Source organism: Methylosoma difficile (genome assembly GCF_054657615.1).
Genome location: NZ_BAAHYJ010000005.1, coordinates 228,768 through 285,988 on the forward strand (window position 1 = coordinate 228,768; position 57,221 = coordinate 285,988).

Annotated in this window: 56 protein-coding genes (2 of these 56 cut by a window edge); 36 read left to right on the top strand and 20 right to left on the bottom strand. The window is 48.6% G+C overall.

The features are described from left to right. The 3 genes from pgaB to ACYQ1O_RS14465 form a co-directional block, all read right to left on the bottom strand. Positions 1 to 713: the 5' end (the start) of a poly-beta-1,6-N-acetyl-D-glucosamine N-deacetylase PgaB gene (gene pgaB / locus ACYQ1O_RS14455; RefSeq protein WP_459992718.1), read on the bottom strand. Its footprint begins 1,201 nt before the window's first position; the window shows 713 of its 1,914 coding nt (coding positions 1-713); its start codon is at positions 711 to 713; its stop codon lies beyond the left edge, outside the window. Between the two features lie 255 nt (positions 714 to 968). Then, complete coding sequence (locus ACYQ1O_RS14460; RefSeq protein ID WP_459992719.1) at positions 969 to 1,760, bottom strand: hypothetical protein; 792 nt, start codon at positions 1,758 to 1,760, stop codon at positions 969 to 971. A gap of 219 nt (positions 1,761 to 1,979) precedes the next feature. After that, positions 1,980 to 2,237, bottom strand: a complete 258-nt coding sequence (locus ACYQ1O_RS14465) for a hypothetical protein (protein WP_459992720.1) — start codon at positions 2,235 to 2,237, stop codon at positions 1,980 to 1,982. Positions 2,238 to 2,733: 496 nt separating this feature from the next. Between ACYQ1O_RS14465 and ACYQ1O_RS14470 the strand changes: the two genes are divergently transcribed. Together ACYQ1O_RS14470 and galU are read left to right on the top strand one after the other, a co-directional pair. Beyond that, complete coding sequence (locus ACYQ1O_RS14470; RefSeq protein ID WP_459992722.1) at positions 2,734 to 4,908, top strand: zeta toxin family protein; 2,175 nt, start codon at positions 2,734 to 2,736, stop codon at positions 4,906 to 4,908. 150 nt (positions 4,909 to 5,058) lie between these two features. Continuing rightward, complete coding sequence (galU, locus tag ACYQ1O_RS14475) at positions 5,059 to 5,940, top strand: UTP--glucose-1-phosphate uridylyltransferase GalU (RefSeq protein WP_459992724.1); 882 nt, start codon at positions 5,059 to 5,061, stop codon at positions 5,938 to 5,940. A gap of 67 nt (positions 5,941 to 6,007) precedes the next feature. Here the strand turns inward: galU and argH are convergent, their stop codons facing one another. From argH to ACYQ1O_RS14490, 3 genes are all read right to left on the bottom strand, one after another. Next, complete coding sequence (gene argH / locus ACYQ1O_RS14480) at positions 6,008 to 7,402, bottom strand: argininosuccinate lyase (RefSeq protein WP_459992725.1); 1,395 nt, start codon at positions 7,400 to 7,402, stop codon at positions 6,008 to 6,010. Between the two features lie 145 nt (positions 7,403 to 7,547). Beyond that, positions 7,548 to 9,185: an exosortase E/protease, VPEID-CTERM system gene (gene xrtE, locus ACYQ1O_RS14485; RefSeq protein ID WP_459992727.1), complete on the bottom strand. Its 1,638-nt coding sequence runs from the start codon at positions 9,183 to 9,185 to the stop codon at positions 7,548 to 7,550. A gap of 106 nt (positions 9,186 to 9,291) precedes the next feature. Next, positions 9,292 to 9,456, bottom strand: coding sequence for a hypothetical protein (locus ACYQ1O_RS14490; protein ID WP_459992729.1), 165 nt, complete (start codon positions 9,454 to 9,456; stop codon positions 9,292 to 9,294). A gap of 566 nt (positions 9,457 to 10,022) precedes the next feature. Here ACYQ1O_RS14490 and ACYQ1O_RS14495 point away from each other — a divergent pair. Continuing rightward, the gene (locus ACYQ1O_RS14495) at positions 10,023 to 11,321 is read left to right on the top strand and encodes a PQQ-dependent sugar dehydrogenase (protein WP_459992731.1); all 1,299 of its coding nucleotides are present in this window, start codon (positions 10,023 to 10,025) and stop codon (positions 11,319 to 11,321) included. A gap of 8 nt (positions 11,322 to 11,329) precedes the next feature. Here the strand turns inward: ACYQ1O_RS14495 and ACYQ1O_RS14500 are convergent, their stop codons facing one another. Both ACYQ1O_RS14500 and ACYQ1O_RS14505 read right to left on the bottom strand, forming a co-directional pair. Next, positions 11,330 to 11,875 (bottom strand): hypothetical protein, encoded by a 546-nt coding sequence (locus ACYQ1O_RS14500; RefSeq protein WP_459992732.1) that lies wholly within the window; start codon positions 11,873 to 11,875, stop codon positions 11,330 to 11,332. Positions 11,876 to 11,923: 48 nt separating this feature from the next. Continuing rightward, a complete protein-coding gene (locus ACYQ1O_RS14505; RefSeq protein ID WP_459992733.1) occupies positions 11,924 to 12,256 on the bottom strand; it encodes a cupin domain-containing protein in 333 nt (110 codons plus the stop codon). A 134-nt stretch (positions 12,257 to 12,390) separates the two neighbouring features. Between ACYQ1O_RS14505 and ribF the strand changes: the two genes are divergently transcribed. The 10 genes from ribF (at position 12,391) to ubiB (ending at position 22,484) form a co-directional block, all read left to right on the top strand. Further along, a complete protein-coding gene (gene ribF, locus ACYQ1O_RS14510) occupies positions 12,391 to 13,356 on the top strand; it encodes a bifunctional riboflavin kinase/FAD synthetase (protein WP_459992735.1) in 966 nt (321 codons plus the stop codon). A 57-nt stretch (positions 13,357 to 13,413) separates the two neighbouring features. Then, complete coding sequence (gene ileS / locus ACYQ1O_RS14515; protein WP_459992736.1) at positions 13,414 to 16,233, top strand: isoleucine--tRNA ligase; 2,820 nt, start codon at positions 13,414 to 13,416, stop codon at positions 16,231 to 16,233. Continuing rightward, positions 16,226 to 16,705, top strand: a complete 480-nt coding sequence (lspA, locus tag ACYQ1O_RS14520; RefSeq protein WP_459992738.1) for a signal peptidase II — start codon at positions 16,226 to 16,228, stop codon at positions 16,703 to 16,705. Before ileS ends, lspA begins: the two co-directional genes overlap by 8 nt. A 175-nt stretch (positions 16,706 to 16,880) precedes the next feature. Further along, entirely contained in the window at positions 16,881 to 17,420 is a 540-nt protein-coding gene (gene hslV / locus ACYQ1O_RS14525; RefSeq protein WP_459992845.1) for an ATP-dependent protease subunit HslV, read from the top strand. A gap of 13 nt (positions 17,421 to 17,433) precedes the next feature. Then, complete coding sequence (gene hslU / locus ACYQ1O_RS14530) at positions 17,434 to 18,759, top strand: ATP-dependent protease ATPase subunit HslU (protein ID WP_459992740.1); 1,326 nt, start codon at positions 17,434 to 17,436, stop codon at positions 18,757 to 18,759. A 13-nt stretch (positions 18,760 to 18,772) separates the two neighbouring features. Further along, positions 18,773 to 19,054, top strand: coding sequence for an antibiotic biosynthesis monooxygenase (locus ACYQ1O_RS14535; protein ID WP_459992741.1), 282 nt, complete (start codon positions 18,773 to 18,775; stop codon positions 19,052 to 19,054). Positions 19,055 to 19,103: 49 nt separating this feature from the next. After that, positions 19,104 to 19,493, top strand: coding sequence for a gamma-butyrobetaine hydroxylase family protein (locus ACYQ1O_RS14540; protein WP_459992742.1), 390 nt, complete (start codon positions 19,104 to 19,106; stop codon positions 19,491 to 19,493). Between the two features lie 8 nt (positions 19,494 to 19,501). Then, positions 19,502 to 20,251 carry a bifunctional demethylmenaquinone methyltransferase/2-methoxy-6-polyprenyl-1,4-benzoquinol methylase UbiE gene (gene ubiE, locus ACYQ1O_RS14545; RefSeq protein ID WP_459992847.1) on the top strand — a complete coding sequence of 250 codons (750 nt, stop codon included), beginning with the start codon at positions 19,502 to 19,504 and terminating at the stop codon, positions 20,249 to 20,251. A gap of 1 nt (position 20,252) precedes the next feature. Next, complete coding sequence (locus tag ACYQ1O_RS14550; RefSeq protein WP_459992743.1) at positions 20,253 to 20,882, top strand: ubiquinone biosynthesis accessory factor UbiJ; 630 nt, start codon at positions 20,253 to 20,255, stop codon at positions 20,880 to 20,882. Between the two features lie 51 nt (positions 20,883 to 20,933). Continuing rightward, a complete protein-coding gene (gene ubiB / locus ACYQ1O_RS14555; protein ID WP_459992744.1) occupies positions 20,934 to 22,484 on the top strand; it encodes a ubiquinone biosynthesis regulatory protein kinase UbiB in 1,551 nt (516 codons plus the stop codon). Positions 22,485 to 22,494: 10 nt separating this feature from the next. Here ubiB and ACYQ1O_RS14560 read toward each other — a convergent pair whose 3' ends face one another. The 3 genes from ACYQ1O_RS14560 to ACYQ1O_RS14570 all read right to left on the bottom strand — a co-directional run bounded on the left by ACYQ1O_RS14560 (position 22,495) and on the right by ACYQ1O_RS14570 (position 23,488). Next, positions 22,495 to 22,758 carry an RNA recognition motif domain-containing protein gene (locus ACYQ1O_RS14560; RefSeq protein WP_459992745.1) on the bottom strand — a complete coding sequence of 88 codons (264 nt, stop codon included), beginning with the start codon at positions 22,756 to 22,758 and terminating at the stop codon, positions 22,495 to 22,497. Positions 22,759 to 22,856: 98 nt separating this feature from the next. Beyond that, positions 22,857 to 23,063 carry a cold-shock protein gene (locus tag ACYQ1O_RS14565; protein WP_459992746.1) on the bottom strand — a complete coding sequence of 69 codons (207 nt, stop codon included), beginning with the start codon at positions 23,061 to 23,063 and terminating at the stop codon, positions 22,857 to 22,859. A 182-nt stretch (positions 23,064 to 23,245) separates the two neighbouring features. Beyond that, positions 23,246 to 23,488 carry a hypothetical protein gene (locus ACYQ1O_RS14570; protein WP_459992747.1) on the bottom strand — a complete coding sequence of 81 codons (243 nt, stop codon included), beginning with the start codon at positions 23,486 to 23,488 and terminating at the stop codon, positions 23,246 to 23,248. Between the two features lie 36 nt (positions 23,489 to 23,524). Between ACYQ1O_RS14570 and ACYQ1O_RS14575 the strand changes: the two genes are divergently transcribed. From ACYQ1O_RS14575 to ACYQ1O_RS14585, 3 genes are all read left to right on the top strand, one after another. After that, complete coding sequence (locus ACYQ1O_RS14575) at positions 23,525 to 24,790, top strand: hypothetical protein (RefSeq protein WP_459992749.1); 1,266 nt, start codon at positions 23,525 to 23,527, stop codon at positions 24,788 to 24,790. Between the two features lie 159 nt (positions 24,791 to 24,949). Further along, the gene (locus tag ACYQ1O_RS14580; protein WP_459992751.1) at positions 24,950 to 26,389 is read left to right on the top strand and encodes an Nramp family divalent metal transporter; all 1,440 of its coding nucleotides are present in this window, start codon (positions 24,950 to 24,952) and stop codon (positions 26,387 to 26,389) included. Between the two features lie 110 nt (positions 26,390 to 26,499). Next, positions 26,500 to 26,691 carry a hypothetical protein gene (locus ACYQ1O_RS14585; protein ID WP_459992752.1) on the top strand — a complete coding sequence of 64 codons (192 nt, stop codon included), beginning with the start codon at positions 26,500 to 26,502 and terminating at the stop codon, positions 26,689 to 26,691. Between the two features lie 4 nt (positions 26,692 to 26,695). On the opposite strand, the gene ACYQ1O_RS14590 is transcribed toward ACYQ1O_RS14585, so the two are convergent. Further along, a complete protein-coding gene (locus ACYQ1O_RS14590) occupies positions 26,696 to 27,508 on the bottom strand; it encodes a thermonuclease family protein (protein ID WP_459992754.1) in 813 nt (270 codons plus the stop codon). 58 nt (positions 27,509 to 27,566) lie between these two features. Between ACYQ1O_RS14590 and dtd the strand changes: the two genes are divergently transcribed. The 3 genes from dtd (at position 27,567) to ACYQ1O_RS14605 (ending at position 31,071) form a co-directional block, all read left to right on the top strand. Then, positions 27,567 to 28,010, top strand: coding sequence for a D-aminoacyl-tRNA deacylase (gene dtd, locus ACYQ1O_RS14595; protein ID WP_459992755.1), 444 nt, complete (start codon positions 27,567 to 27,569; stop codon positions 28,008 to 28,010). 153 nt (positions 28,011 to 28,163) lie between these two features. Continuing rightward, positions 28,164 to 29,525 carry a Trk system potassium transporter TrkA gene (gene trkA, locus ACYQ1O_RS14600; RefSeq protein ID WP_459992757.1) on the top strand — a complete coding sequence of 454 codons (1,362 nt, stop codon included), beginning with the start codon at positions 28,164 to 28,166 and terminating at the stop codon, positions 29,523 to 29,525. A gap of 88 nt (positions 29,526 to 29,613) precedes the next feature. Continuing rightward, complete coding sequence (locus ACYQ1O_RS14605) at positions 29,614 to 31,071, top strand: TrkH family potassium uptake protein (RefSeq protein WP_459992759.1); 1,458 nt, start codon at positions 29,614 to 29,616, stop codon at positions 31,069 to 31,071. 5 nt (positions 31,072 to 31,076) lie between these two features. Here ACYQ1O_RS14605 and ACYQ1O_RS14610 read toward each other — a convergent pair whose 3' ends face one another. Further along, entirely contained in the window at positions 31,077 to 32,963 is a 1,887-nt protein-coding gene (locus ACYQ1O_RS14610) for a potassium transporter Kup (protein WP_459992761.1), read from the bottom strand. A gap of 254 nt (positions 32,964 to 33,217) precedes the next feature. Here ACYQ1O_RS14610 and nhaD (ACYQ1O_RS14615) point away from each other — a divergent pair, with 254 nt between their 5' ends. Beyond that, positions 33,218 to 34,648 carry a sodium:proton antiporter NhaD gene (gene nhaD / locus ACYQ1O_RS14615; RefSeq protein ID WP_459992763.1) on the top strand — a complete coding sequence of 477 codons (1,431 nt, stop codon included), beginning with the start codon at positions 33,218 to 33,220 and terminating at the stop codon, positions 34,646 to 34,648. Between the two features lie 288 nt (positions 34,649 to 34,936). Then, positions 34,937 to 36,421 (top strand): sodium:proton antiporter NhaD, encoded by a 1,485-nt coding sequence (gene nhaD / locus ACYQ1O_RS14620; RefSeq protein ID WP_459992764.1) that lies wholly within the window; start codon positions 34,937 to 34,939, stop codon positions 36,419 to 36,421. A gap of 5 nt (positions 36,422 to 36,426) precedes the next feature. Here nhaD (ACYQ1O_RS14620) and xseA read toward each other — a convergent pair whose 3' ends face one another. Next, positions 36,427 to 37,782 (bottom strand): exodeoxyribonuclease VII large subunit, encoded by a 1,356-nt coding sequence (gene xseA / locus ACYQ1O_RS14625; RefSeq protein WP_459992766.1) that lies wholly within the window; start codon positions 37,780 to 37,782, stop codon positions 36,427 to 36,429. Positions 37,783 to 37,853: 71 nt separating this feature from the next. On the opposite strand from xseA, the gene sugE reads away from it, so the two are divergent. From sugE to ACYQ1O_RS14685, 12 genes are all read left to right on the top strand, one after another. Continuing rightward, entirely contained in the window at positions 37,854 to 38,174 is a 321-nt protein-coding gene (sugE, locus tag ACYQ1O_RS14630) for a quaternary ammonium compound efflux SMR transporter SugE (RefSeq protein WP_459992768.1), read from the top strand. Continuing rightward, a complete protein-coding gene (locus tag ACYQ1O_RS14635; RefSeq protein WP_459992770.1) occupies positions 38,174 to 38,461 on the top strand; it encodes a DsrH/TusB family sulfur relay protein in 288 nt (95 codons plus the stop codon). Before sugE ends, ACYQ1O_RS14635 begins: the two co-directional genes overlap by 1 nt. Next, positions 38,452 to 38,769, top strand: coding sequence for a TusE/DsrC/DsvC family sulfur relay protein (locus ACYQ1O_RS14640; RefSeq protein WP_459992772.1), 318 nt, complete (start codon positions 38,452 to 38,454; stop codon positions 38,767 to 38,769). Before ACYQ1O_RS14635 ends, ACYQ1O_RS14640 begins: the two co-directional genes overlap by 10 nt. A gap of 676 nt (positions 38,770 to 39,445) precedes the next feature. After that, positions 39,446 to 39,661, top strand: coding sequence for a YgaP family membrane protein (locus ACYQ1O_RS14645; RefSeq protein WP_459992774.1), 216 nt, complete (start codon positions 39,446 to 39,448; stop codon positions 39,659 to 39,661). Between the two features lie 63 nt (positions 39,662 to 39,724). After that, positions 39,725 to 40,996 carry an NAD(P)/FAD-dependent oxidoreductase gene (locus ACYQ1O_RS14650; RefSeq protein WP_459992776.1) on the top strand — a complete coding sequence of 424 codons (1,272 nt, stop codon included), beginning with the start codon at positions 39,725 to 39,727 and terminating at the stop codon, positions 40,994 to 40,996. Between the two features lie 169 nt (positions 40,997 to 41,165). Further along, a complete protein-coding gene (locus ACYQ1O_RS14655; protein ID WP_459992777.1) occupies positions 41,166 to 41,402 on the top strand; it encodes a hypothetical protein in 237 nt (78 codons plus the stop codon). Next, positions 41,399 to 41,839, top strand: a complete 441-nt coding sequence (locus ACYQ1O_RS14660; protein ID WP_459992778.1) for a type II toxin-antitoxin system VapC family toxin — start codon at positions 41,399 to 41,401, stop codon at positions 41,837 to 41,839. Before ACYQ1O_RS14655 ends, ACYQ1O_RS14660 begins: the two co-directional genes overlap by 4 nt. A gap of 166 nt (positions 41,840 to 42,005) precedes the next feature. Continuing rightward, the gene (locus ACYQ1O_RS14665) at positions 42,006 to 43,322 is read left to right on the top strand and encodes a TolC family protein (protein ID WP_459992779.1); all 1,317 of its coding nucleotides are present in this window, start codon (positions 42,006 to 42,008) and stop codon (positions 43,320 to 43,322) included. Positions 43,323 to 43,466: 144 nt separating this feature from the next. Then, positions 43,467 to 43,919 carry a hypothetical protein gene (locus tag ACYQ1O_RS14670; protein ID WP_459992781.1) on the top strand — a complete coding sequence of 151 codons (453 nt, stop codon included), beginning with the start codon at positions 43,467 to 43,469 and terminating at the stop codon, positions 43,917 to 43,919. Positions 43,920 to 43,957: 38 nt separating this feature from the next. After that, a complete protein-coding gene (locus tag ACYQ1O_RS14675; RefSeq protein ID WP_459992782.1) occupies positions 43,958 to 45,067 on the top strand; it encodes an efflux RND transporter periplasmic adaptor subunit in 1,110 nt (369 codons plus the stop codon). 17 nt (positions 45,068 to 45,084) lie between these two features. Continuing rightward, on the top strand, positions 45,085 to 45,501 hold the full coding sequence (locus ACYQ1O_RS14680) for a hypothetical protein (protein ID WP_459992785.1): 417 nt from the start codon (positions 45,085 to 45,087) through the stop codon (positions 45,499 to 45,501). Continuing rightward, the gene (locus ACYQ1O_RS14685) at positions 45,501 to 48,758 is read left to right on the top strand and encodes an efflux RND transporter permease subunit (RefSeq protein WP_459992786.1); all 3,258 of its coding nucleotides are present in this window, start codon (positions 45,501 to 45,503) and stop codon (positions 48,756 to 48,758) included. Before ACYQ1O_RS14680 ends, ACYQ1O_RS14685 begins: the two co-directional genes overlap by 1 nt. Positions 48,759 to 48,897: 139 nt before the next feature. On the opposite strand, the gene ACYQ1O_RS14690 is transcribed toward ACYQ1O_RS14685, so the two are convergent. The 6 genes from ACYQ1O_RS14690 to ACYQ1O_RS14715 form a co-directional block, all read right to left on the bottom strand. Next, complete coding sequence (locus ACYQ1O_RS14690) at positions 48,898 to 49,671, bottom strand: FRG domain-containing protein (RefSeq protein ID WP_459992787.1); 774 nt, start codon at positions 49,669 to 49,671, stop codon at positions 48,898 to 48,900. A 254-nt stretch (positions 49,672 to 49,925) separates the two neighbouring features. Continuing rightward, positions 49,926 to 50,363, bottom strand: a complete 438-nt coding sequence (locus ACYQ1O_RS14695; protein WP_459992789.1) for a T6SS immunity protein Tdi1 domain-containing protein — start codon at positions 50,361 to 50,363, stop codon at positions 49,926 to 49,928. Between the two features lie 90 nt (positions 50,364 to 50,453). After that, the gene (locus tag ACYQ1O_RS14700) at positions 50,454 to 50,864 is read right to left on the bottom strand and encodes a hypothetical protein (protein ID WP_459992791.1); all 411 of its coding nucleotides are present in this window, start codon (positions 50,862 to 50,864) and stop codon (positions 50,454 to 50,456) included. A gap of 258 nt (positions 50,865 to 51,122) precedes the next feature. Then, the gene (locus ACYQ1O_RS14705; protein WP_459992792.1) at positions 51,123 to 51,362 is read right to left on the bottom strand and encodes a hypothetical protein; all 240 of its coding nucleotides are present in this window, start codon (positions 51,360 to 51,362) and stop codon (positions 51,123 to 51,125) included. Between the two features lie 26 nt (positions 51,363 to 51,388). Continuing rightward, positions 51,389 to 52,066, bottom strand: coding sequence for a hypothetical protein (locus tag ACYQ1O_RS14710; protein WP_459992793.1), 678 nt, complete (start codon positions 52,064 to 52,066; stop codon positions 51,389 to 51,391). Beyond that, positions 52,063 to 52,599, bottom strand: a complete 537-nt coding sequence (locus ACYQ1O_RS14715; protein ID WP_459992795.1) for a hypothetical protein — start codon at positions 52,597 to 52,599, stop codon at positions 52,063 to 52,065. Before ACYQ1O_RS14715 ends, ACYQ1O_RS14710 begins: the two co-directional genes overlap by 4 nt. 277 nt (positions 52,600 to 52,876) lie before the next feature. Between ACYQ1O_RS14715 and ACYQ1O_RS14720 the strand changes: the two genes are divergently transcribed. The 3 genes in view from ACYQ1O_RS14720 to ACYQ1O_RS14730 are tightly spaced (at most 20 nt apart) and all read left to right on the top strand, a layout consistent with a single transcriptional unit that may run on beyond the window. After that, positions 52,877 to 53,194 carry a hypothetical protein gene (locus ACYQ1O_RS14720; protein ID WP_459992796.1) on the top strand — a complete coding sequence of 106 codons (318 nt, stop codon included), beginning with the start codon at positions 52,877 to 52,879 and terminating at the stop codon, positions 53,192 to 53,194. Continuing rightward, entirely contained in the window at positions 53,184 to 54,272 is a 1,089-nt protein-coding gene (locus ACYQ1O_RS14725) for an efflux RND transporter periplasmic adaptor subunit (protein ID WP_459992797.1), read from the top strand. Before ACYQ1O_RS14720 ends, ACYQ1O_RS14725 begins: the two co-directional genes overlap by 11 nt. A 20-nt stretch (positions 54,273 to 54,292) precedes the next feature. Then, a protein-coding gene (locus tag ACYQ1O_RS14730) for an efflux RND transporter permease subunit (RefSeq protein WP_459992799.1) crosses the window boundary here: on the top strand, positions 54,293 to 57,221 show its 5' portion. It continues 248 nt past the right edge of the window; 2,929 of the gene's 3,177 nt are visible here — the first part of the coding sequence; it begins with the start codon at positions 54,293 to 54,295; the stop codon falls past the right edge of the window.

Below are 57,221 nucleotides of genomic sequence, written 5' to 3' on the forward strand. Positions count from 1 at the left end.
ATTTTTGCCGCATCAACGGCGATGGCGTTGTATTCGCCATAAGGCCAGACCATCACCCGAGGCCGCACCGCCAAATTTTGGAAAATGAAATCCGCGCTTTTGCCGATATGCTGGAACAGCCGTTGCCGATAAGCATCATCTTTTTCGTATTCATCATATTCGTTGTCGTAAATCCGCGTGCTGACCGCCGCTTGTTCATTGCCTTGCGGATTGGCGGTGACGCCATGATGCAAATCGTCACTGTGCGAAGCAATCTCCACCAAACCGGAAGCCACCACTTCGCGCACTTCGGGCCAGGTCATCAAGGCTTGGCTGGGGCGATTGCTTTGGGCGTTGTCGCCATCCATCCACGCACCCACTAACGCCAACGTTGCCGGATATTTATATTTTTTCAACAGCGGAAAAACGTATTGGTAAAAGCTTTTATAGCCGTCGTCAAAAGTCAGCATCACCGCTTTTTCGGGCAGCGGCTTACCGCCAGCGGCAGCGTCCAGCAATTGTTGAGTGCTGATGATGGTGTAATGGTGGCTTTTTAACCAATCCAGATGGTCAACGAAATTTTTGATGCTGACGGCAATGCTGTCGATGGGGTCTTGGCTTTCAACAATGTCGTGGTAATTGAGGACTAAATAATGGTTGTTTGGCGATTGCGAACTGGCGGGAAAGGCTAACAAAAACAAGAAAAAGACAACAAACGGCCTGATTAGAAACATGGTGACGATAAGCGCTGTAAAAATTCGCTTATTGTACCCAATTGTTATCAGATAAGTGCTGGTTTAAAAAGGCAAATGGTGTGTGTATAAAGAGTAGACACAGGGAAGTAGGGTGGTTTCGCCGATAGGCAAACCGCCATCGCTAATACAATACGATGGCTTCGAAATGGTGGATTGCTGGCGCGAATCCACCTTACGAGTTAGGTATTAACTGCCAATGACAAGATAAATCAATTGGACAAAATTGAAACAAGATCACTTTGCTTCTACCTTTTTGAGTCTTCCGAGAGTAGTCCGACGAATTCCTAATCCTTTATCTTCGGAAAGTTTCGCTACTGTGACTAAGCCATCTAATTGAAGAGTCTTAGGATCATAGGACGCTGAAACTACAGTATCTCCGTAGATTCGGAGAACGACAAAATTTGAGCTACCGTCCAACACATTGAATTCCTCTTGTTCAATGGCACTACGGCGACCATCTCCATACGCGAACACCATTATTGCGATAACAAATTTCAGCGTAATTTTAGTAACCCTGTCGAATTTACCAAGAAAAAGCGCGTATATGTCGTTATCTCTGGAATCTATTCGTGCTTGCTCGGCGATTTTGTTCTCGTATCCAACGATATCTTTTTGCGATATAAGTGGAAAAACAAACCATAAAAAGACAAGGGATCCCATAATTCCAACGAACCACCACCAACTAAGGCCAGTTACGATATAGGGGTACAAAGCAAAACCTACGATTAGGCTAATCCCAATTGCGTTCCGAAAAACAGAGAAAAGCAAGCGGTCACCGTATGGCGCAAAAATCCAAAGGAGGTTCACCTTTCCAATATAGGCTATTGCACCCCATACAAGTGCTTTAGCTGCGGAGACCAAGCCAATATGTGATGTAGCAATTAGCTCTTGGGGAATAGAAAACTGGTCGGCGTATCCCGTTTCCCGAACAAGAAAAGCAGTATATGCAGTTGCTGTGAGAATAATCAAAATCACTCCTTCGTATTGAAGGAGTGATTTGGGTAGAGATGATTCTTCTGGTTGCATATGGGATACCTAACGTTAAGTAAACACCTTTTCAGGTGTGATAGAAAACCCAAAAAACGGCGTTTATTATTCACCTACCGTTTTTTGAATCAAGAAAATAACACTTTAGTGAAGTAGGGTGGTTTCGCCGATAGGCAAACCGCCATCCCTAATACAATACTATGGTTTCGAAATGGTGGATTGCTGGCGCGAATCCACCTTACAAGTTTGTACACTCGACTACAAATGATTCGGACATTTGCCAAACTCTTTTATAAATTTTTTAATTAGCTCTTTATCATCAGACGACCATGTAACTTCAGCAGAGGTTTCTAAAGAACTATATGGTGATGGTAATGTTTCTTTATAAAGACAACTAAGAACCCTATCATTTGGTGGTTCAATATTCACACTTGGCGCAAAGTCTGTTCTTTCTGAACCACCTACCCATCCAGATGGAGTCAAATGCCATTCTTTCCACTCTTTACTAGTTGCCATTTATTTTATCCAAGCCCAACGTTAAGTAAACACCTTTTCAGGTGTGATAGAAAACTCAAAAAACGGCGTATATTTTTCACCTACCATTTTTTGAATCAAGAAAATAACAAACTAACCTTGTGTGCACAACCTTTTTTACCCAAAACGCTATACACCTAAAAAATGCTGCGCTAACAATACGGTCATAATCTCCAAAAAATTCAAAGCGCCTCATTGACATAGTTCCCACGCTCCGGCGTTGTGAATCGAATAAACGCAACGCTGGAGCGTCACAAGCTACATTCCCATTTATGCCCCAGTTTATAGGATGTCATGATGACAATCGTTACGGAATGGAGATGCTTTCAAGTGTGCATAAGCGGGATTAGGATTAAAAGTCGTGTTTCATATTGTTAACCGTAGTCCGAAACGTTTATCATCAGACCCCATTTAAGAGCGGAAAGGCTGACTAAACGCAACAGCCTGACTATTGTTTAGGCCAGCGCAGGTTAGATTTATGTACGATGACACAAACCCGCACATCCAAAGTTACCGGCAACTCACCAAATTGCGGACCGCTTTGGCAATTGCCCAAGCTGTTAAGCTGACGTCTACCCTTAAGCAGGAAATTGAAGAAACGGTCTCGCAAGACCAAGCCAAACGGGTGACTTATCTAACGGCTTTGTTTTCGCGCATCCACCGCGAGTTGTTTTACGACTGGAAAGAACAGGCCACCGTCAACCACCGCCCTGGCACCATGCCCGACCCTGACAAGCGCAAGCAATTCCGCGAAGCCATCGAACGTTTGGTTTTGGATGACGATGATGACAACAGCGCCACCGCCATTTTCGATAACAACGGTTTTGTCATCCGCAACGAAGACATTGCCGACCGCCTCAGCGCGTTTTACCAGCGTATGCGTGCGGTCAGGCCGTTTAATTACGGCAACCGCATCACCCTTGATTTCTTCATGACCGCCTTGGGCAATCTGCCAGCTTTTAAAGCCGTTTATGAACAAGGCATCGATTTCAGACGTTTAGATGCCATCGACCCATCAGCTTTGCACGATTGCCATAGCAGTGCCGAAGCCGTCACAGCAGCCTTTCAACGCGCACTCGATCCCACACGCAGCAAAAGCCTGCAAAATCTTCCCAACGACTACGGCAAATGGCAAGAGAACAAAAAATTCGTTTTCGGTATTCCGTTTTTGTCGCACAAAACCAGCGATGGCATCGATTGCTTGGTGACGGTCAATGGCGGCTTGGTGCCATTGAGTAACATCCGCAGCGATTTGTTTGTCGCCGGCAAGCATTTTGCCGATTATCCCTTGTACGCACCCGACAGCATTATCGCCTATTTGCCCGGTACGGATGCCTTGCGGGAAGCCGGCAAAACCGATATTGACGGCATTGCCGTGGGTGCAGACGGCGCAGTGCCGTTGTTTTGTTTGGATGTCAATATATTGACGGGTTTGCGTCTGCCGGGCCATATCGAGCTGTTGGATTTGCTGCGCCAATGTGAAGGCGACAAAGCCCTCATCTTTGATTTGGCGAACAACGAAGCTTTAAAAGAAAAATTGCTGCTCGCCGCTTCTGACGACGAACGTCTCCGGCGCGGGGTGGAAATCGCCTACCAGCGTCTGGCAAAAACCACGCAAAAATTGGAAGCTGCCAAACAGGCCATTTTTGAAGGCAAAACGCCGGTCGATCAACCCAAGCTTTTTATGTCGATGGGCGGTGCCGGTTCGGGCAAAACGGCTGTGGAAGAAATTGCCGCCGCGCAATGTGGTGACAATTTTGTCATCGCCTCGCTGGACGAATTCCGTAAACTCAGCGATTTTTACCAAGTGCTGACGGCGGCGGGGCATCACAGTGATGATTACATTTACGTCGAGCCTTTTGCCAACCGCTTACGCAGCTTGGTATCCAGCCATGCCCGCGAGCATCGTTTCAATGTGCTGTACGACGGCACCGGCATACCTTATAAACCGCGTTATTCGGAAATTGTCGAACGCTTTAAAAATACCGGTTTCCAAACCCAAGTCACGGCAGTCGATGCCTTTATCGTCAAACCCGAAGGCCGTGAGGATGAATTGCCGCGTTCGGCGGTGGTTACCAGCGTCAAAAAGCGTTTCACCGAAACGGGGCGGGCGTTGCCGTGGGTGGTGACGGTGGATAAACATTTGCGCGCGCCCGGTTCTTTTTTGGGCGCGTTACAGCATTTGGCTTTGGAGAAAATTTCCTTATTTGCCAACGACGGCGATAGGGATCGGCATTATCTGGTTGCCGAAAGCTTTAATTTTAGCGATGAAGAAATCCGTGCGTTGCAGCGCCATCAATTATCCAATTCGTTGGCAGATTTTTTTAAAAGCCAAATCGGAAGCCGCACCGATTCGGTACTGGGTCATATAGCCGGTGGTAACGCCGATAAGCTTGCGGCGCTGGTGGAACGTAACCCATTGTTCAATGAAAGCAATGTCGCCTACCAAATTTACAGTAACAAATACGGGCATCGGGTTTTGGCGGTTTACAACACCCGCCGCTTGGTCGATTTTATTGAAAAACGCCAGCTGAACCCCAATGCTTCGGGCGAAGCGGGTTTGCTGCACAAACCGGAAACCTTGGCCTTTCATGTTGACACCGATTGCAAAGAACCGTGGTTGACGCGTTTGCAAGATTCGCCTTCGGCTTAACCTGCCGTTCATGTTTTGCGGCTAAATTAACAGTAGCTCTGTAAAGGCTGACGTAAAATGGACAGCATCGGCTTTTATGATAAGCCGTGCTTGGTTTTGTAAGATGCTCTTTCCCCACTTAACTTTTCATCAAACAAGGAAACTTTATCAATGAACAAAAAAGTCACCAAAGCCGTTTTTCCTGTCGCCGGATTGGGTACGCGCTTCTTGCCCGCCACTAAAGCGGTTGCCAAAGAAATGTTGCCTATTGTCGATAAACCTTTGATGCAATATGCCGTTGAAGAAGCGATGGCTGCCGGTATCGACACCATGATCTTCATCACCGGACGCAGCAAAAACGCCATCATGGATCACTACGACAAAGCCTATGAAATGGAAGTGGAACTGGAAACCCGTGGCAAAACCGAGTTGTTGAAAGTGTTGCGTGACATCATCCCGCCGCACATCAAATGCATTTTTATCCGCCAGCCGGAAGCTTTAGGTTTAGGCCATGCGGTTTATTGCGCGCGTCCTGTGGTGGGTGATGAACCGTTCGCCGTGATCTTACCGGACGATATGGTTGAAGACGGCACACGCGGCTGTATGGCGCAAATGACCGCCTTGTATGCAGAAACACAATCGTCCATTTTGGCGGTTGAGCGCGTAGACCCTTCCCAAACTGGCAGCTACGGCATTGTCAAAACCGGTGAATCGTGCGGCAATTACAGCCCAATTGACCTGATTGTTGAAAAACCAAAGCCAGAAGTCGCGCCTTCTAATTTGGCGGTGATTGGGCGTTATATCTTAAATCCTGCCATTTTCGACAAACTGAAAAACACCGGACGCGGTGCGGGCGGCGAAATCCAATTGACTGACGGCATTGCCGATTTAATGAAAGACGAAAAAGTGCTGGCTTTCGAATTTGAAGGCACGCGTTACGACTGCGGTTCCAAACTGGGTTTCTTGGTTGCCAATGTTGAATTAGGTCTGCTGCATAAAGATCTGAAAGAAGACTTTTCGGCTTATCTGAAAGGCTTGGCTGCAAAGCTTTAAATCTGTGATGGGTTGGGCTTTGGATTGACCGAAGCCCAACTTTTTTCTGGTGTAAAAACAGCTGTTTTTAGCGGTCTTGCAATTGCTGCTTTGCCGTCAAAATAGCCTGTTTTACCGTTTCCGGCGCAGTGCCGCCAATGTGTTTACGGGCGGCAACCGAGCCTTCCAGCGTTAAATAACCAAACACGTCTTCACCAATCAAAGCGGAAAATTGCTGCAATTCCGCCAGCGAAATTTCCGATAAATCCCGTTCAGTTTCCAAACCCAATCTAACCGCTAAGCCGACCACTTCGTGGGCATCGCGGAAAGCCATGCCTTTTCTGACTAAATAATCTGCCAAATCCGTCGCTGTAGCAAAGCCGCGTTTGGCGGAATTGTACATATTGGCTTTTTTGGCGCGTAAATGCGGCACCATATCGGCGTAGGCGCGCAGGCAGTTAATCAGCGTGTCGGCGGTATCGAACAGCGGTTCTTTGTCTTCTTGGTTGTCTTTGTTGTAGGCCAAGGGCTGGCTTTTCATCAGCATGAGCAGGGCGACCAAATGCCCGGTGACGCGGCCTGATTTGCCACGCACCAGCTCAGGTACGTCGGGGTTTTTCTTTTGCGGCATGATGGACGAGCCGGTGCAGAAGGCATCGGGCATGTCGATAAAATCAAACTGTGCGCTTGACCATAAGATCAGCTCTTCAGAAAAACGCGACAAATGCATCATGATTAAGCTGGCGGTAGCGGCAAATTCAATGGCGAAATCGCGGTCGCTGACCGAATCCAATGAATTGGCAGATGGGCGGCTAAAGCCCAGCAATCCGGCGGTCATGTGCCGGTCAATCGGGTAGCTGGTGCCTGCTAAGGCGGCTGCGCCCAAGGGCATGACGTTCAGGCGTTTGCAGCAATCTTGCAGGCGTTCGTAGTCGCGGCTGAGCATTTCAAACCACGCCATCAGGTGGTGTCCAAAGGTGATGGGCTGGGCGACCTGCAAATGGGTAAAGCCGGGCATGATGGTATCGCTGTGTTGTTCCGCCAAGTTGACGATGGCGGTTTGCAGGCGTGTCAATTCGCGGCTGATATGGCTGATTTCATCGCGCAGATACAGGCGGATGTCTGTGGCGACTTGGTCGTTACGCGAACGTCCGGTGTGTAGTTTTTTGCCGGCAATGCCGATCATATCGGTCAAACGTGCCTCAATGTTCATGTGCACGTCTTCTTGTTTGATGGACCAGACGAATTCACCGCGTTCAATCTCGCCGCCAATTTGCGTCAATCCGGCAATGATGGCATCACGTTCGTCTGTGCTGAGGATGCCGCTGGCACACAGCATGGTGGCGTGGGCGATGGAACCTTGAATGTCTTGCGCCGCCATGCGTTGGTCAAAATCGACCGAGGCAGTGAAGACTTCTACAAAAGCGTCGGTGGCTTCGGCAAAACGGGCGCTGGAAAGTTTGTCAGTGTTAATGTTGGTCATGATAGGTATTGCGCAGTAACAAAAGACGTAATTATACCGGTAACTTAACGATAACAGGTGGTTGTTACACAAAGGTAAGATCCGATTTGTGGATATTTGCCTGGCTAATGATGGTAAAACCACCAGTATTTCATCGCTACATTCTTTACCATAGCGACCAATGCCCGGTCAGCATCACATAAGCCGCTAGCAATGCATTGGTTGTCAAGTGTGCGGTGATGGCGTCGGCAAGCACCCCGCGCCTGTACAGCGCTCCCGCATAAGCCATGCCCGCCAGTGTGCCGGCTAACCAGTTTCCGTGCAATGCGCCGAATAAGAGGGAGGAGACACCAAAAGATAAGGGGGTAAATTGCCCGGGCGTTACTTTTTGGAAGTCGTGGCTAATCAGTTTGTTGATTAAATAACCGCGAAAGGCTAGCTCTTCTATGATCGGGACGGTAATTGCCGCGCCCATTATCCGAAATAATAGCCATGCCATTTGTCCTGTGGCGGGGGCTGCCATTAATGTGTTGGCAAAGATAATATCTTGTTGGGTATTGGTGGGTACTAACGCTATCCAAATTAGAAAGACAGCTAAGCCTATCGCGATGGCTGTGTAGCTAGGTTGGCCCAGTATTTTTTTGTAGGTTTTGCGGAATGACCCTAAGACGGCTAAAGAAATGATAACTTTGCCGGGATATAACCAGTCAAAATTATTACTGAAAGCACCGAAGACCAATATTGACGCCATCAGTAGAACAAATGGTAACAGCAATGCGGCAGCAGGGTTGTTTGTTTGTGGGGGGGCAGGAACGTTTAAAGGAAGGCGGTTAAATAACGGCAGTTTCTGTGCCAACAAGACAATGCCTATGCTTATCATCACAAAGGCTATCCAGCCAGCATTCGAATGAAAACCGCCTATAGCCACCTCCGGTGACCATTCTGTTCCCAGCACGATTAGCAAGCTGATTCTTAAGACATTCAGCAGCCAAATGAAGGTGATGCCTATCGGGTAGAGCAAAAACACATGGGGGAAGCGCAATTGCTTACGCGCCATCCAAAAGTACAATGACAAAAAAACACTGATTAAGCCCATGCCTTCATAGCCTGAACATTGCGGGGAAATTTCCACATGAAAAGTGCGGGTGCCAAGCGAATGGGTCACGGTGTCTGCGGTAATGCCCTCATACCCTAATGACAAGAGTGCGTGACAAAAGGTGAAGGTCAAGTCTGCCAGTGTATGCCAGGTGTTCCTTGCCAGCATAGCCATAAGCCAACATAAACTGCCCGCTATGAGTGCAACGGTTAAGTTTTTCTTTTCAATACGGATAAAACTTAACCAAACTGAAAAAGGCCAAAATGTTAACAGCAGGCTGGTAAAAGTGGCGCATCCCGATACTAGCCAAGCAGTAGGAAAAGCGGCGTTTGTCAGTTCCGCTTTACCGTTATGGGCAAATAACAAAAAGCTTAATGCCGCAAAAATAGCCAATAGCACGGTATGTGCTGCTAACCATAACCCGGCTTTTTGATGGTGCAATTGCCCAAAAGGTAAAAATACAGTTTTTAATTGGGACAGGTTAAGCAGAAAAAAAACGACGACAAAAACGATCCCGATACGTAAAAAATCACCACTATGGCTTAATAACTTTAATATCGGTGTTGTCGAGAGCGCCAATGATTTGGCATCAAAAGCCAATGAAATGCTAAGTACTTCAAGGGTTACCAATACGCCTAGCAGAATGGCGCGGGATTGTACGGATAAGGCTGGGTAACCTGATTTTGCGGATAGCCAAGCATGTAGCATCGGATAACCCAGCTAAATGAATGTGTGACTAGAGGAGGGATAAATGTTCAACCTTGTGTCTGGTCATTGTTTGTTAAAGCAATGACCAGACCGTATAAGGAAGGGGTTATTTACGGCGGTATTCAGACAACAAGCCCAATAAGCCCGCCATTAAGCCGAGTCCCAAAAAGGCGCTGCCCGCGTCAATTTCAGGTACAGGGCTGGCATGCGCACTATTCAGGCCCATCAACATTAAGGATACTAAAAAGATAAACTTATTTGCTAATTTCATAAACGCTTCCAAAATAAATATTGAAAATTAAATAAAAATGCTTGTCGGCTAATTTTCAAAAAGGGCTCAATTAAAATTACACGGCAGTTTGCATTAATTTTTGGTATGCAAAATGCTTAAAATTGAGTGATGCCAAAGAGCCTGTTAAGCCTTTTACCGTTATAGGCAAAGGGTGTTAGTTTATCGATTCATTTAATAAACGCCCCATTGCCTCCTCACCAAAAGTAGAGCAATTTCTCTGTGTTTATTATTATCTAAACACGATTTAAATCTAGCACAGGGCGAAAATATTGCAAAATAATTCTGGTAACTGCTTTTGTTTATAAGATGTACAGGGCAGATTACAAAAATGCCTTTAGTTATTCCGCCAATTCGCGGCAGATATGGCTGATTTCGTCATGCAAATATAGGCGGATGTCATTGGTGACTTGGTTGTTACGCGAGCGTCTCGGTCAAACGTAACCGAAATGACGTTTATTATCTAATAAGTATTTGTTTTATTAATTATATTTTATAAAATTAACGCGCTATTTTAGGGTGTGGCGTTATCGGAATCTGGGGGGGTGATGAGATTTTTTTTAGTGTTTTGTTTAGGAGTCAGTTTTTCAGTGAATGCGGACACGGCGGATTCGGATTTTGCCATGCGTACCGTGACCACGGGCTTGTCTTCCCCGCATGACATTGTTTGTGCGCCCGACCAATATATTTGGTTGACAGAACGTACGGCAGGTACTGTCAGTTTTGTTGAACCCAGTAGCGGTTTAAAAACCCTTGTGCTGACACTGGGCGGGAAAATGGTGCAAACATCCAGTCAAGACGGTCTGCTCGGTTTGGCGTTGCACCCCAGTTTTTTGGCGGGCAAACCGTACGTTTATATTGCTTATTCTTATAGCCAAAATGGCAATGACCGATTGTTTCGCATCGAGCGCTACAGCTACGATTTCAATGCTAAAGTTTTACAGAACTCGGAAGTGGTGATGGAAAATTTGCCCGGCAGCTATGAACACAACGGCGGTCGTTTGGCGGTTGGTTTTGACAGCAAGCTTTATTACAGCGTCGGCGATATGGGGGCAGGGCAGTTCAATAACATCGCCAGGGCTAACAACGCCCAATGTTTAGCGGGGTGTAGCATCGGTTCGCCTTATGAAGGCAAGGTCTTGCGTTTCAATTTGGAGCCGATTTCGGGTTCATGGATTCCTACCAATAACCCGTTCGGTGTGAACAATCCCATCTACACATTAGGACACCGAAACCCGCAAGGTTTAGTTTGGGGAAATGTGAGTGGCAAATCTAAGGTACTTTTTAGTACCGAGCATGGCCCTTATTCGGATGATGAAGTGAATATCCTGAAGAAAGGTGCCAATTACGGTTGGCCTTTGGTGGCGGGTTTTTGCGATGGTAATTATGACGGCAGGACTTTGGGCGGCAGTTTGGTGGCATCGGAAACGGCAAATTGCAAAGCGTTTACCCTGACTAAGCCTTTGTTGGCCTTGTATCCGTTTGGCAACCCACCCAACGATTCGACCAGTTACCTCACTTGGCCGACGATTGCGCCTTCCGGGATGGATTTTTATAACTATCCGCAAATTCCAGGTTGGGGCAATTCGTTATTGATCGCGTCTTTAAAAGGCGGTTTTATTCTGCGCTTGGGGTTGTCGGCGAGCGGTCAGGCGGTGGTGGCAAGTGAATATTTGTTTAAAGGCCAAGCCCGATTTAGGGATGTTTGTGTCGCCAGCGATGGTAAAACCCTTTATGCCGCCACCGACAGTACAGGCGCTACTTTGGCGGCAAGCGGTTCGGCAACTAAAAATCTGCCGCCCAATGCCGGAAGCCTTATGGAATTTGTTTATGACGGCGACGATTGATAAACGGCCTATAGCGGGTCTTTGCCCACGTTTTCTTTGGCGGCAAGTTGCATTTCCAGTTCAACAATTGTTCGGTTGAGGATACCCAAGTTTTTTTCTTCGCCAATTTGGATGCCCATCATGTAAAAGATCGGCATCCAAAACGGGTTGATTAAAATGCCGCCTAAAACACTTTTCCATGTACGGCTTAAATTCAGCAGCGGATTGAGCGAATCCATCAGCGGCGGTTGCGGGTGTTTTTTGAAGACTTCGGCAATTGGCGATAGCGTTGATCGTTGCTGCCGGTTGGTTAGCTTTAAGGCGGTGGTCAGTTTGTCTTGCATGGCGTGGTAGTTTTTGCGGGCAAAACCTGCCGATAAGGCAAAAGCCAAGGCCACTAAGGGCAGCAAAATGGTCGGCGGCAGCATAATGGCAAAGCTGGATGACAACATGACCGTACCAAACCCCAGCATCAGAATGTCTTCACCGCGTTCGACATCACGGTCAATGGCTTGCACAATCTGCTGCACGGCATCATCGGCGGGTTCGTTCAAATAGGCTTTTTGCACTTTCATGATTTCCTCCAAGACAACAGCTTCTGTTTAACCTAAACCGTTCAAAAGTCAACCAACCTCTTGTTGGCGCAGGTGGATCGCCAGCCAAATTGTGGTGCAATCCGGTGGAGTCCATTGCACACGATGGCGTGTATGGGCGGGGATCAGCAAATAATCACCCACATTTAAAGTCAGTGTTTGCGGTTCTTCCCCCATGACGAGAATCGCTTGGCCTTCTAGCACCAAGACCCATTCATCCCACGCTTGGTCATACCAAAAGCCATCCGGTGACGCATGGCCTTGGGAAATGATACGCTCGATTTCAATATGCGCGTTTTTGAACAAGCTTTCAAACACTTCTTCCGGCAATTGAGGGGGGATTTGCTGATAAATATTGTCCATCGTGGCATTTAATGTAAGCGGGTGATGGCAAAATAATAACCTATTGCCAAACGGTTGCGGCAAACATGCCTTAAAGCTACTAATGCGCCTAGCCCATGATAGAATGGCAGCCTTTTAATTCCAGCAAGTGCTTCATGCGTTTAATCAGAGGATTGGCTCAATTAGAACCGTTCGCAAACGGTTGTGTACTGACCATTGGCAATTTTGATGGCCTGCATCCTGGTCATCGGGCGGTGATCCATAAACTTGCCAGCCGAGGAGCGGCGATGGGCTTGCCGGTGGTTGTCATGATTTTTGAACCGCAACCTTTAGAATACTTCCTCAAAGATAATGAACCAGCGCGGCTGATGCGTCTGCGCGAGAAAGTCATCGGCGTGAGCCAGCTGCCGGTCGATAATTTGCTGATGGTGCGTTTTAACAAAGCCGTCGCCAATGTGGATGCTGAACAGTTTATTGAAGAAGTGCTGGTCGGCAAGCTCAACGTCAAACATTTGGTGATTGGCGATGATTTCCATTTTGGCAAGGCGCGGCGCGGCAACTTTGCCATGTTGAAAGACAAGGGCAAACAGTTTGGTTTTACCGTGGAAGACACGGGTTCTTACCAAGCGGGCGGTTTGCGGGTCAGCAGCACCTTAATCCGTGACGCCTTAAGCGCCGGTGATTTGGCGCAGGTTGAACGCCTGTTGGGGCATTGCTATTCCGTGTGCGGGCGGGTTGCGCATGGCGACAAACGCGGACGCACCTTAGGCTATCCGACCGCCAATATCAAAATGTTCAGAAAAAACACCCCGGTCAACGGCGTGTTTGCCGTGACCATGACCGGTATCGACGGTTTGGTTTTTCAGGGCGTTGCCAATGTTGGCACACGGCCTACCGTTGATGGCAGTTCTAAAGTCATCCTGGAAACGCATCTGTTCGATTTTGACAAGGAAATTTACGGTCGTTACGTGGAAGTGCAATTCCGCCACAAAATCCGCGATGAACTGCGTTTCCAGTCGGTCGGACAATTACAAGCCCAAATAGCCCAAGATGTGACAGAGGCGCGGCGCTATTTTGCCCATGCCACAACCAACATCACCCATACTGATAATGCCTGTTAATGGTTTCTCTTCGATAACATCAGCCCGAATTAAAATTAATATATAAAGTAAGAGTTTATGACGATGGATTATAAAAAAACCCTAAACCTGCCCAACACAGCCTTCCCCATGAAAGGCAACTTGGCGCAACGCGAGCCTGAACAGCTGAAAAAATGGCAACAAGCCGATTTGTACAACAAAATCCGCGCCCATTGTGCGGGTCGCCATCCTTTTATCTTGCACGATGGCCCTCCGTACGCGAATGGCGAAATCCATATCGGACATGCTGTCAACAAAGTATTGAAAGATTTTATTTTAAAATCCAAAACTTTAAGCGGTTTCGATGCGCCTTATGTGCCCGGCTGGGATTGCCACGGCTTGCCGATTGAATTGCAGGTGGAGAAAAAAGTCGGCAAAGCCGGTGCGAAAGTATCACCCGCCATCTTTCGTAAAGCTTGCCGCGAATACGCCAGCAAACAAGTCGCCATCCAAAAAGAAGCTTTCGTACGTTTAGGTATTTTTGGCGATTGGGAGAAACCTTATTTAACGATGGATTTTGCTTTCGAGGCCGACATCGTCCGCGCTTTAGGCAAAATTGCCGCTAATGGTCATATCGACAAAGGTGCAAAGCCGGTGCATTGGTGTACCGATTGCGGCTCGGCACTGGCAGAAGCGGAAGTGGAATACGAAGACAAAAATTCCCCCGCCATTGACGTACGTTTTACCGTGGTTGATGAAGCTAGCTTCTTGAATGCCTGCCACCACATACCTGAGCATGATGGTCATGGCCCAGTCTCCGTGGTCATCTGGACGACCACGCCGTGGACGCTGCCCGCCAACCAAGGCGTGGCGCTGAATGCCGAACTGGATTATGCCGTGGTGCAATGCGGTGATGAGCGCTTGGTGATCGCCGAAGCTTTGCTGAAAGATGCCATGTCGCGCTACAGCATTGAAGACTACCGCGTTGTGGCTTACTGCAAAGGCGCAGATTTGGAAAACCAACGCCTGCAACATCCTTTTTATGACCGCCAAGTGCCGATTATCTTAGGCGACCACGTCACTATCGATGCCGGTACGGGTGCCGTGCATACCGCGCCTGGCCACGGTCAGGAAGACTATGTGGTCGGCCGCAAATACGGTTTGGAAGTGGACAACCCTGTGGGTAGCGACGGCGTGTATTTGCCAGGTACGCCGCTGTTCGCCGGTGAACACGTTTTTAACGCCAACGCCCATGTGGTTGAAGTGCTGCAAGCTAACGGCAAATTGGTGCATCACCACAGCTTGCTGCACAGCTACCCGCATTGCTGGCGGCATCACACGCCCATCATTTTCCGCGCCACGCCGCAGTGGTTCATTTCGATGAACAAAAACCACCTGCGCGAAACCGCCTTGAAAGAAGTCAAACGCGTTGAATGGATTCCTGATTGGGGGCAAGCGCGTATCGAAAGCATGATTGAAGGCCGCCCTGATTGGTGCGTGTCCAGACAACGCACTTGGGGTGTGCCGATTGCGCTGTTCGTGCATAAAGAAACTGGCGAATTGCATCCGCAAACCTTAGATTTAATCGAGCAAGTTGCGCAACGTATCGAAAAGTCCGGTATCGACGCCTGGTTCGAATTGGATGCCAGCGAATTGTTGGGCGCAGATGCCGCCAATTACGACAAAATCGGCGACACTTTAGACGTCTGGTTCGATTCCGGCGTCACCCACGCAGCGGTTTTGGCGCGCCGCGAAGGTCTGCATTTCCCTGCTGATTTGTATTTGGAAGGTTCCGACCAACATCGTGGTTGGTTCCAGTCGTCATTACTGACATCGGTGGCGATGCACGCTGTTGCGCCTTACAAAGCGGTGTTGACGCACGGCTTCACCGTCGATAGAAACGGCGAAAAAATGTCCAAATCCAAAGGTAATGTCATCCCGCCGCAATCGGTGATGAAAAAACTAGGCGCGGACGTGTTGCGCTTGTGGATTGCTTCGACGGATTATCGCGGTGAAATGCGCGTGTCTGATGAAATTTTGGAGCGCACTTCCGATGGCTACCGCCGTTTACGTAACACCGCCCGCTTCTTGCTTTCCAATTTGGCGGATTTTGATCCAGAACAAGACTTAGTCGCCACTGACGACTTGCTGGCCTTGGACCGTTGGATGGTTGACCGCGCTTACCTCTTGCAAGAAGAAGTCAAAGCCGCTTACGAAGCCTATCAATTCCAACCGATTTTCCAAAAAGTACATCACTTCTGCGTGATTGATTTGGGTGGTTTTTACCTCGACATCATCAAAGACCGCCAATACACCGCCAAAGCCGACGGATTAGCGCGGCGTTCCGCGCAAACGGCGATGTATCACATTTTGGAAGCGTTGACCCGCTGGCTGGCGCCGATCATCAGCTACACGGCTGAAGAAATCTGGCAATACTTGCCCGGCAAGCGCGGCGACTCCATTTTCTTAGAAACTTGGTACACCGGCTTGGCGCAATTGGACGACAGCTGCGCATTGAACCGCGAGTTCTGGCAAACCGTTATGAGCATCCGCACCACGGTTAGCAAAGAGCTGGAAAAAAGCCGCGCCAAAGGCGATATTGGTTCATCACTGAACGCCGAAGTCGAGTTGTATTGCAATGACGATTACAGCCAGTTGCTTAGCCAATTGGGCGATGAATTGCGCTTTGTGTTCATCACCTCCAATGCCACCGTACTTGACGGACAAAACAGCCCCGACGATGCCATTGCTACGGAAATCGATGGCATTAAGCTGAAAGTGCGCGTATCGGAACACACCAAATGCGTCCGTTGTTGGCACCAACGTCCCGATGTCGGTAGCCATGAAGAACATCCCGAATTATGCGGACGTTGCGTAGAAAACGTAGCGGGCGCAGGAGAAAACAGAAAATATGCGTAATTTAAATTGGTTGTGGTTATCGTTGCTGGCAGTGGTGTTGGATCAGGCCAGCAAATTGGCGATAGACGCGTCGATGACGCTTTACCAATCCATTCCCTTATTGCCATCTTTTAATCTGACTTACGTACACAACACCGGCGCAGCGTTCAGTTTTTTAAGTGAAGCGGGCGGTTGGCAGCGCTGGTTTTTTTCCGGGTTGGCTTTAGTTATCAGTGTGATGATTGCCGTTTGGCTAACCCGTTTGCAAAAGCACGAAACCTTGCTGGCGGCGGCTTTATCGTTAGTTTTAGGTGGTGCTATCGGCAATCTGATTGATCGCTTGGCTTATGGCTATGTGATTGACTTCTTAGATGTTTATGTCGGTTCATGGCATTGGCCTGCGTTTAACATTGCCGATTCGGCGATTACTTTAGGCGTGGCATTAATGCTACTGGATTCTTTGGGGCTGATAAAACCTAAAAGCCAAGACTGACGAGGCGGCGCTAATTTTTCCTGAGTCTTGCTTGATTTCTTCTTAGCGCATCCCAATATCCTCCGCTACGGAAAATTGGCTTCGCCGATCTTTCCCTAGACTGGCAACTTTTCCCACGCAGGTGGGGTATACCATGTAAAATTGCCGCCGTTACGATTGATCTATTTAGGATGACATTGTGTTTAGAGGAACAACCATACTTTCAGTGCGACGCGGCGGCAAAGTCGTGATTGGCGGTGACGGGCAAGTCACATTGGGCAACACCGTGATGAAAGGCAACGCCCGTAAAGTGCGCCGCTTGTATCACGATCAGGTGATTGCCGGATTTGCCGGTGCCACCGCCGATGCTTTTACCCTGTTTGAGCATTTTGAAGGCAAGCTGGAAAAGCATCGCGGCAACCTGACCCGCGCCGCCGTGGAAATGGCGAAAGATTGGCGAACTGACCGCGCCTTACGCAAATTGGAAGCTTTGCTGGTGATTGCCGATGCCAAGACCTCATTAATTCTGTCCGGTACCGGTGATGTCATCGAACCGGAACATGACCTGATGGCGATAGGCTCAGGCGGTGCTTTTGCGCAAGCGGCAGCCCGTGCTTTATTGGAAAATACCGAGCTGAGCGCCCGTGAAATTGTCGAAAGGTCATTAAATATCGCCGCCGATATTTGCATTTACACCAATCACAATTTACGCATCGAAGAATTGGACGCAGAATAAAGCGAGGATTGCCATGACCCAAATGACCCCTAAAGAAATTGTCAGCGAGTTGGACAAACACATTGTCGGACAAGCCAATGCCAAACGTGCCGTCGCCATCGCCTTACGCAACCGTTGGCGCAGGCAGCAAGTTGAAGGTGATTTACGCCACGAAATCACCCCTAAAAATATCCTGATGATCGGCCCCACCGGTGTCGGTAAAACCGAAATTGCCCGCCGTTTGGCGCGCTTGGCGAATGCCCCGTTCATCAAAATTGAAGCCACCAAATTTACCGAAGTCGGTTATGTCGGGCGTGATGTCGAATCCATCATCCGCGATTTGGTCGATACCGCCGTAAAAATGACGCGTATGGCGGAAATCGAGAAAGTACAGACCCGCGCTTTTGATGCTGCCGAAGAGCGCGTTCTGGATATTCTGTTACCCACCGCCGATGGCGGCATGTTGTCAGATACCCAAGAAGCCACCCGCCAAAAAATGCGCAAAAAATTGCGCGAAGGCAGTATGGACGACAAAGAAATCGATATTGATGTCCATGTAGCGCCGATGGGTGTGGAAATTATGGCGCCGCCCGGCATGGAAGAAATGACCAACCAGCTGCAAGGCATGTTCCAAAACATGAGTTCCGAGCGCACCCGCAGCCGCAAAATGAAAATCAGTAAAGCCTTAAAAGTTTTGCAGGAAGAAGAAGCGGGCAAATTGCTGAATGAAGAAGAAATCAAGCAACGTGCGGTGGATTCGGTCGAGCAAAACGGCATCGTGTTTTTGGACGAAATCGACAAAATTTGCAAACGTGCCGAATTGGGCGGTGGTGGCGGTGAAGTCTCGCGCGAAGGTGTCCAGCGTGACTTGCTACCCTTGGTGGAAGGCAGCACTGTCAGCACCAAATACGGTGCCGTCAAAACCGACCATATTCTGTTTATTGCCTCGGGTGCGTTCCATGTCGCCAAACCGTCGGATTTGATTCCAGAATTGCAAGGCCGTTTCCCCATCCGGGTTGAGCTGAGTGCTTTGTCAGCCGATGATTTTGTCCGCATCTTGACCGAGCCGAATGCTTCGTTAACTGAACAATACGCCGCTTTGTTGGCGACCGAAGGTGTCACATTGGCTTTTGCGCCCGACGGCATTCAGCGCATCGCCGAGCTGGGCTTTGAGGTCAACGAAAAAACTGAAAACATCGGTGCCAGACGCTTGCACACCATGTTGGAGCGTTTGCTGGAAGAAATTTCTTTCCATGCGCCGGATATGCTCGACAAACATGTGTTGATTGATGCTGCCTATGTCGATGAACACTTGGGCGAATTTGTCCAAGATGAAGATTTAAGCCGTTACATCTTATAACTTGCCATTCAACATGGAACACGTGCTGATTATTCACGAGGTGGAAGACTACCCCGTTTGGAAGCAAATATTTGATGATGCTGCCTTGCTGCGCAAAAACGCCGGTGAACAGTATTACCAGGTATTAAAACAGGCCGATAACGCCAATAGGATTGTCCATTTTTCCAAATGGACATCGTTGGCGGCGGCTAAAGCTTTTTTTGAATCGCCACAATTGGTGGAGATCCGAAAGCAAGCGGGCGTCAAAGCGCCGGAGTTTATTTATTTGCAGTTGTTGGCAGAAGGCGTGTTGTAAACTGCCGCCCTCTGCTTGCCGCCACTTCAACACCACCTAGCCATTGTTTATGCGAGTCATTGTAAAACCCTGCAACAGCCAACCGACGGAAATCAAGCTGCACCAGCTGTCAAGAATTCTTGAAATCAGCTACGACGACGGCAGTGTGTTTGAATTGCCTTGTGAATACCTGCGTGTCTTCACGCAATCTGCCGATGCGGTCGGTCACGGCCCGGGTCAAGAAGTGCTGCAAACCGGCAAGGAAGAGGTTGCCATACTCGCCATTGAACCGGTCGGCAATTATGCCATTCGCCCAGTGTTTAGCGACGGTCATGACACCGGCCTTTACACATGGGATTTTCTCTACAAATTGGGTTCCGATTACCCCTGCCTTTGGGCTGAATACCTACGCAAACTTGCTGCAGCAGGTTATGAACGTAAAGACCCTTTAAAAAATTAGGTGCGATGATGACAACAGATAACACAACCCATTTTGGTTTTAAGCAAGTCGCCAGGGACGATAAAGTCAAACTGGTGCGCGGTGTATTTGACTCGGTGGCGGGCAATTACGACATCATGAACGACCTGATGTCGATGGGTATCCATCGCATTTGGAAGCGCATAGCTGTGCAGCTGGCGAATGTCCGTAAAGGCGAAAGCGTACTCGATTTGGCGGGCGGCACGGGCGATTTGACGGCCTTGTTTGAACAATGCGTCGGTAAAGACGGGCAAGTGGTGTTGGCGGACATCAACGCACAAATGCTGCGTACCGGTCGTGACCGCCTGATTGACAAAGGCTTGGCGGGCAATATCCGTTATGCACAAGTCAACGCCGAATGCCTGCCATTTGAAGACAACAGTTTCGATTGCGTGTGCATTGGTTTTGGCTTGCGCAATGTCACCGATAAGGATGCGGCATTACGTTCTATGCACCGCGTGTTGAAGCCGGGCGGACGCGTCATTGTCTTGGAATTCTCACACCCGATCGACCCGGTCACCGAAAAAGTCTACGACTTTTATTCGTTCAATTTGCTGCCCAAAATCGGCAAATGGGTGGCTAAGGATGAAGATAGCTACCGCTATTTGGCGGAATCCATCCGTATGCACCCCAAACAGGATGAGCTGAAAAAGATGATGGAAAATGCCGGTTTGGAACGTTGCGAATATTTCAATATGACGCAAGGTATCGTTGCTGTCCATCGGGGCTATAAAATTTAGTATGGCCTTCAAGCCCTTGCTGCTCAGCGCCCTGGCAAGCGCAATCAATCAGACCTTGCATTTAGACCCCAACAGCGGCGAGTTTTTGGCTCCGTTGGCAGGCAAGGTGATTGCTGTGACGATCACGCCGTTTAATGAAACCATTTATCTGTGTCCATCGGCAGATGACATCCAATTGCTGGATGTTTGCCCCACGCCTGCCGACACCCATTTGACCGGTTCGTTGTTGGCCTTGGGTTTGATGGGCATCAGCGGTAAACCGATGCGGTCGATTTTTTCCGGTGCAGTGGTCATTGAAGGCGATATGCATACGGGGCGTAAATTTCAGGAATTGTTCGCCAAGTTGGATATAGATCTGGAAAGCAAGCTGGCGCGTTACACTGGCGAGCAGTTTGCCAGCCAAATCAGTGGCCTGTTCCGCGCCGGCAAAAACTGGGGTGCTGAATCGCTGGAAACTTTCCGCCTCAACGCCGCCGAATTTTTGCAGGAAGAAACCCGCGAACTGCCCGCCGTACCCGAAGCGGACGTTTTTTTTCAGCAAGTCGATGAATTACGGTTGGCGTTTGACCGTCTGAATAGCCGTATTGAGCGGCTGGAAGTCCTTTACCATGCCAAGCCAGCAGAACAATAAAACCCGCCTCCGGTTTGCAGTCGTTGGCTTTTTCCTTATGAAAGGTATCTTGTGATCCGCCCCAAATTACTGCTCCGCCTGATCCGTATCAACTGGATTTTAGTGAATCACGGACTGGACGAAATTGTCCTGAACACCCATCTATTCCGTTCTATCCGGTTTTTGGCCTATTTGTCGCCTTATTATTGGCTGCACAAAAAGCCCGATTCCCGCGCCGTCCGCATACGCCAAGCCTTGGAGGATTTGGGTCCGGTGTATGTCAAATTCGGTCAGGCCTTATCGACGCGCCGTGACTTATTGCCGGAAGACATTTCTGACGAACTGGTCAAATTGCAAGACCGTGTACCGCCGTTCAGCAGCGATACCGCCCGCCGCATTATCGAAAAAGAACTGGGTATTTCCATTGATGAGGCTTTTGCTCAATTTGATGCCGAACCGATGGCTTCGGCCTCGGTGGCGCAAGTCCACGGTGCCGTTCTGCACACCGGCGAGCAAGTGGTCGTTAAGGTATTGCGCCCCGATATTGAAGACCGCATCCATTCCGATATGGGTTTGATCTACGAATTGGCGCGTTTGGCGGAACGTTTCTGGGCTGATGCCAGACGCTTGCGCCCCATGGAAGTGGTGGCGGAATTTGAGCGCACCACCTTGGATGAGCTGGATTTGGTCAGGGAGGCGGCGAATGCGGCAAAAATCCGCCGTAATTTTGAAGGCTCGGAGCTGATCTACATCCCCGAAATCCATTGGCCTTTAACGAAGCAAAAAGTCATGGTCATGGAGCGTATCCACGGTATTCCCGTGGGTGAAATCGACCAGCTAAGGGCTGCGGGTGCTGATTTTAAATTGCTTGCCGAGCGTGGTGTGGAAATCTTTTTTACGCAAGTGTTCCGCGACAATTTCTTTCACGCCGATATGCACCCTGGCAATATTTTTGTTGATCCGCCAGCACGTTATGTGGCAATCGATTTTGGTATTGTCGGCTCTTTGTCGATATCCGACCAACACTATCTGGCGGAAAATTTCTTGGCTTTTTTCAACCGCGATTACCGCAAGGTCGCGGAAATGCATGTGGAGTCGGGCTGGGTGCCGCGCACCACGCGTATTGAGGAATTTGAGTCAGCCATCCGCAGTGTCTGCGAGCCGATTTTTGAAAAGCCGTTGAAAGATATTTCTTTTGGACAATTGTTGCTGCGCCTGTTCCAAACGGCGCGCCGTTTTGACATGAATGTGCAGCCACAATTGGTGTTGCTGCAAAAAACCTTGTTGAATATCGAAGGCTTAGGGCGGCAGTTGTACCCCGAATTGGATTTGTGGCAGACCGCCAAACCGTTTTTGGAACAATGGTTCCACGAACGCATGGGGCCTAAAGCGAAAATTACCAAGCTGCTCAAGCAGTTCCCCGAGTTTGCCGAGCAATTCCCCGAAGTGCCTGGGCTGATCTACAAAGCCTTGGATAATGCCGCCAATGCCAGCCATCAAGCGGAGCTGCATACTAAGGAGTTGGCGTTATTGCGCGAGCAAATGGATGAGAACAACCGCCGCACGCTGTGGGTGCTGTTGTTGAGTGCGGCTTTAGTGAGTGCGGCAGTGTTGTTGCAATAGCGTCGCGGTTTTAGTGGCGTTTGCCTTTACCGGCGCTAGTGTCTTCGAAGCGGACCTTTAAAGGTTTGCCGCAATAAAAGTTGCCGTCGAGTGCGGCAATGGCGGCGCGGGCTTCGTGGCCTTCCATGGATATAAAGCCAAAACCCCGGCATTTACCGCTAAAAATATCAGAGACTATTTCGATGGTACGGACTTTGCCGTATTGGGAAAACAGTTCCAGCACCGATGCTTCAGTAGCATCCAGAGGCAAGTTGCCTACAAAAATTCGTTTCAATTGACATATCCTAGATTATAAACAGATGGAGAATGGCGATAACGCCGGAGCGGGAAGCCCTACAAACGCTGCAGGGCTAACAGATAATGGCGGGCTTTTTAAGCCGCCGCTACATTCGAAGCTTGTGGGCCTTTTTGGCCTGGCGCGACATCATAGCTCACCGCTTGGCCTTCCGCTAAAGTGCGGTAGCCGCCTGTGCCAGTGATGGCGGAAAAGTGTACGAACACATCCGCACTGCCATCGCTTGGAGAAATAAAACCGAAACCTTTGGATTCGTTAAACCATTTAACTGTACCCGTTGCCATAAAAATACCTCAAATACCCGTAGGGCATGACTAAATCAATGAATGTTGATTGCAAATTGAACTGGGCACAAAAAGGAAAAATGCGGAAGGATAATTCTTGAAGAGTGCTGATGAAAATGCAAAACCTAAGTAGGAGTTTCGCATTAAGGCGGAGGACTAACTACTGGATTTCATTATAAAGGCTAAGCCTTGGTAAAGCTATTGAATAATTGTTGACTACCAGTAGCGTTAGCCGGTAAGAAAAACAAAATTTTGTCGGTTTGGGCAAGAAAATGGTTGGGGCGATTGCAATAAGGATTACTTTGGCCTTTTTTGGTTTTGTTGGTATGGGTTTTGACAATACTGTGATTGAGATCACATTTTTCTTTGAGTTTATTTAATACGTCTTGATTGGGGTGTTGTAGAATGGCAACGGTTTGTTGCAAATTAATTTATCTACAATACTTTAGGGAAATGTTTATATGAAATTAAAAAACAAAGCGTTATCAGCAATTACGATGGCCTTGCTAGGCTTTGGCCCTGTTTCGCACGCGGATAACTTTTCCACTACCGTTACACTGGGAGGCGTTACCCGTACGTTGTCGTTTGCAACCTTCGAGGATGCTATTGATGCTGCGAACAATCCAGATAGATACCAAGGATTGTTTCCAGAGGCAACCAGTACGGTAGGGGCTTTTGTTGTTTTGGATTTTAAAGGTGTGGATATACAGTTTGAAAAAGTGGCTACCGATAATGTGATTGTTAGCATCCCTTCCTTGGGGGTTACCGAAAATGTTGAAGTTACCGCAGCTGTCGGAACACCTACCAGCACCATCACCAATAAGCTAAATGACAAGGTTGAGGATGTTGTTAGGGCTAATAATGCCGCCATTAATAGGGAGTTGGCTATCGTTGACCCTGCCGACCCGCTCGGTGGTAACCCATCCAGTATTATGGGCATCATGGTTGAAAACGCCTATTTGCAAGGCATGAATGATGACTTTACGCCAAGCCGCCCTAGCCGCAACGGCAAAGCGCCCACTTCCCAAGAAAATCTGCTCGGCGGTGGTTTCCGTTTTGGACACTATTCTTTAAGTGGTAAAACGGTCGATACCTATACCGCACCATTCAGTTATAACGCCAAGCTAAATGAGCGTCAGCAGCTGATCTTTACGACACCTTTCAGCTATATCGACACCCAAGGCGCCAAATCTTATGACGCGGGCATGGGGGTGGCCTTTAAAATGCTGGTCACCGACCGTTGGGTGCTAACGCCTGCTTTGGCTTATGGTTTCAGAGGCTCGTTTGATTTGGCGAATGTGGGTCACATTGCTTCGGGTACAGTAACCAGCAAATACACGTTCGATTTGGATAGCAGCAATCCCAGCTCCATAAAGTTGTCGATAGGCAACATGGCAGGGTATTACACAACCTTGCCTTATGAAGTGGAAGGTTTTTCGGTTGACCCTGACTTGCAAAACTATGTGATAAAAAATGGTTTGGTGCTTAGCAAAAACTTTGATGGCGCACTGTTTGGCGATGACCTGAATGTTGCGGCTAATTTTACCGACACCGAGTATTTTGGTTCGGTTCTGTTTGTTGACCAATACAATGAACTGGGCATTGCCTTTAAATCGGCAAACGAACACAATTGGATCAACCGTTTGGCTTTCAACGCCAACTACCTTTTCAGTGCCACCGGCAAAAGTGTCGATGGTTTCCGTGTGGGCATGAACTACGAGTTTTAACTCTCTGGCTTGCCGCCCATCTTAACAAGCAGAAACTCAAGCGGGTTTCTGCTTCGTCCCAAAAGTCTCACCCAGCAAGTTCCACAGCTAATACTGTCGAGAAGTTAGCGTTATCTGCGCTAAAATGCGCGCTAACTTTTTCGATAAGAGATTCAGCGCATGGCAAAACCGCTTCCCCACGCACAAAGCGTTTATTCGCAATTACCTTCCAAACCGCTGCCGGTTTTCCCGGGCTGGGCAGCCGCTTTAGGTCCTGGCATTGTCTGGATGGCCTTGGCGCAAGGCAGTGGCGAGCTGATCTGGTGGCCTTATATGGTCGCCAAATACGGTTTGGCATTTTTGTGTTTGCTGTTGCCTGCTTGCCTCATCCAATATCCCATCAATTTGGAGATCGGGCGTTACACTTTGCTGACCGGCGAAAGCGTCTTCCACGGCTTTATCCGCCTCAACCGTGGCTTAGGCATTTTTCTGTGGTTGTTGATGACCGTCTCATTTCTTTGGTTTGGTGCCTTTGCGTCGGCAGGAGGGACCGCATTGGCGGCTTTGACGCATTTCCCGGCAGGTTGGGAGGCGCGCGAACAAACCCTGTTTTGGGGCTATTTGTCGATTATTGTCTTTTTGCTGGCGATCATTTTCAGCGGCGTGGTTTACAAGCTGGTGGAAAACTTTATGAAAGGCGTGGCGGTCACCACGGTGGTCGGCTTGGTCTGGGCGTGTTGGCAACCGGATGTGGCGGCGATGATTCCGGCCTTTAGTAAAGCGTTGGTGATTCCGCCGTTAACCTTGCCCAGAGCTTGGGATCAGGCCGATAGCAGCAAATTATTGACTGCGATTGCCTTTGCCGGTCTGGGCGGCTTTTGGGCTTTGTTTTATTCCTACTGGCTGCGCGATAAAGGCGTGGGCATGGCGACATATTGCGGGCATGTCACTGGTTTGGCGGCGAATAGCGAAAGCGTCTCTTGCGACGGTTTTTTGCCCGCCGATTCGCCCGATAATGCCGCGAAATGGCAGCGCTGGAACCGCTTTTTAAAAGTCGATGTATCCATTGGTGTGCTGGGCAATTTGTTCACGACGCTGATGGCTTGTTTGTTGGCCTACGCCTTATTGTTTCCGCAAGGATTATTGCCTAAAGATTACGAATTGGCGGTGGTGCAAAGCCGGTTTTTTGAACTGGCTTGGGGGCCGGTCGGCAAAATTTTGTTTTTGATGATTGCCGCCGCTTTCCTTGCCGACACTTGGCTGGCAACCGTCGATGCCGTCAGCCGTATCCAAGCCGATATTGTCCACATTTTATTTCCCAAAACTCGCCGTTTTGCCACCAACCGTTTGTACTACGTTTTCCTTGGCGTATTTACTGTCATCACTTCGTTGACCATGTTGTTGGATACGCCCGACACGCTGATCCGGTTGAGCGCATTGATTGGTTTTATTGGCACCATCATTTTTCCATTGGCCTTGTATTGGCTCAACTACCGCTTGCTGTTGCCAAATTTGCCGCCATGGGCGCAGCCCTCGCCAGTCAATATTTGGCTATTGCGCTTAAGTTTTGTCATTTACCTGGCTTTGGGCGTGTTGTATTTGGGTGTGACACTCAGCTAAAGGTTTTCAGCAAGCGTTCATTTAATAAGGCGCATCGTAATGTCCAGCAAGGCGTTTCAGACTGCTTTGCCGGACAGATCTTGTCAATCATTGAAACAGGAAGGTATACGATGCAAGAATTCCCCAATCCGCCCTTACAACAGGCCGAACACGCCGGTCAGACCGATTCCGTCAACCAAGCATTCAATCATGGCATTTGTTATGGCTTGGAATATGTGTTGGACGAATTGGCAACTGAAGAGCCAGACCCCGAAATTTTTGCCAATGTCGATTGGTTTGGTGCAAGCGACTATTTTGCTTAGGTTCCTAATGCAGTTTTATGGCACTGGGGTGGCGCAATAACATCGATACTTTGCCCTTGCTGTGCTGCAGCCAACCCCGTACTTCCACGGTTTTGCCCTGATACGTTTCAATATCGGTAAACAATGGCAAGTTCTTGCGCTCAATACGTACGCTGAAGGCGTCAGAAAAATTCAGGTACAACGATTTTCGGGTGGGGTGCATATCGGTGATTTTTCCGACCACCCGCGTCCAGCCTTGATGATCGCTGGCAGCGACATTTTCCGCTTTGATCGGCGCGTAGTCCGGTTCTTGCCAAATGCCTAAACGGGCGCGTTCGGCTTGTTGTTCGGCGGCTGCCAGTTCGTCAACATAAGCCAGATTGGGCGGATAAATCACCACCGAAGCCAGGCCTTGGGCGACCAGTTGCAGGTTGATATGTTCTTTTTGTTCGGTAAAGACATGCGCCAAAATACGTCCGTATTTGTCGGTTTTCTCCACACCACTTTCCAGCCGCACTTTGCGGTTTTTTAGCTTTTCAGTCAGCCAATGTTTGGCGGCTTCGCCACCGGCTTCTGCCGCCTGCCTTCTGTGGGCAATCTCTGGCGTGTTAATGCCCAATAAGCGCACTTTTCGCCCGTCTTGCAATTGTAGAGTGTCGCCGTCGTAAACTGTTTTAACGGGTACAAAGCTGTAGCCAGGTTCAATAGCCAGCACTTTGGCGTCGGCGACGGTGGTGCGGTCAGAAAAATGTGCGCTGCCATCGGTGTCTTGCCAATGGTATATGTCGGCATACGCTAATGGCGATAAGCAGGCCAACAGTATCAGGAGAATTTTCATGGTTTGGGAAGGGGAAGTTAAAATAAGCGTATCATCATACTATTTTCCAGGTTTGTTTATGATAACCATCATCCAGCGGGTTACTTCCGCATCTGTTACCGTGAATGACGTTGTCATCGGTAGTATTCAAGAAGGCATTATGGCTTTAGTTGCGGTTGAAAAAGCCGATACCGAAAAAGAAGCGCAACGCTTGCTGCAGCGCATTTTAAATTATCGTATTTTTGCCGATAGGGAAGGGCGTATGAATTTAAGTTTGCGCGACATCAATGGCGGTTTGCTGTTGGTGCCGCAATTTACGTTGGCGGCAGATACCCAAAGCGGCAACCGCCCAAGCTTTACGCCCGCCGCATCGCCAGAATATGGGCAGGAAATGTTTGCCTATTTGCAGCAGCTGGCTTTGCAAAGCCATCCACAGGTGGCGTTCGGCGAATTTGGTGCCGATATGCAGGTGGCATTGGTCAATAATGGTCCGGTCACTTTTACTTTACGTTGTGCTGCTTAATGGCGACAAACTGTATGTAATTGCGCAACAAAATGTCGCCATGTTGTTGTTATTACAAAAACTTAGCTATAATTGTCGCAACCCTGCAACAGGGCAGATGTGCTTTTCTGGCTTCGCCGGAAGGTCTGATAATAAACAAGGGCGTCTTAGACATTGAAAATCCTAATTCTCGGAGCCGGAGTAACCGGTTCATCGGTGGCGGAAGCATTAGCCAACGAAGAAAATGATATCGTTGTTATTGATTTTAAACCGGAATTGTTGGAGGCGTTAAAAGAACGCTTTGATATAGCAACCGTCACTGGCAACGCAGCACATCCCAATATCTTAGAACAGGCGGGCATTGCCGATACCGACATCGTCATCGCCGTGACGGATAGCGATGAAACCAATATGCTGGCCTGTCTTATCATTAACGCCCTGCACCGTCGTCCTAAAACCATTGCCCGTGTCAGGGCTATCGAATACCTAAAAAACCCCAAACTGTTCGGTGCCGAAGGCATACCGGTGGATTTTGTTATCAGCCCCGAACAAATCGTTATGGAATCCATCCGCAATTTGGTTGAACTGCCCGGCGTGATGCATATTTCCGATTTTGCCGGCGGTAAAGTGCGATTGTTCTCGGTTAAAGTCGTAGCAGATGGCGTGTTGACCGGTAAAAAAATCAAATCCTTAAAAGAGCGGTTGGCAAAAGGCAAAACCCGCGTAGCTGCTATTTTCCGCCAAGGCAAATCGTTGATGGTCAATGGTGAAGCCGTTATCCAAACCGGTGACGAGGTGTTTTTTGTTTCCCCGCGCGATGAAGTTCGAAAAGTGTTGATCGAACTTAACAAGCTGGAAAAGCCTGTCAAGCGCATCATTATTGCCGGTGGCGGGCATATCGGTAAGCGTTTGGCTTTGGCGTTGGAAAATGACTACCAAGTGAAAATTATCGAGAAAGACCCTCGCCGTGCCAAGAAAATCGCCAATGACCTCGATAAAACCATCGTCTTATTAGGCGACTGTGCCGATGAAACCTTGTTATTGGATGAAGCCATCGAAAGCACCGATTTGTTCTGCGCGATTACCGATAATGATGGCGTTAACATTATTTCGGCCTCATTGGCTAAGAGTTTGGGAGCACGCAAAACCATCTGTTTGCTCAACCATATCTCTTACAGCAAATTGCTGCCCGGTACGGGCATTGACGTGTCGGTGTTACCCAACCAAGAAACCTTGGGCAGTATCCTTAAACATTTGCGCCGCGCCGATGTCGCGCAAGTCAGTTCCTTATGCGGCGGTAGCGCCGAAGCCATCGAGGCGATTGCCCACCACACCACGGATGGCCTATCGGTGGTAGGGCGGCAAGTCGATAGCATCAATTTGCCCGCCGGTATTGTCATGGGCGCACTGATCCGTAACGAAGAAGTGATACCCGTCCACCACGATACGGTGTTTGAAGAAGGCGATCATGTGGTCATGTTTGCCATCGAAAAACGCCTGGTTCCTTATATTGAAAAACTCTTTCGGCCTATTTGATGAATGGCTGCTTTTATGCAGGTATGACAGAAGTTGTTATAAGCAACACTGGCCCCACATCCTCTCGTTATCTTTTTAAAACAGCCTCATGCATGTATTTCTGACGATCATCCACATATTCGGCGTTGTTACCGTGGGCTTTGGTGGCTTAATGGTCAGTTGTTTGGTGACCTCTGTCGTTTTTGACGATGGTGCTACGGACGCTTTTTATCTAGGCTCGTTGATAACCGTACTGTCCGGTGCGTTGATGATATTGTTCTCATTACGGGCGGATAAAAAACTATCAAGGCAGGCTGGGTTTTTATTAGTGACCATGTGTTGGTCTATTGCTTCTATGTTTTGTACGTTGCCGCTGTTGCTTTATTTGCCGGGGCTAAGTTTTGTTGATGCTTATTTTGAAGTGGTGTCGGCATTGTCTACGACAGGGGCGACGGTTCTCAGCGGGCTTGACCACTTGCCTATGTCGATCAATTTATGGCGGCATATGCTAACGTGGTTCGGTGGCATTGGTATTATTGTATTTGCCGTTGCCATTTTGCCAGTATTGGGAATTGGCGGTATGCAGTTGCTTAAGTCTGAATCTCCAGGTTCGGTTAAGGAGTCAGACCTTCCGCCGCGCATCGCGCAAACGGCAAAAGCTTTATGGTTGGCTTATGTTGTTATTACTTTATTGTGTATTTTTGCCTTGCATTTGGCTGGGATGACTTGGTTTGATGCGGTTTGCCATGCCTTTGCGGCGATGAGTCTGGGCGGCTTTTCCACGCACGATGCCAGTGTCGGTTATTTTGATTCGTTGCCGATTGAAATTGTCTTAACGGTATTCCAGCTCATTGCGGCTATGAATTTCGCCACGCATTTTTTGGCGCTTAGAAAGCACTCATTTAAACCTTACATTAAGGATGTGGAAGCGATCGGCATGTTGTCGCTAGTGTTGGGTAGCTGCTTAGTGGCAGCAACTGTGTTGTGGAAATATGGTACTTACCCCGATTTTGCTACTTGTTTACGACACGCCACCTTCAATTTGGTAACGGTTGCCACGACTTCTGGTTTTATGACTCAAGACTTCAACCAGTGGCCTGTGTTTGTGCCGTTTTTGATGCTGTTCTTAAGCAGCCTTTCGGTGTCGTCGGGATCTACCGGCGGCGGTATCCGTATGATCCGCACAATTATTTTAATGAAACAAGCGCGTTTGGAGATGTTTAAGTTTATTCATCCTTATGCTGTCAGGTCGATTAAAATTGGTGGCAACGTGGTGCATACCGAAGTGGTCAATTCGGTGACAGGTTTTATCTTCCTGTATTTTATTTGTATTGTTACTTTGGTGTTTGCCTTGTTGTTGAGCGGTTTGGACTTTATCACTGCATTTTCTGCGGTGGTGGCTTGCTTCAATAATGCCGGTCCAGGCCTTAATTTGGTAGGTCCTGCCAGCAATTACGGCATTCTGACCGACTTCCAAACCAACGTCTGCACCTTTGCCATGTTGCTGGGGCGGGTGCAGATTTATTCGATTGTGATTTTGTTTATACCCGAATTTTGGCGGAAATAAGGCCGTTACAATTCAATCCGGATACCGACTTCAACCACTTGCTCAACCGGAATTTTAAAGAATTCAATCGCGCTTGAGGAGTTGTGGATCAGGAATCTGAACAAGGCGCGCCGCCAATTGGGCATCGGGCTGTTGCGTTTGAAGCTGACTTTTTCGCTGCCCACAAAGAACGAGACAAAGTCTGTGCTAATGCCCAAGCCTTCTTCAACCGCCAATTTTAAGGCACGGCGCACGTCTTGGGTTTGTTGGAAGCCGTAGTAGAGTTTCACGCGGAAAAACTTACGGTTATGCCCAAACGAGCGGATTTTCATACGCTTGGCTTCTTCCACATAAGGCGCGTCCGTCGTCACAATCGTCAAGACGATGATCTTGTCATGCAAAACATGGTTATGGCGCAGGTTGTAGAGCATGACTTGCGGCACGCCGTGCAAATGTCGGGTCAGATAAATCGCTGTACCTTTCACCGTGACCAGTTCGTGGTCTTTTAGCTGTTCTTCCAGTTCTTCAAACAAAACTTTCTTTTCGGTCATATAGGCGACTAGCAAGGCGCGGCCTTTGATCCAAGTGGTCATCACCAAAAACAGCACGCCGCCCACCACTAACGGCAACCAGCCACCTGAAGGGATTTTTAGGCTGTTGGCGGACAGGAAGGTGATGTCGATGGTTAAAAATACGGTTAAAAATGTCACGCTGATGACGGTTTTCCATTGCCACAAAGCTTGGATGACAATAAAGGCCAATACGGTATCGACAATCATGGTGCCGGTGACGGCAATGCCGTAAGCCGAGGCCAAGTTGGAGGAAGATTTAAAGCTGAATACCAAAACAAACACTGACACCATCAACATCCAGTTGATGGCAGGAATATAGACTTGCCCCATTTCTTCGCCCGATGTGTGCAAAATCGGCATCCGTGGGCAATAACCCAGCTGGATGGCCTGGCGGGTAACGGAAAAGGCACCCGAAATCACTGCTTGCGAAGCGATCACCGTGGCTAAGGTTGATAAGACCAATAAGGGATATAAGGCCCAATGCGGAGCCAGCAAATAAAACGGGTTTTCAATAGCTTCAGGGTTTTGCAGCAACAACGCACCCTGACCAAAATAATTGCATAACAGGGCAGGGAAGACAAAACCAAACCACGCATAGCGGATAGGCTTTAAACCAAAATGACCCATGTCTGCATATAAAGCTTCCGCACCGGTGATTGCCAGCACCACCGAACCCATAATCAAAAAACTGGTCCAACCCATTTCCAGCAGTAAATGCAGGGCGTAGTAGGGGTTGAGCGCCATCAGCACCGATGGTTGGTGGATGATATTGCTAACGCCCAAAATAGCCAGTGTGCCAAACCAAATACACATGACCGGCGCAAACATCTTGCCAATTGTTCCTGTACCCTTGGCTTGCACGATAAACAGCAGGCTCAGTGCCGCGATGGTGATAGGTAGCACATAATGTTCCAGTTTGGGGGCAATCACTTGCAAACCTTCCACGGCGCTGAGTACCGAAATGGCAGGAGTAATCATGCTGTCACCGTAAAACAAAGCCGCTCCCAGCAAGCCGATAGTGACGATAAACTGTTTGCGTTTGGGTTTGTCATGCGAACCGAACAAGGCCAGCGCCATCAAGGCCATAATGCCGCCTTCGCCCTTGTTGTCGGCGCGCATGATGAAAATGGCGTATTTGATGGTCACCACCATGGTTAATGACCAGAACACTAACGACAAAACCCCCAGCACATGGCTTTCGTCGATGGGCAAGCCGGTGTGGAAGACTTCTTTCAGCGCATACAAAGGGCTGGTGCCAATGTCGCCGAATACGACACCGATAGCGCTGAGGGCCAATGTTGCAATCTGTTTGGAGGAATAGTTTTGTTGGCTTGCGGACATGTTGGTAATCAGGTTGGGAAGTTAAGCGGTGTTATGGTTGGTTGGAGTAAGAAACATCTTAATCTATGGTCAATATTGTAACTTGACTTCACTTAAGCTTAGGGAATATTTCACATTCTGTTGTTTTAAATTTGGGCTTGCCAGTGATTTAGGCCACTCTTCGCCAAACAGCCCAACATTAATGTTTCCAAAGGTTTTATAATTGCCAATAAGTTTTTTGCGACTGATTTGTATTTCTAAAGGTTGGACAGATAATGAAATTTTTTATATTGGGTGTCTTTGGGCTGTTTTTCCCCTTGTTGGCAAGTGCCGAGGCCACGTCTGCATCAGCGGTGACGATGGATTTGTCGCATCATTTTATCGGTTATCTTTCCTTAGTGGTGACTGTGGCGGCTTATATTGCCGCCATGTCTGAAGAAGTGACGGAATTGCGTAAGTCCAAACCGATGGTTTTAGGTTCGTCTTTGGTCTGGTTTGCCATTTGTATTTACTATGCCTTGCATGGTGATGCCAAAACCGCGGCGGTGGCTTTTGAGGCGAACTTGCTGGCTTATGTGGAATTGCTGTTGTTTATTTTGGTGTCGATGACTTATCTGAACACCATGGAAGAGCGGGGTATTTTCAAAGCCTTGCAAGTGTATTTGTTAAGCCGGAAGTACAGTTACCGGCAATTGTTTTGGATAACCGGTGGTTTGGCGTTTATCTTGTCCACCGTTATCAACGGCCTGACGGTGGGCTTGTTGATGGGGTCAATTGCGCTGGCTGTCGGCAAAAAGAAGCCGGAGTTTGTGGCTTTGGTCTGTGTACATATTGTGTCAGCCACTAACGCCGGTGGCACATTTAGCCCGTTAGGCGGCATTTCAACCCTGTTTGTTTGGCAGCGCAAGATTTTGGAGTTTTCTGACTTTTTTAACTTGACCGTTCCGTGCCTGGTTAATTTTCTGGTGCCGGCAATCATCATGCATTTTTGGGTACCTAAAGAAACGCCGGATGCCACCCAAGAAAAAGTGAATCTTCGGCGCGGTAGCAAACGCATCATTTTCCTGTTTATTGTGACCTTAGTGATTACCGTCAGCGGCAACGTGTTGCTCGAATTGCCACCTGCAGCCGGTATGATGGCGGGATTGGGGCTTTTGCAGTTCTTTAACTTTTATCTCAGTAAAACCGCACACGACAAAGAAAGCGATTTCGCCCATATTTACCGCTTTTATAATTTGGATGCGCCTAAAGCCAATAACCATCGCACGTTCGACATTTTCAAAAACGTCGGCCATATTGACTGGGACACGCTGCTGTTTTTTTATGGCGCGATGATGATTATTGGCGGCATCGGCTTTATCGGTTACTTGGATGCCATCGCCCACTTCTTGTTTGGGGAAATTGCCCCGACGCTTGCCAATATTATGATTGGCTTGTCATCGGCATTTGTCGATAACGGCACGCTGATGTTTGCTGTTCTGCATATGCACCCAGACTTGCCGATAGGGCAGTGGCTGTTGCTGACGCTGACGTTAGGCGTGGGCGGCAGTTTGTTGGCGATTGGTTCGGCGCCGGGCGTTGGTATGTTGGGGCATATGAAAGGCTATTACACGTTTACCAGCCACCTGCGTTGGATGCCTGTCATTTTATTAGGTTATTTTGCCAGTGTTGTGGTGCATTTTTGGATAAACGCCCGCTATTTTTAAAGGCTTTGCGGGACGGGCGTTGGCATCATAAAGGAAAGGAAATTCCGGCAATTTACAGTTAAATATCGGAAACAACAGGCCAAATGCGGCTAACAATAAGTCAATGCATTCCTTATAATAAAGCATCTGGCAAGGCGTGTGGGCAAGCAGTTGCCCAGCGCACTTTCCCAATATCATGAACAGTGTCCTATCGAGTGCTCGCAACAGGGATATTGGATAGGATGTTGGCGCGGATTGCCGTTTGCCCGCTGACGCGCTAGCTTTTTTCACCCTTTAGGGAGTTTCTTAATGATTAAAAAAACAGTTCCATTCATTTTTCAGATAATGCTATTGCTGGGTTTGCCGTTGGTTTCATGGGGTGCGGAAACGGCTGCTGAAAGTGTGGAACCTCTCAATCTGACAACCCATTGGGTGGGTTATACGGCCTTGGCTTTGTTTGCCGTCGCTTATTTGTTGGCGATGACCGAGGAAATTACCGAGTTGCGCAAATCGAAACCCATGGTGTTTGCCGCTAGTGTCATCTGGATTTTCATTGCTGCCGTGTATGCCAACGGTGGTATGAGCGAGCAGGCGGGGGTCGCTTTCCGCACCAGTTTGGAGGCTTACGCCGAACTGTTCCTGTTCATCATGGTGTCCATGACCTACCTGAATGCGATGGAAGACCGCAGTGTCTTTGAGCGGCTACGGGTTTGGTTATTAAGCAAAAACTTCACTTACCGCCAATTGTTTTGGATTACCGGTTTCCAATCGTTTTTTATTTCCTCGGTTTGTAACAACCTGACCACGGCCTTGTTGATGGGGTCAGTGATTTTGGCGATGGGTAAAAACAGCCCGCGTTTTGTGTCATTGTCGTGCATCAATGTGGTGGTGGCTTCCAATGCGGGCGGCTCGTTTAGCCCGTTTGGCGACATTACCACTTTATTGGTTTGGCAAAAAGGCGTGGTGCCGTTTGTGGATTTCTTTGCCTTGTTGGTGCCTGCCATTGTCAACTTGACTGTGCCTGCGGCTATCATGCACTTTTTTATTCCAAAGGAACGGCCTGCAGCTGTACAAGAATCCCAGCCAATGAAACGAGGGGGTACGGTCATTATTGCCTTATTCGCCATGACCATTGCCACGGCAACCTGCTTTGAAAACTTCCTGGGACTGCCGCCCGCAGCAGGGATGATGTTGGGGTTGACTTACCTGAAGTTTTTCAGTTTTTACATGCAAAAAACCCCAGGGCGTGGAGCGGCTTTGTCAAAGAAATCGGCGGATAAAATTAATAACTTTGCGCCAATGAACGATTTGAAAGGCCCTAAAGCCAAGAAAAAGAAAGGCGGCTCTGAGGAACCTTTCGATGTTTTCACTAAGGTTGCCAATCTGGAATGGGATACGCTGTTGTTTTTCTATGGCGTGATGGTTGCCGTGGGTGGCCTGAGTTTTATCGGCTACCTGACCGTCGCGTCGCAACATTTATATGGCGAAATGGATCCTACCATCGCCAATATTTTGGTCGGTATTGCTTCGGCATTTGTCGATAATGGCACGATCATGTTAGCGGTGCTGACGATGGAACCGGACATTTCCCAAGGCCAATGGTTGTTGGTGACACTCACCGCTGGCGTTGGCGGCAGTATGTTGTCGGTCGGTTCGGCAGCAGGCGTGGGTTTGATGGGGCAAACCAAAGGCGTTTATACCTTTGTCAGTCACTTGAAATGGGCGCCGGTCATTATGTTGGGCTATGCCGCCAGCATTGGCGCGCATTTCTTGATTAACGGGCGGTATTTCTAGCCGCTTTAGCCCGGCAAAATTTCGATTACCTGACTGTTGAAGCGGCCTTCGGCAAGCCGTACTTGCACTTGTTTGCCGATTTGCAATTGCGCCGTTGAATGGATGATCTGCCCTGACGACGGCGCACTGACCAGCGCATAACCCCGGTTCAAGGTTGCCAATGGGCTGACCGCATGGAGCGTTTGGCTGGCATTGAGCAGGCTCTGCTGGCGTTTTTCGATCTGTTGGTTGACGGCGGCAAACAGGCGTTGGCTTAAATAATCGCAATGTTGTTGATGGCCTGCCAGTTTTTGGCGCGGATGGAATTGCCACAGCTTGGCTGTTTTAGCTTCAAGGTGGTTTTGCCGTTGTAATAATTGCCGACGCACAGCTTGGCTTAATCGGATCTGCAATTCACTTAAGCGCTGCTGGTTGCGCGCCAGTTTTTTTCCGGAATGCTGCGCTTGCAGGCGTTTGTTTAACCAATCCAGTTTTTGCTGCTGTTGCTGGAGCTTGCGGTTTAGCTGGTTTTGTAGACGGCTTTCCAGTTGTACAAAACGTAGCAACCAATCCTGTTGGTTCGGTGTCGCATGTTCTGCCGCCGCTGAGGGGGTGGCGGCGCGCAGGTCGGCGACAAAATCGGCAATGGTAAAGTCGGTTTCGTGACCAACGGCGGAAATAACCGGAATGCGGCTGGCGAAAATGGCGCGGGCGACCCTTTCTTCATTAAATGCCCACAAATCTTCTAAGGAACCGCCGCCCCGCCCAATAATCAGCACATCGCAATCGCCCATTTGGTTGGCGGTGGCAATGGCTTGGGCAATGTCGAATTGGGCGTTGTCGCCTTGTACGGTCACCGGATAGATGATGACCGGAATGGCGGCAAAGCGTCTTTTTAACACGGTGAGAATGTCGCGGATGGCGGCACCCGTTGGCGATGTCACCACACCGATGCATTGCGGTAGGGTCGGTAGCGGTTGCTTGTGTTCAGCCGCAAACAGGCCTTCGCTAGCCAGTTTGGTTTTTAAGGCGTCAAAAGCACGCCGCAGTGCGCCGTCACCGGCTTCTTCCATCGAATCGACAATCAGTTGGTAATCGCCACGCGGTTCGTACAAGCTCACTTGCGCTTTAACCAAGACTTGCTTGCCATTTTCGGGCTTAAACCCCGAACGCCGTTGTTGGTTCTTAAACAATGCGCAGCGTACTTGGGCGTTGGCGTCTTTTAACGAGAAATACCAATGCCCCGATGCCGGTGCGCTCAGGTTGGAGATTTCCCCCTGCACCCACACACTAAAAAACTGTTCACCCAATAAGCGGCTGACGGAACGGTTTAGTTGGCTGACGGACAAAATGCTGGAAGCGGGCGGTTTTAATGACATCATGTAAATTTAATAAGTCGGGCTGAGGGCTGTTGTAGAATGCCCAATTTTTAATCGTTAGGAAAGGAGACATTGTGGCGTGGTTGCTTTTATTAATTGCTGGCGTGATGGAAGTAGTGTTTGCAGTCAGCTTGAGATATAACGAAGGCTTTACTAAGTTATGGCCTACGGTGGTCAGTTTGGCATCCGGCGGAGCCAGTTTGTATCTGCTGATTGTCGCCATTAAAACCTTGCCTATCGGTACGGCTTATGCGGTTTGGACGGGCATAGGCGCTGTTGGTACGGCAATTTTTGGTTTAATTTTGTTTAAGGAGTCGTATGACTGGTTTCGCCTGTTATCCATCGGCCTGATTATCACCGGCATTATCGGCTTAAAACTGACAGACCACCACTGATGCTGCATTTGCTTTTTCAATCTCCCGTTACCGAAGCCGTGCTGGCGCGCGTAGCTGCCGGTGACGATGTAGTGTTTATGGACTGCGCGTCCTTAAGTTTGCTGCAAGCGCACTTACAACCGCCGTTAAACCGGCTGCTCAGCAGCAACGGCTTGTTTGTCATTGCTGAACACTTGCAAAGCCGGGGCATTGCCAGCGAAGACTTACCTTTTGGCGTTCACGTGACCGATTTTGCCGGCCTGGTCGATTTAACCGTCAAACACCCCACCATCCATTCATGGACCTGATCCCCGCCACCAACGACCAAGGCTTTTTGCTGAACGCCGCCGACTGGAACGAAGCCATTGCCGAGCAGCTGGCCCAGCAAAATGGCCTGATGCTGACCGATGCGCATTGGGAAATCATCCGGTTTATCCGTAGCTATTACCAGGAATACAAACACCTGCCCAACGCGCGCGTTTTCACCAAAGCCATCGCCAAAACTTTGAGTGAAAGCAAAGGCAACAGCCGTTATCTACACCAATTATTCCCCGATGGGCCTTTGAAATACGCCTGTAAAGTAGCAGGCTTGCCAAAACCTCCGACCTGCTTGTAACGATGGGTGTCGGCAAATAGGCGCTAATGCTTGTTTCTTGTTGTTTCATAATAAAACAATAACGTTTCACGTTTCTTGTGTTGAAACGTGTTGCCCCGCGCTTTTACTTCTCCGCTTTTTTTTCGCTAATCCTGCATATTTTCTTCACAGCATAATTTTCAGTGATGCTGATTGACTTTTTTAAATAAAAACAATGGTTTGTTTGGTTTTTTAGTCGATTTTGGCCTTGGTGGATTTTCCAAATAGACAAATCCTAAGCAATTGGTCTGTGAATTGCATTAGAATTTGGTAATATTCTATTTTTGTTGCCTGTGATCCAAGTATCGGGTCTATGAAACGCCACCAAGTGCGATCCGACGCGTCGAGGTGGCTCGCGGGTTCACCATGCTGTTCGTGTGCGCGTTGTTTTGCAGGTATTGTTGGTTATCGAACTGTATTTGATGAAAAAGTCTGTCAGCATCGGCTCGAGCAGCTTACACACTTTTTTGGGCTGAATGGGTATGAAATCAATTCGGCAATTGTAGGTGCGAATTCATTCGCACTGTGCGGATAAATCCGCACCTACGCTTTGCTGCGGCGTTCGCCATCATCAACACGATGTGGTTGGAATCGGTGTGCGACATCGACAGCCACGGTATTGACCCGTTCTGTAGCACTTTATCTGGGAGCAAACATCATGACCATTGAACGTATTATTAGGATGGTGGCGGGGATTTTTATCCTGCTGTCCTTAAGCTTGGGTGTGGAAGGCAGCCCTTTGTTCCTGCATCAAAACTGGCTGTGGTTTACCGCTTTTGTCGGTTTCAATTTGCTGCAAAGCAGTTTTACCCAATTCTGTCCGCTGGAAATGATCCTGAAAAAACTGGGTGTGCAATCAAGCTGCCAACAATAAAAATAAAATTGATGGGCTTCCTTACGTCAACCCATCCTACATAAATAATGAGGAACAAACATCATGGCTAAAATCGTAATCGTCGGTGCTGGTATTGGCGGCATTCCAATGGCATTTGAAATGAAAGACTTGGCGCGTCAGGAAGACGAAGTTGTGGTTATCGCCGATACGCCGACCTTCCATTTCGTGCCGTCCAACCCGTGGGTGGGGGTGAACTGGCGCAAACCGGAAGATATTAAAGTGCCCTTGGAACCTGTCTTCAAAAAGAAAAAAATCACTTTCATTCAGCAAAAAGTCGCCCGTTTCCAACCGGAGCAAAACCAAGTCGAATTGGCGGATGGCAACATAGTTGGCTACGATTTTTTGGTTATCGCCACCGGCCCGAAACTGGCGTTTGAAGAAATTGAAGGCTTAGGCCCGCATGGCTATACCGAATCGGTTTGCCATGTCGATCATGCCGGCCCCGCAGGTGAGCGTTGGCAAGAATTCTTGCAAAATCCAGGCCCTATCATCGTCGGTGCAGTGCAAGGTGCATCGTGTTTTGGCCCGGCGTATGAATATATGTTTACTGTCGAAACCGACCTGCGCCAACATAAAATCCGCGACAAAGTGAAAATCACTTATGTCACGTCTGAGCCGTACATCGGGCATTTAGGCTTGGATGGCGTTGGCGACACCAAAGGCATGTTGGAAAGCGAAATGCGCAACAAGCATATAGACTGGATTTGCAATGCTAAAGTTGACCGTGTTGAAAATGGCATGATGTATGTCACCGAAGTCGATGAAAATGGACAGGTGAAAAAGCAGCACGAATTACCTTTTAAACACAGCATGATGTTGCCAGCCTTCAAAGGTGTGGATGCGTTGTTCGGCATTGAAAAATTAACCAACCCACGTGGCTTTGTGTTGGTCGATGACCACCAACGCAATCCAACGTACAAAAACATTTATTCCGTTGGGGTGTGCATCGCCATTCCGCCACAAAAACCGACGCCTGTACCGACTGGCATACCCAAAACAGGTTATATGATCGAGTCCATGGTCACCGCCACCGCGCACAATATCCGTGATGAATTGGACGGCAAAGAACCTAGCTACAAAGGTACTTGGAACGCGCTATGCCTCGCCGATTTTGGCGACACCGGCATCGCCTTCCTCGCTATGCCGCAAATCCCGCCGCGCAATGTGCAATGGGCATCACGCGGGCGGTGGGTGCATTGGGCAAAAATCGGCTATGAAAAATACTTCATGCGTAAAGTCCGCAAAGGCTTAAGCGAACCGTTTTACGAACGCTTGCCGTTAAAAGCGATGGGTATTATGCGCTTGAAAAAGTAGTTCTGTTGTAGGTTGGGCTGACGCAAGGAAGCCCAACGGGATTGGCGAAGGATGATGTACATATCGTTCGTATGTAGCGATAGCGGAATATGAAGTTTCACAATCATTGCATTACCCAGTCTCTGCCCCGATAATTTGTTGAAATTTTCAACAAACTGAGGAGCAAAATATGGCAACCGTTAATTTCAGTGTCCCCGACGATGTGAAGGTTGCGTTCAACGCAGCCTATCAAGGCCAAAATAAAAGCGCAGTCATCGCCGAGCTGATGCGCGAAGCGGTCGAACGCGCCGTGCGTAAACAACAACACCAACAAGCGATTGCTGATCTGCTGGCTTTGCGCGGGCAAATACCAGCCGTCACCGAAGAAGCCGTGCAAGCGGCACGTGATGAGTTGCGGCAATCATGAGATTTGTAGTGGTTGATGCCAGTGTGGCGGTGAAATGGCTGTTGCCGCAACAACCGGAAGAGGCCGATGTTGATAAAGCCTTACAGCTATTGCAAGCCGTCAGCCGTCAAGACGTGCGAATGCTGCAACCGTCACATTTTCTCGCCGAACTGATGGGCGTAGTGGTCAGGCTCGCACCCGACCATGCCGAACGGCTGTTTGCGGCAGTCCAATATATGGAAATGTCGGTAGCGGATCATGCGGCGGTTTACCAAACGGCGATGCGTTTAAGCCGTGAGCTTAAGCATCATCTGTTCGATACGCTTTACCATGCTGTTGCTTTGGAGAATAAAGATACGGTGCTGATTACCGCCGATGCCGTTTACTACAGGAAAGCAGCGGTGATGGGCAACATACAGTTATTGCAAGACTATCTTTCGGAAAGCACAAAAACCTAGGCTACGCTGCGAGCTGTTGAATGTGGTGGACATTTATGCGCTTAAAAATAATTTTGCTGTAGGTTGGGCTGACGCAAGGAAGCCCAACAAGCCGGAGTCACCTATCGTTGGGCTTCCTTACGTCAGCCCAACCTACAACTATTAAAACCGTAGCGTATCTCATACTATGAACCCATTGAAATTATTGCTCATTAGCTGTGTATTCAGCAGCACCGCCTACGCTGCCCCGCCGCTGAGCTTGCCGCAGGCGATAGACTACGCGTTGGATAACAGCCCAGAACTCAGCATCATGCAGGCGCGTATCGATCAAGCTCAAGATCAACTGGGTTTGGCGATGGCGAATTATTACCCGCAAATCAAAGCAGGCATTGCTTATCAACACAGCAACAATCCGGCGGAAGCGTTTGCGATGATTATCGCCCAGCGGCGGCTCAATTTTGCGGGTACGGATTTCAACCATCCGGGCGGCGTGGATAATTTCCGCGAACAAATCGGTGCGACCTATTCTTTATATAGAGGCGGTCAGGATAGCCACCAAGCGCAAGCGGCGGAATTGGGCGTGGCGGCATCGGAATTGGATCAAGTGGTGGTAAAAAATCGCTTGGTCAGCCACATCACCGCCGCGTATTACGCACAATTGGCGGCGGTCGATGCCCAGCAAGTCAGCGAAAGTTCGGTTACTGCCGTGCAAAGTGAACTGACGCAATCGCAAACCCGTTTTGATGCAGGAACGGTGCTAAAATCGGATGTGCTGTCCTTGCAAGTGCAACTGGCGGAAGCCAAAGAAGCGCAAATTCAAGCCGCTAATGCCGTCGAAATGGCGAACACGATGCTGAAAACCTTGTTGGGCGTGTCAGCCAATGAGCCGTTGGCGATCAAGGAAACCTTAGCGCAAGCCTTGCCGAAAAATCCGCCTAAGTTTGATGCCTTATTGACCCAAGCCTTGGCGCAACATCCCGAATTGCAAGCCGCTGCCAAGCGCGTGGCGATGGCAGAGCAGCAACTTGCTGCCGCCAAAGGCGCGTATCTGCCCCGCGCCGATGCCTACGCCAGCTACGGCTTCAACAACCGCAGCCCCGATTTTGATACCAATCGCGATAATGTCAGTGTCGGTGTGCAAGTCGAGGTCGATGTGTTCAACGGTTTCGCCACCCAAAACAAAGTCAAAAAAGCCGGACACGAACTCAGCGCCGCGCAAGAAACCCTACGCCAACAACGATTGCAGATAGAAAACGCCGTCAAATCCGCACAACTGCGTTTACAAGAAGCCTTGAATCGCGCCGATGTCGCGGCGGTGTCGGTACAAGCTGCCGAAGAAGCCTTGCGTTTGGTCAATGAACAACGCCAAGCGGGTGTGGTGACAGTGACCCGCTACATCGAAGCCGAAGTGGCGTGCGATAAGGCGCACACGCGGCAAATCTCGGCACGGTTTGATGCCTTGCGTGCCGAAGCGGAACTGAAACAGGCGACGGGTGGGTTTTAAATGATGCAATAGCTTGTTGCGTATAAAGCATACCGCCAACAACCGATGTGCCTTGATGGAGTGTGCTATTGTTTTTATGCTCAGCGGCTAAATCCGCTTAGGCATCTGACATTGGCAATTTTTTGACATCACGGAAACACAGCAGTGAATAAGCTCAGCATTATTAAGAAAAAACTATCCAATCCCCGCGTGAGAAGACGCTTAAAAATTGGCCTTTTTATTTACAGTAGCGTGATTGTGTTGGGGCTGGAATTCAAGCTTGCCTACGACATTGGCTATTTTGATGCGCAGGCATTAAAAAAAGAGAAGAGCGACGAGCTGACTGCACCGCGTCCAGTCCTGACACTTGACGCGGCCCAACGGATTGTCACGGGTGCGCTAAAGGAAGACCCGACCAATCCGAAAACGCTTGTGATCCAAATTGTTGATAACGACCAAAAACTTTCAACCATCATCTTAGAAAACAACAAGCAAAAGAAAGTCGCTTGGATTGTTGATATGCGCTTGTTTTTTAAAGGCGATTTACTCAATGGTGACGGCTACAACCTAACCGAAGGCATTGAAAAACAAAATAACATCATTCACAGTGCCGATTGATGGCCCTTAACCCATCCTACGTTTAACAGGATTTGTCCATGACCGACCAGACGACATTTTTCACCCCGCCCAAGTGGCTAATCCCGACAGTTGCTATTGCTGGCTTGCTGATGGTGATTTTATTCGCGCTAGGCTTTATCGGTGGCGGTGACAAAATCGAATCCGGCACCACGGCAAACACCGCCCAAACATTGCCCGCCAATGCCGACACAATAACCGTCAGCCGCCAAGCCGCCGCCAATGCTCTAGCGTGGCAAGGCACGGTACGCTCGCGGATTGCCATCAAAATCGCGCCGAAACTAAACGCCCGCATCATAGAAATCCCCGTGCATCCCGGCGAACGGGTGAAAAAAGGCGCAGTGTTGGCAAAATTGGATGACCGCGACCTCCGCGCCGCCAGCAATGCCGCCCAAGCCGCGCAAGCCGCCGCGCAAGCGCAAGCTGCGCAAGCGCAAGCGGAAGAAAAACGCATCATTTATTTATACCAAAAACAAGCCGCGACCCGCCAAAATTACGATGCCGTACTAGCGCAAGCCAAAGCCGCGCGGGCGATGGCGAACCAAGCCGCCAGCTCCGCGCAACAAAGCCAAGTCATGCTGGGCGAAAATATCCTGTACGCGCCGTTCGATGGCATCATCGGTGAACGTCTGCAAGAGCCAGGCGATATGGGCTTACCGAACCAACCAATAGTCACCTTGCTGAAACCCGATGATTTACGATTGGAAGCGGCGATTTCCAGCCATTGTGCCGAAACCATCCAACTAGGCATGGCAGTCAAAGTTCGCATCGATGCTTTGCACCAAACCTTAACCGGAAAAGTGGACGAAATCGCGCCTGAAACTGACCCGCAAACCCGTAGCCAAGCTATCAAAATAAGCTTACCCAAATCTCAAGGTTTGCAACACGGGCAATTCGGCTGGCTCGAATTGGCTTGCCAAGCCGAACAAACCGCGCTGCTGATTCCGGCAACCGCCGTGCTGCATTTCGGGCAATTACAAGCCGTTAAATTGGTGGAAGGTAAACAATGGCATACAAGGCATATTCGCACGGGTAAAGTTTATGGCGAGCAAGTTGAAGTCTTATCTGGTTTGCATGAAGGCGAAACCATTGTGGTAGACAGCAAGCTTGTTCTTCCCGCACAACCTTAATTTCTAAGGAGAAAATCATGACTTACCCTGATGCCATTGAACCTGAATTGGTTGGCGAATACCCTGCATACGCCAAATCGGGTGCGGGTTACTTTTTTGACCATGTCCTTGAATATCGAGTGTGGTGCCATCCAGAACGTGGTGCGCCAGACGAGTTTGATGGCGAAGACTATTACTATCCTTTTGTAAGCTATGAAGACGCGCTAGCCTTTTCAACGGACACTGAAGGCGCAGAAAAGCCTTTGGCATTAATTCGCCAGCTTGAGTGGATCAACGAACCGGAAGCAGGCGTATTCATCCATGAAAAAGGTGAACGCATTGCCGAATGGCGTGTTGAATGGCTCGAAAGAGGGGCGCGAACACCGGGGGCGATTGAATTGTTCATTCAATCCCATGCAAAAGGCCAGGCGGTCTCAGCCATACGAGAGTCATAATGACCCAAGAATTCCGAAAAGACAGCCTAACCGTCGCCATAGTCCGGCTGTTTACTACTTCGCATTTATCCCTGCTTTTCCTAATTATCTCTTTGCTGGCTGGCGCGGCGGCGTTATTTCTAACCCCACGCGAAGAAGACCCGCAAATCATCGTTCCCGTGATGGACGTGTTCGTGCAAGTACCGGGCGCATCGGCTGAGGAAGTCGAGAAACAAGTCACCACGCCACTGGAAACGTTGCTACGGCAAATCCAAGGCGTGGAATACGTCTATTCTGCCTCGCGACCTGGGGAAGCGGTCGTTACCGTGCGTTATTTGGTGGGCGAAAGCTTGGAAAACAGTCTGATTAAAACCCGCGATAAGGTCTTGGCTAATCAAGACATTATCCCTCCAGGCGTTACCAATTGGTTGGTCAAGCCTGTAGAAATCGACGATGTGCCGATTTTGATGCTGAGCCTTTCACCGCAAAATAATGTTTTAGAGCCGACTGAATTGCGTCGCATCGCCGATGAACTGGTCGAACGTTTGCGCGAAGTCGATAACGTCGGCAAAAGTTGGGTAGTCGGCAGCGCACCACGGCGAATCTCCGTCTATCCAGACCCTGCGAAATTACAAGCAGGCAATATCACCTTGTTGGACATCCAACAGGCGTTGGCGAAAAACAACGTCAACCTGCCTGTCGGCACGCTTATCGAACAAAATAAAGAAATTATTTTAGAAGCAGGCCCACATTACCAAACTGCCGAGCAAATCGGCGGCACGGTCGTGAAAGTGGTGGACGGTCGCCTGCTGACCTTACGGGATGTCGCAAAAATCACCGACGGCGGCGCAGATACCGACACTTACACTCGCATCGGTTTTGGCCCAGCGGTGGCGCACATGCAAACCGCCGGGGAAGTCGCCAAGTTACCCAGCGTAGGTGAAGAACGCCCATTAACCACCATCGCCATCGCCAAACGCAAAGGCAGCAACGCCGTTAGCGTCGCAGAAGAAGTTTTGAAAGTCACCGAACAGCTCAAAGGCACGTTAATCCCCGACGACGTGCTAATCACCATCACCCGCAACTACGGCGAAACCGCCGACCACAAAGTCAATGAATTGGTCATGCACTTAAGCATCGCCATTTTGACCATCATCGTGTTGCTGGCCTTGTCCTTGGGCTTTAAAGAATCGCTGATTGTCTCTTTAGCCGTACCGATGACCTTTGCCGTCACCTTGCTGTGCGATTACCTGTTCGGCTACACCATCAACCGCGTGACTTTATTTGCTTTGATTTTGTCGCTAGGTTTGCTAGTCGATGACCCAATAGTCGATGTCGAAAACATCCACCGCCACTACAAAATGCGCAAAGAACCGCCTTTGCAAGCCCTGCTCAGTGCCGTTGACGAAATCCGCCCGCCGACCATTTTGGCGACGTTTGCCGTCATCATGTCCTTCGTGCCGATGTTTTTCATCACCGGCATGATGGGCCCGTACATGGCGCCGATGGCGTTCAACGTGCCTGTGGCGATGTTGATGTCTCTGGTGATTGCCTTCACGGTCACGCCGTGGGCGAGTTTTAAATTATTGAAAGGCGATTACGGAAAAGACCACGGCGAAGCCTTCGATTTAAAAACCACACGCGGTTTCAAAATCTACCAAGCTATCGTCGCACCGTTATTGGCGAGCAAAGCCAAGGCGTGGTTATTCTTATTAATAGTCATGATCGCCTTCGTCGCCTCAGCGATGATGGCGGTAACGCGCATCGTGCCGCTGAAACTCTTGCCGTTCGATAACAAAAACGAATTGCAGCTCATCATCGACATGCCCAAAGGCAGCAGCTTGGAAAGCACCGACGAAGTCGCGTCAGCCTTGGGGCATTACCTTGCCACCGTCAACGAAGTCAGCAGCTATCAAAGTTATGTCGGCCTGTCTTCGCCAATGGATTTCAACGGCATGGTGCGCCATTACTATTTGCGCCAAGGTGCGAACGTCGGCGACATCCGCATTGTCTTGGCGGACAAAAAACACCGCGACCAACCCTCGCACAATATCGCGCTTAGGATTAGGCCAGAAGTCGAACGCATTTCCAAACACTACGGCGCGAACATTAAAATCATCGAAATGCCGCCAGGGCCACCTGTGTTATCAACGCTAGTTGCCGAAATCTACGGCCCGCCGGAAGCCAGTTATTCTGACTTAATCCACGTCACTAAACGGGTGCGCGGCGACATCGAAAAAACCGCAGGCGTGGTCGATGTCGATGATTTTGCTGAAGCCGACCACGGTAAATTGCACTACTTGGTTGACCATGACAAAGCCGCGTTACTGGGCATCAGCACCGCGCAAGTCGCGCAAACCTTGCAATTGGCAATCGCAGGCGGTTCGGTAGGTGTGTTGCACATTCCCCAAGAACGCCAACCTTTAACCATCCAATTACAGTTGCCGCGTGCAGCCCGTTCTTCCGAAGCGGATTTATTGGCTTTGTCTGTTCAAACGAGCAACGGGCAACTGGTACGCTTAAGCGAAATCGGCAGCTTCAAACACGAACAAGGCGAGCAAGCGATTTACCACAAAAACTTACAGCGCGTGGCGTATGTGACGGGCGAAATGGCAGGCCGCAGTCCAGTCGAAGCGATTTTGGATTTGTTCGGCACGTTTGATGAAAAGCCATTGCCGGACGGTTATAAAGCCGAAATGGCAGGCGAAGGCGAGTGGAAAATCACTGTGGACGTGTTCCGCGATTTAGGTTTGGCGTTTGCTGCGGCAATGGTGATGATTTACGTTTTGCTAGTCGGACAAACCGGATCGCTGGGCGTGCCGCTGATTATGATGATCGCCATCCCCTTGACCGTGATCGGCATCATGCCCGGCTTTTGGTTTATCAATTTATTCACCGAACCAGTCGGCGGCTACGCCACCCCGATTTACTTCACCGCCACGGCGATGATCGGCATGATCGCGCTGGCAGGCATCGTGGTGCGTAACTCGATTATTTTGATCGATTTTATCGAAAACATTTACCGCAATAATCCGGTAATTAGCTTGGCGGATGCGATAGTCGAAGCGGGTGCAACGCGTTTAAATCCGATATTCCTGACCGCAGCCTCAGCGGTATTGGGTTCGATGATGATTGTTTTAGACCCGATATTTTCCGGTTTGGCGTGGAGTTTTATCTTCGGCATCATCGCATCAACGCTGTTTTCGCTGGTGGTGATTCCGGTGGTGTATTTCTTGATTAAGCGGAATATGCCGAAAGAAGTCGAGAAAATATCGTAGGTTGGGTTGCATGCTTTTGCAACCCAACATCAATGGCTTTGATAGGTTGGGTTAACGGTAAAGCTGTTAACCCAACCTACGAGCTGCCCAACGATAAGGATAACCCGCGTAGCATAGCGGAGTCGGGTTAATGCGTTGGTCAGGCCTCATCGAAAGATTCCAAGTCCTCACCATTTTGGCCGAACGCTTTCAGTTCAGATATTTCTTTTGCAAGATTAGATAGGTCTGGAAAGAGAGAGGACAGTCGCATACCCGAAACAGAAAGATCAGCCCTAACTTTATCATGTGCATTAGAAGGAATGACTATCTTTGCAAGAAAATTTTCAGCCTTTGGATGTACTTCAAGAGCGTTGCGATCACCATGGATTGTGTAATTTCCGAGCTGAGCGGCCATGCGTCGGTCTGTACGAGGTGCCAAAACTGCTATTGAATCCTGGCTGTTATTGGATTTTTTTCCTGAAAAGGCCGCATTGACAACTGGAGCAACGCGCTCATCAGTCAAAAATGGTATGAGGTATCCTATTGATTCCCGATTGAGATTGCCTGGAGCCAAAATCCAGATTGCTGCGCTTGATATGGGTGTATCGCAGGAAATTGCAAAGAAAGCGGCTACTAATAATGATTCCGTCCAATCTAGCAACCGAGTAGGTAAGCCGTAGTGCTGCATAAGCGGTAGCCAAGAAACGTAATCTTTATGCTCAGGACAAGAGCTTGTCACAGAAGGTGCTTTAAGTCGGAAGTGATTCGCAAACTGAGATTCAAGAATTGCATGCCGCCTGTGGGCGGTTGGAACGAGTTTCCACTCGTGCTGAGTATGCCCACGGAACCATACTTGACCGTCGAATTGTTTTTCCGCGCTGTGAGCGGCCTCTATCAAGTCAGATAGATTATGAGCTTCTCCAAGTTCTAGCATGATTTCTCCCGATTGCTAACGTTACGGTAAGGGGCTGCCCGCGTTGGACTACAGTGAAGCCGCTCACCTGTGAAAAAAACTAACCATGCCAGCCGGAACGGCGGGCAGTTTTGTAGGTTGGGTTGCATGCTTTTTGCAACCCAACATCAATGGTTGCGAGGTGTTGGGTTAACGGTAAAGCGGTTAACCCAACCTGCTTGACTGACGAGCAAAAGCCCGTCTGCGCCACCACCTTCAAAAAATTATTTGGCGCGCTATTCCGTGATAGTGAGCTGAACTTGCGCGCCGTCAGGTAGACCCTCAATTTCCTTGGCTATATGTCCAGAGGCCGATACCAGCTCCGCAACAGAGATTACGCCGAGATTTCCGCCGCCGTATTCCCCGCCCAAGACGCCCGGAATCTTCAGGCAGTACTTATAGCCAGGGCGCAGGGGGCCAAATTTGTCCTTCGCCTCGGCTACCAAGCTGACCATGTACCAGTCATGCAGGAATTCTTGGTTATTAGATAGGACAACCAATTCCGCCCGATCTTCTGCTATGAGCTTGCAATACAAATCTTCCGGGCAGATCCGCCAATAACGTCCCACCTCATCTTCGATAATAAAATTTCCGAAGTCGTTTTCTCCAACGACCAGTGCAGGTTTGAGGCCAACCCAACCCCACGCTTTTTTAATTTCGGCAATCAGTTCCATAAGCATTCTATGTTTTTCTGTTTGTGTTGTTATAAAAAACTATATTGTAAAAATTGGTTTTGTGGGGTGGGGTTAGTAACGAATCCCAACCTACGGGCTGTATTCAACAAGGTTTGGCTCGACAAGCACAAGTGCCTTGGCTACGGTAAGTGCGTCACTCGCTCGTGAATAGATGGACAGCTCGGCTTCACTTGGAATTGACCCGAACACAACGCCGTCCTCGGACCAAGGAGAATCCTCGGGTCGTAGAGGAAGGACAGGATTTTCATTACATGGCGTGTATTCGCACGGAAGGCTTAGCAATGGCTCGCCTGATGTGTCGAGGACGTTGATAATGAACTGAGGCGCCCGTTGCGATTCTGGGTAGCAGGCGGCGACATAGGTGCCGAACGGCTGACCGTCAAGATACAAGTCACCTGAGCTGATTTTGACGAACTCGCCCGTCCAGCTGCAATCGTTGGAAAGCTCTTGGCTCAAGTTCTTAATGACGATGCGTGACATCTTGTGTAAGGCCTAATGTTACAGAGTAATGGGTTAGCCGCTTGCGGCGGAAGCTGGGCAAAGCCACGAACCTTGATTAAAAAATTGAATTTCAAAACCGCCGACGGGCGGCACGTGCTTTTGGTTGGCTTGTTGAGGTTCACAAGTTCACCCCAACTTACGAGCTTAATAATAAGGATAAATTAGCTTAACTTTTTGAATAGGTACACACGATAAAGCCATGTGTACCCTACACGGCTACCAGATTACAGTTAATTATTACGGTGCGTCCGCAGTTACAATCCACAACGAAAGATTACTGTCGTCATAATATTTCAACGGATTGATCTCAAAGTTGTGACCAGCGTCTGGGCCGCTAACTTCTGCAATTGTACAATCCTCGAATGGCCCAATAATTTGCTCTTTCTTTATATTTTTAAAATTAGCATCAGTGAAATAAGATACAGAATAATCTGCTTGGTCATTGCTAAAACAGATATTAATCAATTTAGATGTCATGTTTTTTCTCGCTGTTGTTTATTATTTCATTTGTTGTTTAAAATCATTTCTTCGATATATAAGCGCCATCCTCCTTTCAACTTGTTTTCCAATTCAGAAATTGGTTTTCCATAAAAATAGCTGACACGCCCCTCAATAAGAGTACCCTTGACTAACTTGTAGAGTTTAGCACCATCAACATTACCATGGCCGTCATCAGTTGCGGAGGCTAAAATCTTAGCTTCTTCATTTTCATTAGTTACTACCTCAGCAGCAGATTGCACGATTGCGTTACTAATTTTAGAAGCTGTTTGATCTTTCAATTCCCCTTCAGAGTTTTTTGCCATCATAAACGCTGCTCCCGGTTGGGAAACCGCCTTTTTACCAACCGCTAATCTCTGATATACGGCACCTTGATAAGCTGTACCTAGAGCGACGTTTCCTTGTGCATTGATTTCCATTAGCACTTCTGCCGTTTTATCTGCTCCGTCATGTGGTGCGTCTTTAGAGCTCTTATCCGTGGGTACGTACGCTACTTCGGAGCGGGCGTATCCAACTTTCAATTCTGGCGTTTTGTCGGTGTCTTTTTCATGGATTTGAACGCCTATCACCGTGCCTGTTACGGCCAGTACATTGTCTTTATTAGCCCCACACCCTGATAACAGCTGTGTTACAGCGACAGCAAGGCTAATAAAGCCAATTTTTGTGTTATTGATCTTATTCATTTGGTTATTTTCTCCTTATTGTGAGACTGATTTAAAAGTGCTTTTTGGATTTCAATTTTGATAGGGGCAAAAGGTTTTTGGGAGGCTTCAATCCTCACATCTTCTGCATTTGAAGGAACGGAAGTAATAAAACTAGACAAATACCCTGCAACTAAGCCGTTTTTATCGGCGGATAATCCAAGCGATTTTGTGGACGTAACCGTTGCTGCTGTTGGATTAGCTTGATTTACACTGACTATACCTAAGCCAATAATCAATTGATGATAAGTACCGCTATTGTCCGTCCAAGAACACCCCGCCACAATTAATGAAAAAAATAGAGCGGTAATTACCATGCGAGTTATTTTAAAAATAGAAATAAATAAATTTTCCTGATAAAGCTGCAGTTCGCGAACGCTTAAATTCTGAATATCTAAATACTCCAACAATCTTTTCTCTAATTGTTTACATTCACAATTTTTGTCCCCACCATTGTTAAATACTGTTTTTACGCTAATACCAACAGTCTTTTGAAATAATAAAAATAAGATCATAAAAATTCTATTTATAAAAAAATGAGGTTTACGCCCAACGTAAGGTAGATCCCCAAATTGACGCAAAGCGTCACGTTATTAGTTTGTCTAAAGTTATAAAAAATTTAAATTATCTGCTTAATGGATTTTGATAATTTTTATCACAAAATTAATAAATTGTATGTGAAATATTACCTTTGTTTACGCCAAGTCCACGAATATTGAACAAGTTATTTATTAACCCTCCTTTCCGTTTTCCCTAAATTTTCGGCTTCGTTTTTTATAAGCAGGTCTCTGTTTGCCTTTTACCCTAGTAAAAGCAGGTGTTTATTTCAACCACTTGCATTTTTTGGTATTGGCGAAAAAAACCAAAGTAACAGAGATAGTAAGTTTTTTAAATGCTAAACGTAGCCGCTTGGCGTTAAGAAAAATTGTTCAAATAAATCAAAGACTCTTTACGTTTCAGGATAGGAATAAGCGGGCAAAACCCAACCCAAAAACAGGTTGGCAAAGTTATTGCAATTTAGCTTTTGTGTCGATTCAACTGACATTAACCACAAGCTGGTCAATGCTATTTTCCCGTTACTATCCTGAGTGCCAGAATCATGATGACTAAAACACCTACCGTTCTAGGTTTAGCCTGCCTTTTGTTGTTGGGCGGCTGCAATCAAGCAGAACACGAAAAACCCGAAGAGCATCCAAAACTGGAAGCGACCACGCCATTCCGTGAGGACACCGCCGTCACTAAGGAATACGTCTGCCAAATCCACGCCATCCGGCACATTGAAGTCCGTGCTTTGGAACGTGGTTATTTGCAGAACATTTTTGTCGATGAAGGCCAGATGGTGAAGCAAGGGCAGCCGATGTTCAAAATCATGCCCAATATTTATCAGGCCGAGCTTGCAAAAGCCAAAGCCGAAGCTAGCACCATGAATATTGAATACCTCAACACCAAAGCCTTGGCGGAAAAAAATATTGTCTCCACCAATGAATTGGCGCTGGCAAAAGCCAAGCTTGAAAAGGCCGAGGCGGATGTGAAGCTAATGGAAACTCATTTGGGTTTCACTGATATTAACGCGCCGTTTGACGGCGTTATGGATCACTTGCAGGCCAGAAACGGCAGCCTTTTGGATGAAGGCGATTTGTTGACCACGTTATCTGACATCAGCAAATTGTGGGTGTATTTCAATGTGCCAGAATCAGAATATCTGGATTTCAAAACCCACAAACAAGGCAACACGCCTGTGCAAGTGCAGTTGCGGATGGCGAACGGTCAGGTGTTCAACCAAAACGGTGTGATTGAAACCATCGAAGCTGATTTTGACAATTCCGCTGGCAACATCGAATTCCGCGCCACTTTCCCTAACCCTGACAAGCTGCTTCGGCATGGCGAAACGGGCACGATTTTGATGGCGAAGCCGTATCCCAACGCCATGCTGATCCCGCAAAAAGCCACTTTCGAAATCATGGATAAAACCTATGTGTATGTGATAACACCGGAAGGCAAGCTGGAACAACGGCTTATCCATATCGAAAACCAACTGCCGCATTTGTTCATCATTAAAGATGGCTTAAAAGATGACGACAAAGTTTTGCTGGAAGGCTTGCGTAAAGTTCATGCTGGCGAGGACGTCGATATTGAGTTGAAGTCGCCGGATAAAGTCCGCTCAGAACTTGAGTTGTATACCGAATAATCCAACCGGAAGGATCAGCTATGTTTACTATTTTTATCAAAAGACCGGTGATGGCCATTGTGTTGTCGTTGGTGTTTGTGTTCATGGGCTTGCTGGCAATCCGTTCTTTGCCAATTTCCCAGTTTCCCGATATTGCCCCGCCACGAGTGACGATTTCCTTATCGTTTCCCGGTGCCAGTGCCGATGTGTTGGTGCAATCGTCGCTGATTACCATCGAGCGCGCCATCAACGGTGTGCCGGGTATGAAATACCTGATTTCCGACGCGACCAGCGCGGGTGAATCGACCATCCAAGTGTTATTCGATTTGGGTGTCGATCCCAATATCGCCATGGTGAACGTAAAAACGCGTCTCGATCAGGTGATGAGCCGTTTGCCTAAGTTGGTGCAATTGGAAGGCGTTGTCGTCAATCGGGTACAGCCCAGTATGTTGATGTACGTCAACCTATACAGCAAAGACAAAAACGCCGACGAGAAATTTTTGTTTAACTACGCCAACGTTTCGGTGATTCCAGAAATCCAGCGCATTTATGGTATTGCCCAAGCGCAAATTTTGGGTGCACGCCAATACGCGATGCGGGTTTGGTTGAACCCAGACCGCATGCGCGCCTATAACGTCTCGGTGGATGAAGTGATGGATGCCATAGGCAACCAAAGCATTATCGGCAGACCGGGTCGTCTCGGTCAAAGTACCGGGATGGCGGCGCAATCCAAAGAGTATGTCTTGGTTTATAAAGGCCGCTACAACAAGCCGGAAGAATACGAAGACATCATTATTCGCGCCAATTCCAAAGGTGAGATTTTGCACCTGAAAGACATTGCCAAAGTCGATCTGAACAGCGAGTTTTACAACATTTACTCCGATAAAGACGGCTTTCCTTCGGCTTCTATCGTCCTCAAACAAAACTACGGCAGCAACGCCAGCAAGGTGATTGAGGATGTGAAAGTCAAACTGGAAGAGCTGAAAAAATCCTTCCCAGAAGGCATGGATTACGAAATCAACTACGACGTATCGCGCTTTGTGGATGCCTCTATCGAAAAAGTGTTGCACACCTTAGCCGAAGCCTTCGTGTTGGTGTCCTTGGTGGTGTTTGTGTTCTTGGGCGATTGGCGTTCCACCTTGATTCCAGTCCTTGCTGTACCCGTGTCGCTGGTCGGCGCGTTCGCGGTGATGTCGGCATTCGGGCTGTCCATCAACCTGATTACCTTGTTTGCCTTGGTATTGGCGATTGGTATCGTGGTCGATGATGCCATTGTGGTAGTCGAAGCGGTACACGCAAAAATGGAAACCGAACATTGCACGCCGTTTGTGGCGGCAAAAAAAGTGTTGGGCGAAATCGGCGGCGCGATTGTGGCGATCACTTTGGTAATGGTGTCGGTGTTCATCCCGATTGCCTTCATGGATGGGCCGGTCGGGGTGTTTTATCGGCAGTTCTCGATTGCCATGGCATCGTCGATCATCATTTCTGCCATTGTCGCCTTATCGTTAGCGCCTGTTTTATGCGCGATGATCTTGAAAAACAACCACGGGCAACCCAAACGGAAAACGCCAATCAGCATTTTTATTGATGCCTTCAACGCCCTGTTTGAAAAAGCCACCGGACGTTACGTCAAGCTGCTGAATGTGGTTGTCATGCGCCGATTCATAACTTTTGGGGTTTTGGCAGGTTTTTGCTTTGGCATCTATACCGTCAACCTGACCTTGCCTTCCGGTTTTATCCCTGGCGAAGACCAAGGCATGATTTACGCCATCATCCAAACGCCGCCAGGTTCTACCATTGAAGTCACCAACAAAGTGGCGCGGCACTTGGAAGAAATTGCTGAAAAGATTGACGGCGTGCAATCGGTGTCTTCTTTAGCGGGTTACGAAGTGCTGACCGAAGGCCGTGGTTCAAATGCAGGTACTTGTATTATCAACTTGAAAGACTGGTCGGAGCGTAAACATTCTGTTCAAGACGTGATCCACGAATTGGAAGAAAAAACCCATGACTTCGGTGCGATTGTCGAGTTTTTCGAACCGCCAGCCGTACCTGGTTATGGCGCGGCATCCGGTTTGGCTTTGCGTTTGTTGGACAAAACCTTAGATACCGATTACCACGAGTTCGACAAACTCAACCAAACCTTCATGGCGGCCTTACGTAAACGCAAGGAATTGACTGGCTTGTTCACTTTTTATGCTGCCAATTACCCGCAATACGAATTGGTTATCGACAACAAATTGGCGATGCAAAAAGGCGTGTCCATCGATAAAGCCATGAACAACTTGGACATCATGATCGGCAGTACTTACGAGCAAGGTTTCATCCGCTTCAACAACTTTTTTAAAGTGTATGCCCAAGCCTTGCCAGAATTCCGCCGTTTTCCTACCGATGTCTTGAACTACTACGTGAAAAATGACGAAGGCAAAATGGTGCCGTACTCCGCCTTTATGACCATGGAGAAAAAACAAGGCCCTAACGAAATCACCCGTTATAACCTGTACAACTCCGCCGCTATCCGCGCCATGCCAGCGCCCGGCTATACCACAGGCGCAGCGATTAAAGCCGTGCAGGAAGTCGCCGCCGAAGTGTTGCCACAAGGTTTTGATATTGCTTGGGAAGGTTTGTCTTTTGACGAAGCGGCACGCGGCAGTGAAGCACAAGCAATCTTCGGCGTGGTGTTGATCTTCGTTTACTTGGTATTAGCAGCGCAATACGAAAGTTTTGTCTTGCCGTTGGTGGTGTTGTGTTCATTGCCGCCGGGCATTTTCGGGGCGTTCTTCCTGTTGAAAGAATTGGGGCTTGCCAACGACGTTTATTCCCAATTGGGCATGGTGATGTTGATTGGTCTGCTCGGCAAAAACGCGGTGTTGATCGTGGAATTTGCGGTGCAGAAACAAGCGCAAGGCTTAACGGTTTTGGAAGCGGCAATTGCTGGCGCTAAAGCGCGTTTCCGGCCTATTTTGATGACAT

Bases quoted from the DNA above. Each gene is read 5' to 3' on its own strand.
- ACYQ1O_RS14650 (WP_459992776.1), top strand. From the start codon at position 39,725: ATGGCTAAAATCGTAATCGTCGGTGCTGGTATTGGCGGCATTCCAATG.
- argH (WP_459992725.1), bottom strand. From the start codon at position 7,402: ATGACCAACATTAACACTGACAAACTTTCCAGCGCCCGTTTTGCCGAA.
- xseA (WP_459992766.1), bottom strand. From the start codon at position 37,782: ATGATGTCATTAAAACCGCCCGCTTCCAGCATTTTGTCCGTCAGCCAA.
- galU (WP_459992724.1), top strand. From the start codon at position 5,059: ATGAACAAAAAAGTCACCAAAGCCGTTTTTCCTGTCGCCGGATTGGGT.
- ACYQ1O_RS14715 (WP_459992795.1), bottom strand. From the start codon at position 52,599: ATGATCTTATTTTTATTATTTCAAAAGACTGTTGGTATTAGCGTAAAA.
- ACYQ1O_RS14470 (WP_459992722.1), top strand. From the start codon at position 2,734: ATGTACGATGACACAAACCCGCACATCCAAAGTTACCGGCAACTCACC.
- dtd (WP_459992755.1), top strand. From the start codon at position 27,567: ATGATAACCATCATCCAGCGGGTTACTTCCGCATCTGTTACCGTGAAT.
- ACYQ1O_RS14645 (WP_459992774.1), top strand. From the start codon at position 39,446: ATGACCATTGAACGTATTATTAGGATGGTGGCGGGGATTTTTATCCTG.
- ACYQ1O_RS14590 (WP_459992754.1), bottom strand. From the start codon at position 27,508: ATGAAAATTCTCCTGATACTGTTGGCCTGCTTATCGCCATTAGCGTAT.
- ACYQ1O_RS14575 (WP_459992749.1), top strand. From the start codon at position 23,525: ATGAAATTAAAAAACAAAGCGTTATCAGCAATTACGATGGCCTTGCTA.
- ACYQ1O_RS14460 (WP_459992719.1), bottom strand. From the start codon at position 1,760: ATGCAACCAGAAGAATCATCTCTACCCAAATCACTCCTTCAATACGAA.
- ileS (WP_459992736.1), top strand. From the start codon at position 13,414: ATGACGATGGATTATAAAAAAACCCTAAACCTGCCCAACACAGCCTTC.
- ACYQ1O_RS14490 (WP_459992729.1), bottom strand. From the start codon at position 9,456: ATGAAATTAGCAAATAAGTTTATCTTTTTAGTATCCTTAATGTTGATG.
- ACYQ1O_RS14675 (WP_459992782.1), top strand. From the start codon at position 43,958: ATGACCGACCAGACGACATTTTTCACCCCGCCCAAGTGGCTAATCCCG.
- ACYQ1O_RS14635 (WP_459992770.1), top strand. From the start codon at position 38,174: ATGCTGCATTTGCTTTTTCAATCTCCCGTTACCGAAGCCGTGCTGGCG.
- ACYQ1O_RS14695 (WP_459992789.1), bottom strand. From the start codon at position 50,363: ATGGAACTGATTGCCGAAATTAAAAAAGCGTGGGGTTGGGTTGGCCTC.
- nhaD (WP_459992764.1), top strand. From the start codon at position 34,937: ATGATTAAAAAAACAGTTCCATTCATTTTTCAGATAATGCTATTGCTG.
- ACYQ1O_RS14660 (WP_459992778.1), top strand. From the start codon at position 41,399: ATGAGATTTGTAGTGGTTGATGCCAGTGTGGCGGTGAAATGGCTGTTG.
- ACYQ1O_RS14710 (WP_459992793.1), bottom strand. From the start codon at position 52,066: ATGAATAAGATCAATAACACAAAAATTGGCTTTATTAGCCTTGCTGTC.
- ACYQ1O_RS14550 (WP_459992743.1), top strand. From the start codon at position 20,253: ATGGCCTTCAAGCCCTTGCTGCTCAGCGCCCTGGCAAGCGCAATCAAT.
- nhaD (WP_459992763.1), top strand. From the start codon at position 33,218: ATGAAATTTTTTATATTGGGTGTCTTTGGGCTGTTTTTCCCCTTGTTG.
- ACYQ1O_RS14535 (WP_459992741.1), top strand. From the start codon at position 18,773: ATGGAACACGTGCTGATTATTCACGAGGTGGAAGACTACCCCGTTTGG.
- ACYQ1O_RS14725 (WP_459992797.1), top strand. From the start codon at position 53,184: ATGATGACTAAAACACCTACCGTTCTAGGTTTAGCCTGCCTTTTGTTG.
- lspA (WP_459992738.1), top strand. From the start codon at position 16,226: ATGCGTAATTTAAATTGGTTGTGGTTATCGTTGCTGGCAGTGGTGTTG.
- ribF (WP_459992735.1), top strand. From the start codon at position 12,391: ATGCGTTTAATCAGAGGATTGGCTCAATTAGAACCGTTCGCAAACGGT.
- ACYQ1O_RS14655 (WP_459992777.1), top strand. From the start codon at position 41,166: ATGGCAACCGTTAATTTCAGTGTCCCCGACGATGTGAAGGTTGCGTTC.
- ACYQ1O_RS14605 (WP_459992759.1), top strand. From the start codon at position 29,614: ATGCATGTATTTCTGACGATCATCCACATATTCGGCGTTGTTACCGTG.
- ACYQ1O_RS14580 (WP_459992751.1), top strand. From the start codon at position 24,950: ATGGCAAAACCGCTTCCCCACGCACAAAGCGTTTATTCGCAATTACCT.
- ACYQ1O_RS14665 (WP_459992779.1), top strand. From the start codon at position 42,006: ATGAACCCATTGAAATTATTGCTCATTAGCTGTGTATTCAGCAGCACC.
- ACYQ1O_RS14540 (WP_459992742.1), top strand. From the start codon at position 19,104: ATGCGAGTCATTGTAAAACCCTGCAACAGCCAACCGACGGAAATCAAG.
- ACYQ1O_RS14700 (WP_459992791.1), bottom strand. From the start codon at position 50,864: ATGTCACGCATCGTCATTAAGAACTTGAGCCAAGAGCTTTCCAACGAT.
- ACYQ1O_RS14565 (WP_459992746.1), bottom strand. From the start codon at position 23,063: ATGGCAACGGGTACAGTTAAATGGTTTAACGAATCCAAAGGTTTCGGT.
- ubiE (WP_459992847.1), top strand. From the start codon at position 19,502: ATGACAACAGATAACACAACCCATTTTGGTTTTAAGCAAGTCGCCAGG.
- ACYQ1O_RS14495 (WP_459992731.1), top strand. From the start codon at position 10,023: ATGAGATTTTTTTTAGTGTTTTGTTTAGGAGTCAGTTTTTCAGTGAAT.
- ACYQ1O_RS14465 (WP_459992720.1), bottom strand. From the start codon at position 2,237: ATGGCAACTAGTAAAGAGTGGAAAGAATGGCATTTGACTCCATCTGGA.
- ACYQ1O_RS14585 (WP_459992752.1), top strand. From the start codon at position 26,500: ATGCAAGAATTCCCCAATCCGCCCTTACAACAGGCCGAACACGCCGGT.
- ACYQ1O_RS14705 (WP_459992792.1), bottom strand. From the start codon at position 51,362: ATGACATCTAAATTGATTAATATCTGTTTTAGCAATGACCAAGCAGAT.
- hslU (WP_459992740.1), top strand. From the start codon at position 17,434: ATGACCCAAATGACCCCTAAAGAAATTGTCAGCGAGTTGGACAAACAC.
- ACYQ1O_RS14680 (WP_459992785.1), top strand. From the start codon at position 45,085: ATGACTTACCCTGATGCCATTGAACCTGAATTGGTTGGCGAATACCCT.
- ACYQ1O_RS14610 (WP_459992761.1), bottom strand. From the start codon at position 32,963: ATGTCCGCAAGCCAACAAAACTATTCCTCCAAACAGATTGCAACATTG.
- ACYQ1O_RS14500 (WP_459992732.1), bottom strand. From the start codon at position 11,875: ATGAAAGTGCAAAAAGCCTATTTGAACGAACCCGCCGATGATGCCGTG.
- ACYQ1O_RS14685 (WP_459992786.1), top strand. From the start codon at position 45,501: ATGACCCAAGAATTCCGAAAAGACAGCCTAACCGTCGCCATAGTCCGG.
- xrtE (WP_459992727.1), bottom strand. From the start codon at position 9,185: ATGCTACATGCTTGGCTATCCGCAAAATCAGGTTACCCAGCCTTATCC.
- ACYQ1O_RS14640 (WP_459992772.1), top strand. From the start codon at position 38,452: ATGGACCTGATCCCCGCCACCAACGACCAAGGCTTTTTGCTGAACGCC.
- ACYQ1O_RS14690 (WP_459992787.1), bottom strand. From the start codon at position 49,671: ATGCTAGAACTTGGAGAAGCTCATAATCTATCTGACTTGATAGAGGCC.
- ACYQ1O_RS14505 (WP_459992733.1), bottom strand. From the start codon at position 12,256: ATGGACAATATTTATCAGCAAATCCCCCCTCAATTGCCGGAAGAAGTG.